Below are 47079 nucleotides of genomic sequence, written 5' to 3' on the forward strand. Positions count from 1 at the left end.
TGGTATCCTAAACGTAGGTGACGAAGTTGCTATCGTTGGTATCAAAGACACTACTACTACTACATGTACTGGTGTTGAAATGTTCCGTAAGCTTCTTGACGAAGGTCGTGCTGGTGAGAACGTTGGTGCACTTCTACGTGGTACTAAGCGTGATGAAGTTGAACGTGGTCAAGTACTAGCTAAGCCTGGTTCAATCACTCCACACACTAAGTTCGAGTCAGAAGTATACGTACTTTCTAAAGATGAAGGTGGTCGTCACACTCCATTCTTCAAAGGCTACCGTCCACAGTTCTACTTCCGTACAACTGACGTAACTGGTGACATCTCTCTACCAGAAGGCGTAGAAATGGTAATGCCAGGCGACAACATCCAAATGCAAGTTGAGCTAATCGCTCCAATCGCTATGGACGAAGGTCTACGTTTCGCTATCCGTGAAGGTGGCCGTACTGTAGGTGCTGGTGTTGTTGCTAAGATCTTCGACTAATTCTTACTGAATTAATCGTAATCTTGCACTCTTCTTCTTTTTGAAGAAAGCGCTAGAAAAAGGGAAGCTGAGGCTTCCCTTTTTTATATCTACAATTCCTCTTTTCAATATGGTTATAAGCCCATCACTCTTAGTCATGCTTTTTGTTTTTTAAAAACATGATCTTAGCTCTGCTCGATTTTCTCTTCTTTTTAGCTATCCGCTAAGTCACTGAAAAATGCCAAAGCGGTCCAGACCGTTATAACAAAACGTTCTGTAATTCACCTTAATACAACTGGTAACAAGAACGATTCTTGTTTATATTTCATTCCAAAGTGAAATTTAAAGGTTTTGAATATGTACGTTTGTCTTTGCCATGGTGTCTCTGACAAGAAAATTAGGAAGTTGGCGATAGATGAAGGTGTAACAGACATAAAAGGAATTAAACGATGTACTGCTTTGGGCAGCCAATGTGGTAAGTGCATTAAACAAGCCAAAGAGATTTTAGCGGAAACAGAATACCTAACACTGAAACAAGCTAGCTAATTATTAGCTAAGCCTTTTTGACACCTTCTCATTTGCTTCTACATTTAAATGAAGCCAAAGAGGAGGGCTTTGTCATGAAAGGCGATCCAATCATAATCCAACATCTCAATAAAGTGCTCGGCAACGAGCTCGTCGCTATCAATCAATATTTTCTGCATGCTCGTATGTACAAGGACTGGGGCTTAAAACACCTCGCCGACAAGGAGTACCACGAGTCGATCGATGAAATGAAGCACGCTGATCATCTAATCGAACGTATCCTGTTTCTAGAAGGCTTACCTAATTTGCAAGATCTCGGTAAATTGATGATCGGGGAAGATACCAAAGAAATGCTTGAGTGCGATTTGAAGCTCGAAATGGCAGCAATCCCAGATCTAAAAGATGCGATCGCTTATGCGGAGGATATCCGTGATTATGTATCACGCGACCTCTTCCAAGATATTCTTGAAGACGAAGAAGAGCACGTCGATTGGCTTGAAACGCAACTGGGCTTGATCGAAATGTCTGGTATCGAAAACTACCTACAAGCGCAATACGTTGATGAAGAGTGAGATTATATTTCGCTGTTTTCTCGCTGAAAGAAAGTGATTAAAAGTGCACCTGATCTGTCTATCAGGTGTCAATCATAGATATCTGGTCTAATCTCTTACATTATTACCTTTTTTAAGGATATCGCTCGCAATCTTGCCTATGAAGATTGACTTCTATCCTTTAGAATTTATTCCCCCTTACCGAAAAAATAACAAAAGAGAAACGATCCATGTCTGAAGACAATCGCCAAGAAGTCACCCCAGAAGAAGAACGCCGCCAACAAGCACTGGACTACCATGCGTACCCAATCCCAGGCAAAATCGCAGTAGAGCTGACTAAGCCAGCTGAAACTGCTAACGATCTTGCTCTGGCATACAGCCCTGGTGTTGCAGAGCCTGTACGCGAAATCGCACAAAATGCCGACAACGTGTACAAGTACACGGCGAAAGGCAACATGGTTGCGGTTATTTCTAACGGCACGGCTATTCTTGGTCTTGGTAACCTTGGTCCGCTAGCTTCTAAACCAGTAATGGAAGGTAAAGCGCTGTTGTTCAAACGCTTTGCTGGTCTAGATTCAATTGATATCGAAGTGAAACACCGCACGATCGACGAATTTGTCGACACAGTAGCAAACATTGCAGATACTTTCGGTGGTATTAACCTAGAAGATATCAAAGCGCCTGATTGTTTTGAGATTGAAAAGCACCTTATCGAACGCTGTGATGTACCTGTATTCCACGATGACCAACACGGCACTGCAATCGTAACGGCTGCGGGTATGCTGAACGCAATTGAGCTGCAAGGTAAGAAGCTAGAAGAATCAACCATCGTTTGTCTTGGTGCTGGTGCTGCGGCAGTGGCATGTATGGAGCTGTTGATCAAATGTGGCGCAATGCGTGAGAAGATCTACATGCTGGATCGTAAAGGGGTGATCCATACACGTCGTGACGACCTAAACGAATACAAACAGTTATTCGCAAACAACACAGATAAGCGTACGCTGGAAGACGTGATTGAAGGTGCGGATCTGTTCTTGGGTGTATCAGGTCCAAATTTACTACCTGCAGAAGCATTGAAGCTGATGGCAGATAAGCCTGTTGTGTTCGCATGTTCAAACCCAGATCCAGAAATCAAACCAGAATTGGCTCATGAAGTGCGTGATGACTTGATCATGGGCACTGGTCGTAGCGACTACCCGAACCAAGTAAACAACGTTCTGTGTTTCCCATTCATCTTCCGTGGTGCATTGGATGTTCGTGCGAGTGAAATTAATGATGAAATGAAGCTTGCGGCAGTCGATGCGATTCGTGAATTGGCAAAAGAGCCAGTACCAGAAGCTGTATTGAAGGCAGCTGGCGTAGACAAGCTAGAGTTTGGCTCTGATTACATCATTCCAAAACCAATGGATCCACGTCTACTACCACGCGTAGCAAAAGCGGTTGCTCAAGCTGCGGTTAATTCAGGTGTAGCGCGTATTGAGATGCCAGAAAACTACATGGCGGAGTAAGCCAAAGTCATTTCTGACAGCAAAGAAAAGGGACGCGATGGCGTCCCTTTTTAGTTTGGTCTGAAACTGTCCCCGGTGCAGCCTCATCGTGTTGACGAATTTGTAAGCAATTATTCTTCGTCAAACGCTTCGAATTCGATGCCCATTGCCGTCATCAGCGCTTTCGCTTCTGTAGGAATATCATCTGGGCGGTCTTTACGAAGGTCTTCATCAGTTGGCAGTGGTTGCCCTGTGTAAGCATGTAGGAATGCTTCACATAGTAGCTCACTGTTAGTCGCATGGCGTAAGTTGTTGATCTGGCGGCGAGTTCGCTCATCAGTCAGCACTTTTAAAACTTTTAGCGGGATAGAGACGGTAATCTTTTTTACTTGTTCGCTTTTTTTACCGTGCTCAGCATACGGGCTAATGTATTCGCCATTCCAGTCAGCCATTGCGCACCTTCATTAATGTAATAAATTAGAAAAATAAATATAGGTGCTGATTTTAGCTGCATTTACCGCCATAAGCAAAGACATATAGACGTCTAGAAGTGTTGACGTCTTATTTTTAGACAAGTAAAGTGAGGTTAATAGTTAGGGAAGAGTGTTAATCAATTGAGCAATACAAGCTAGATATAGCGCATTCCCATTTAGATGTCACCACCCGTGAAAGGATACACCCATGAGCACCCGTAAGCCTGCGACCATTGCTGTACGCACTGGTATCGAGTCAGACAGTCAATATCACGCTGTTGTACCACCAATCTACCTTTCTACTAACTACGGCTTCCCCGCGTTTGGTGAAGTTCCACAATACGATTACACACGTTCTGGTAACCCAAACCGAGGCTTGTTAGAAAAAGCATTGTACGAACTTGAGTCAGGTAAAGGAGCGGTTGTCACTAACTGCGGCACATCGGCACTAAACCTGTGGGTATCGGCGTTTCTTGGGCCTGATGACTTAATTGTTGCACCGCATGATTGCTACGGCGGTACGTATCGTCTGTTCAATACTCGAGCCAACAAAGGCGACTTTAAAGTGCAGTTTGTTGACCAGTCGGATCAGCAAGCGTTGGATGCGGCGATTGCGAAAAAGCCAAAGCTTATCTTGTTAGAAACTCCGTCAAACCCACTCGTACGTGTTGTTGATATTGCGGCTGTGTGTGAGAAGGCAAAACAAGTTGGCGCTTTAGTTGCAGTGGACAATACCTTTTTGACACCTGTGTACCAAAAGCCTTTGGAGCTTGGTGCGGATTTTGTTATCCACTCAACAACGAAATACATTAATGGTCACTCTGACGTGATTGGTGGTGTGGTGATCACTAAGAGCGAAGAGCATGCTGAAGAGTTAGCATGGTGGGGTAACTGCATTGGTGCAACGGGTACGCCATTCGACAGTTACATGACTCTTCGAGGAATTCGTACGCTGGGTGCGCGAATGCGAGTTCATGAAGAAAGCTCTCAGCAAGTGTTGGCGTATTTGCAAACGCAATCTTTGGTAGCGAAGATTTATCATCCAAGTTTGCCAGAGCATCCAGGCCATGACATCGCGAAGAAGCAACAATCGGGTTTTGGTTCTATGCTGAGCTTTGAGTTTGCTGGCTCATTTGAGCAGCTAAAAGTGTTTGTTAAAGAACTTGAACTCTTCTCTCTTGCTGAGTCGCTAGGTGGTGTAGAAAGCTTGATTTGTCACCCTGCGTCAATGACGCATCGTGCGATGGGTGAAGAAGCTCTGGCTGAAGCTGGTGTTTCTCAACAGTTACTGCGCTTATCTGTTGGCTTAGAAGATGCCCAAGATCTGATTGCTGATCTTGAGCAAGCATTTGCGAAAGCTACACAGTAATTGGGAGAGGTAAGGTCATGACTGTACAACGTCAGCTGCATAAATTTGGTGGTAGCAGCTTAGCGAACCCAGAATGTTACCAACGTGTGGTGGGTATTCTTAAAGAGTATTCAGCAGAAAATGATTTGGTGGTGGTATCGGCTGCAGGGAAAACCACTAACCGCTTGATCGAGTTTTTAGAAGGGCTAGATAAAGACGGTCGCATCGCACACGAAGCGCTACAAAACTTGCGACTGTTCCAGACGGAGTTAGTTGAAGCTTTATTAGAAGGAGAAGCGCAAACGCAAGTGCTTGCTTCTCTTCAAGATGAATTCAGTACCTTAGCTGAGTTAACTGCGCCACTTACAGAAGCGCAAAAAGCAGCAGTGCTTGGGCATGGTGAAGTATGGTCGTCACGCTTACTGGCTGCACTGTTATCACAACAGGATCTTCCAGCGGTAGCGCAAGATTCTCGCGCCTTTTTACGCGCAGAAGCTGGAACGCAGCCAGAAGTCGACCGAGCTCGCTCTTATGCACTCATCAAAGAGGCGTTAACTCAACATAGCCACAAGCGTGTCATCATTACAGGCTTTATGGCGCAAAATGAAGTGGGTGAAACAGTACTGTTGGGGCGTAACGGCTCAGACTATTCAGCAACGGTGATTGGTGCATTGGCTGAGGTAAACACAGTGACCATCTGGAGTGATGTTGCTGGCGTTTACAGTGCAGACCCACGTTTAGTGTCGGATGCTTGCTTGTTGCCGTTGCTGCGTTTAGATGAGGCGAGTGAACTTGCGCGTTTGGCTGCGCCAGTGCTGCACAGTCGCACGCTACAGCCAGTTGCTCAAAGCACGATGGATTTGAGCCTCAAATGCAGCTATCAACCTGAATCAGGCTCAACGCGTATTGAGCGCGTATTGGCTTCAGGTCGCGGTGCTAAAATCATTACGTCTCTTGATGAAGTGTTGTTGGTTCAACTGTCTTTTATCCATGGTCATGATTTTGAGCGAGCGCAGAAAGAAGTTCTGCAAGCTTTAAAGCGTGCTCAATTGGAACCATTAGCATTTGAAGCACAACAAGATCAGCAAACTTTGCGTTTGGCGTATACCGCAGAGATTGCTGGCGGTGCATTAACTTATCTACAAGAGTTAGCCGTTGAAGCAGAAATCAAGCTTAAAGAGGGTTACTCACTTTTAGCGGCTGTTGGTGCCGGAGTGACGAAAAATGCAAATCACTGTTTTGGCTTCTATCAACAACTTAAGCATGCGCCTGTTGAGTTTATTTCAGAGACGGAATCAGGTTTGAGTTTGGTAGCAGTACTACGCCGCGCAGAAGTCGAAGAGTTGGTACAACGCATTCATAGTCAGTTGTTTCAAGCGCAAAAGCGTGTAGCGGTTGCCTTGTGTGGTAAAGGTAACATTGGTTCAAGTTGGTTATCGCTGTTTGCAGAGCAAAAAGAAGAGCTCGAAAAACGCCATGGTATGAGCTTTGATTTAGTGGCGGTTGTCGATAGTCAAACGTATTGGTTTGATGAAAACGGGATTGATGCAGCAACAGTTGCTCAGCGCTTTGATGATGAAAGCATTGAGAATGATGGCAACTGGTTGGCGAAGCTCGGCGCGATACAAAACTTCGATGAAGCAGTCGTCCTTGATGTCACGGCGAGTAAAGAGTTGGCGACACGTTATGTGGAAATTGCGCAGCAAGGTATTCACTTGATTTCAGCGAACAAAGTGGCAGGCTCGGCGGACAGTCAATATTACCACCAAGTACAAGACGCCTTTGCTAAAATTGGTCGTCATTGGCTTTACAACGCTACGGTTGGTGCAGGGTTACCGATCAACCATACTGTTCGAGACTTGCGTGAAAGCGGTGATGATGTCGTCGCACTATCGGGTATTTTCTCCGGTACGCTATCTTGGTTATTCCAGCAGTTTGATGGCTCAGTGCCGTTTGCTGAACTGGTCGATTTGGCATGGCAACAAGGTTTGACAGAGCCTGACCCTCGCTCTGATTTAGATGGCTCTGACGTGATGCGTAAGTTGGTTATCTTGGCTCGTGAATCTGGTTTGAGTATTGAACCAGAGAGTGTGAAAGTGGAATCACTTGTACCAGAAGAGTTGCGAGAACTGAGCCTAGACGCATTCTTTGACCAAGGTGATATTCTAAGTGAGATTCTACAAGAGCGTCTAACCAAGGCTCAGAAAAATGACCAAGTGTTGCGTTATGTCGCGCGTTTAGAGCGTAATGGCAAAGCAACGGTGGGTGTTGAAGCATTATCACGTGAACATGCACTGGCAAACTTACTACCGTGTGACAATATCTTTGCTATTGAGAGTAAGTGGTACAAAGACAATCCATTGGTTATTCGAGGTCCAGGTGCTGGTCGTGAAGTCACGGCTGGTGCGATTCAATCTGACCTTAATCGCCTAGCTGGTTTGTTTTAAATTTCACCGAAACAATTTTTGCGAACGACAACAAAACCTCGGACTATCTCCGGGGTTTTTTATTATTTAGATAATGCCATACTGAATTGGGAAGTTCGGCTAGGGATTGGTCATAAAGGAACTTGAACTATCCTCATTATGAACTTGAGAAAAATTCATAATCACAAGGTTGACATTAAATCGCATTCAATACATTCTGTAGACATATAGACGTCTAAACGTCGATTTGAGGAATTTTGATTTCGTGGTGGAGTTGCCACAGGGAGAGTAAGATGGGATACACGCATGCAGGGCACATCGATGCCTTAAACCAGAATATCGCTGAACTATCAGACAACATCAACGTCTCATTTGAGTTTTTTCCACCAAGCAGTGAGAAGATGGAAGAAACACTGTGGAACTCAGTGCATCGTCTTAAAACTCTTCAACCAAAATTCGTTTCTGTCACATACGGCGCAAACTCAGGCGAGCGTGACAGAACCCATTCGATCATTAAAGAAATCAAAGCGGCAACAGGTCTTGTGGCTGCACCTCACCTAACGTGTATCGACGCAACTCGTGATGAATTGATCGACATTGCTGACGATTACTGGAATAACGGTATCAAAAACATCGTAGCGCTACGTGGTGATATTCCACCGGGTGGTGGTGCGCCAGATATGTACGCATCGGATTTGGTAGAACTGCTTAAAGCGCGCCACGATTTCGATATCTCAGTAGCGGCATTCCCAGAAGTTCACCCTGAAGCGAAAAGTGCTCAATCGGATCTGCTGAATCTAAAGCGTAAAGTTGACGCAGGTGCAAACCGCGCGATTACTCAGTTCTTCTTTGATGTGGAGTCTTACCTGCGCTTCCGTGACCGTTGTGTAGCGGCTGGTATTGATGTCGAAATTGTGCCGGGTATCTTGCCAGTATCGAACTTCAAACAAGCATCTCGCTTTGCGGCGCAGAATAATGTGAAAGTACCAGGTTGGATGAGCAAGCAGTTTGAAGGTTTGGATGATGATCCCGTGACGCGTCAGCTGGTTGGTGCAAGCCAAGCAATTGATATGGTTCGTGTATTAAGCCGTGAAGGTGTAAAAGATTTTCACTTCTACACATTGAACCGTGCAGAGATGACTTATGCACTTTGCCACACTCTAGGTGTTCGTCCACAAGTTGCAGTAGGGGCTTAATGCCCCTTCCCCAGATAAACAAAAGGCTTGCCCATCGGCAAGCCTTTTTCGTTTCATTTAAAGTGACGAATTAGCCGATCACTTCAAGTTCTGTTAGTACTTCTTCTGCCCAGTTAATCCAAGCTTCACGTAGCATTAGGTTACGACGAAGTGTTAGGCGCTCAAGACGTGCTTGCTTGTCTAGTGTTGATGGCGTTGCGTAGTACGCTGCTTCGATTTCTTTGTAGTGAGAAACGAGCTTACGAGACTCTTCTACAAGTTCAGAAAGCTGGTCACGGTACGGTGCTGCTGGCTGCACGGCACAAGCCATTAGCTTAGCAGAGAATTCGTCGCGTACAGTTGGGTGTGCAGTTGGTTGATCGAACCACTCGCCCAATGCGCTACGACCTGCGTCAGTTATTGAGTAAACCTTACGATCTGGTTTGCCTTCTTGAGGTTCTAGTACGCAAGTAACCAGCTCTTTCTCAGCCATCTTGTTAAGTTCACGATAAACTTGTTGATGGCTTGCTTTCCAGAAGTAACCGATGCTAGCTGAGAATTCTTTAGTGATGTCGTAACCGGTAGCGTCGCGAGTGCTAAGTACAGTTAGAATTACGTGTGGTAATGACATGTCTTCAATCCAAATGGTCAATAAACTTGTAAACAAGCTAGCTACACTTTCATTTGCGTTCTTAATGACGCTTGAGTTTTTTATGTGTAGATAGCACCAACAATGTTGGTCCTGTCACCTTAAAGCCGTTTATCACCTAGAGTGATGGTGTTTCCACCGAGCTGGAGCCTATTTGATTGGACTTGTGAGCTTCCAGCAGGCAAGTAGTATATAAATAATAAGCATGAAGTGGAATAGTAGGACAAAATTACCCAAAAAAACTAATAAAATACTCAATAGTGTTTTTTGGTAGTGAAATGTTTTGTTTTATAGAGACTTTTTGTTTTCTATTTGGATTAATAATCTAGGTCGGTGTTGTTCGAATAGTGGAAGTGATTAGTAAATAATAATAAAGGCTGAGATTTCGCTCAGCCTTTTAGTCAACTTTATGTAATCAGATTAACCTGTATTACGCATGCCTGCCGCAATACCTGCAATCGTCACCATCAATGCTTCTTCTAAATTGGCAGAAGCTTCTTCAGTTTGACGAGTTCGGTATAGCAACTCGGCTTGAAGCATGTTCAATGGCTCAACGTAGATGTTACGTAGGCGAATAGATTCTAGACCCCAAGGGTCGCTTTGCATTAGGTTCTCGTTGTTCTCTACGTTTAGTACCGACTTGATATCACGCTGGAGTTGCTCACGTAGTCGATCACCTAATGGTAGAAGTTGATTCTCCACTAGGCGTTGATCATAGTAGCGAGAGATTTCCATGTTGCACTTGGTGTACACCATCTCAAGCATGCCTAGACGAGTAGAGAAGAACGGCCATTCACGACACATCTCTTCCAGTAGCGCCTGATGACCTTTGTCTACAGAGTACTGAATAGCCTCACCTGCGCCTAACCATGCTGGCAGAACCAAGCGGTTTTGGCTCCAAGAGAAGATCCATGGAATCGCACGCAAGCTTTCTACGCCACCGTTTGGATTACGTTTCGCTGGTCGTGAACCAAGTGGCAGTTTACCTAGCTCAAGCTCCGGTGTTGCTTGGCGGAAGTAAGGCACGAAATCTGGCTCGCCACGAACGACACTACGGTATGCTTCGCAGCTTACTTCTGACAAGACGTCCATTAGGTCACGCCACTCTTGCTTAGGCTCTGGTGGCGGCAGTAGGTTTGCTTCAAGGATTGCGCTCGCGTACAGGTTGAAGCTGTTAACGGCAACATCAGGTAGACCCAACTTAAAGCGGATCATTTCGCCTTGCTCTGTTACACGCAGACCACCTTTCAAACTCTTAGGTGGTTGAGACAGTAGTGCTGCATGAGCAGGTGCACCACCACGACCAATCGTACCGCCACGACCGTGGAATAGTGTGAGTTCTACGCCTTCTTCTTCTGCAACCTTAACCAGTGAATCCATCGCATGGTATTGCGCCCAACCTGCTGACATTACGCCTGCGTCTTTTGCAGAGTCAGAGTAGCCGATCATCACCATTTGGTGGTTTTGGATAAAGCCACGGTATAGATCGATGCCCATCAGCTGTTTGATTACCGCTTCCGCGTTGTTCAAATCGTCTAGGGTTTCGAACAGAGGACACACGTCCATGCGGTAAGGGCAACCTGCTTCTTGAAGTAGTAGGTGTACGGCAAGTACGTCAGAAGCGGTACGCGCCATTGAGATAACGTAAGCACCGAATGCTTCGCGAGGTTGTGCTGCAACAATCTTACAGGTATCCAAAACCTCTTTAACTGGTTCCGATGGTTCCCAGTCACGAGGCAGAAGAGGGCGCTTAGATGCGAGCTCGTTAGTTAGGAAAGCTACCTTATCTTGCTCGCTCCACTGTTCGTAGTCACCAATACCTAAGTAACGAGTCAGTTCAGATAGAACGTCGGCATGACGCGTACTTTCTTGACGGATATCGAGACGAACTAGGTGGATACCGAATGCTTTAACACGGCGTAGTGTATCCAGCAGTGAGCCGTTAGCAATCACGCCCATGCCACATTCGTTTAGTGATTGGTAACACGCGTAAAGTGGTTCCCAAAGCTGCTCTACTTTTTGTAGCGGCGCTTTGACTGCCAGTTTCTGACCGTGAACTTTTGCGTCGAGAATGTCTTTTGTTTCGTTCAGTAGCGAACGTAGCTGTTTAAGGATCGCACGGTATGGTTCGTGTTGATCTTCACCCGCAAGCTCTCGAACTTTGTCGTTACACACTGTCATTGACAGTTCGCTGATCAGTTCGTTGATGTCGTTGAGGTATAGGTCTGCAGCTTTCCAACGAGACAGAAGCAGTACTTCACGAGTTACGCTGTGAGTTACAAATGGGTTACCGTCGCGGTCACCACCCATCCAAGATGAGAAGTGCACAGGGCGAGCATCAATCGGTAGACCTTCGCCAAGGTATGATTTTAGACGGTCGTTCATTTCACGTAAGAAGTCAGGTACGGCTTCCCATAGTGAGTTTTCTACTACAGCAAAGCCCCATTTAGCTTCATCAAGCGGTGTCGGGCGCTGTTGACGAATAACGTCAGAGTGCCAGCTTTGAACGATCAGCTGCTCAAGACGGCGTTCAGTTTTCTTACGCTCTTTGAAAGAGAGGTCGCTCAGCTCTAGCTTAGATAGACACTCGTTGATCTTTACAAGCTTGTTGATCATAGTGCGACGAGTGATTTCGGTTGGGTGTGCAGTCAGAACTAACTCAATGTTCAGATCGCGAACCGCTTGTGCCGTGTCTAGCTTACTCACATCATTTTGCACTAGTTTTGAGAACAGCGAATTAATTGCGTCAGGTTCGCAGATATGCTCTTCACAATGGCGTGAAATGGTGTGGTATTGCTCAGCAATATTGGTCAGGTTTAGAAATTGGTTGAACGCGCGGGTCACTGGCGTCAATTGCTCATCTGGTAAGCTTTTAATTTCTTCTATTAAGCTTTCTCTGTCAGCGTTATTTCCAGCTTGAGCCGATTTGGATAATTTACGAATGGTTTCCACTTTCTCGAAGATTTCTTCGCCATGAGCATCACGAATCGTGTTACCCAGAAGGTGGCCCAACATGCGCACATTGCTTTTAAGTGCGGCGTATTTCTCGTTCATTGTCATCCTGCCTCGTAAAAAAACTACATCCATTGTCCTTGTTAAGACTCCAATCTAGCGAAAATAACCAGTTCTAGTCAAATAAAGCAGAGTAAGTTTGCAATTATTCCGCTGCTGACCTGATTTAGAGCAAAATTAGGTCAGCTTATGCCACTTGAAGTGAAAATTAATTACAAAATTGCCGCTTAAAGAAGGATATAGCGTGCTAGAAGAATAGTGGCGAAGATAACAAAATGCAGCTCAATTGAGCTGCATTGTGAGGAAAGTACAGAATGCGACTAACAACAATATTTCACCATCGCACGTGATAACACGTCGATGGTTGGGTCGATAAAGTCGAAAGAGAGGAACTCATCTGGTTGATGAGCTTGATCAATTGAACCGGGACCTAGAACTAAGGTTGGACACAGTTGCTGCAGAAATGGCGCTTCAGTACAGTAGTTGACGGTTTCTGAGCTGGTTTGACAGATCTCTTCAACACCACCAATAAATGGGTGATCGTGTTGACATTCGTAACCCGGAATTGGCTCGTGCAAGGGAATAATTTCTAATCGCCCTGGCCATTTCGCCTCGACTTCTTTCAATGCTCCGCGCAGCATGTTCTCTAAACCATCAAGGCTAATACCAGGAAGAGGACGAACGTCATAATGCAGTTCACAGCAACCGCAAATACGGTTTGCGCTGTCACCACCATGGATATGACCAAGGTTTAGGGTAGGGCTTGGAATAGCAAAACCCGGATGGTGATACTCTTTAACCAATTTGTCGCGCAGTTGCATCATGGCAAACATGACTTCATGCATTATTTCAATTGCGTTGACGCCGAGCGCAGGATCAGACGAATGACCGGACTTGCCTGTTACGCGAATGGCATTTGCCACATGCCCTTTATGACCTCGAATTGGTACGAGGCTGGTGGGTTCGCCAATGATGCAGTAATCCGGCTTAAAAGGCGCATTCTCAGTGAAATGACGGGCACCTAGCATAGTGGTTTCTTCATCACAGGTCGCCAATACATAAAGCGGCTTGGTTTGCTTACTCCAGTCGATTTTCTTTACCGCTTCATAAATAAAGGCAAAGAAGCCTTTCATATCAGCAGTACCCAAACCGTAAAAGCGGTTGTCTTTTTCGGTCAGCTTATGTGGGTCAAAACTCCAACGTCCTTCATCAAATGGCACTGTGTCGCTGTGACCTGCGAGAAGTAGACCGCCTTCACCTTCACCCATACGTGCAATCATATTGTGTTTGCCTGGTTCCACTTCGATCACTTCAACACTGAAGCCAAGATCTTTAAACCAAGAAGCTAGCTTCTCGATCACTTTGGCATTGCCTTGATCCCAACTTGGATCGGTTGAGCTGATCGAAGAGGTACTGATCAGTCCTTCATAGACCTCTAGAAAACTTGGTAATTGCATGGATTCTTCAATTCTCCTATTGACAGACAGAGCACAAAAATGTAAAACACATATTAAATCATATTTAATGAATAAAAAATCAAAATAAAGCAAAAATTAAATATTAATAGTCATTTTGAGCCTTAAGTATATGGATGTCATGTAATGCTAAAAACCACGATTATCGGAGCCAGCGGCTACACCGGCGCAGAGTTGGCTTTAATGGTCAACAAACACCCTGAACTCACGCTATCAGGTTTATACGTTTCCGCCAATAGCGTAGATGCAGGAAAGAATATTGCTCAATTGCACGGCAAGCTAGCGGGTGTGATTGATATGCCAGTTTCACCACTGACTGACCCTGAGCAAGTTGCTCTAGTGTCTGATGTGGTCTTTCTGGCAACGGCACATGAAGTGAGCCATGACTTAGCTCCTATCTTCTTAGAGGCGGGATGTCAGGTATTCGATTTATCTGGTGCATTTCGTGTGAAAAGCGAAGGCTTCTACGACACCTTTTATGGCTTCGAACATCAATATAACAACTGGCTAGATAAAGCAGTATACGGCTTAGCAGAGTGGAACCAAGAATCAATAAAAACCACTCCTTTGATTGCAGTGGCAGGTTGCTACCCAACCGCTTCACAGCTTGCAATCAAACCTTTATTAGAACACGCATTACTGGATACCAATCAATGGCCTGTGATTAACGCAACCAGTGGTGTATCAGGTGCAGGGCGTAAAGCTTCCATGGTTAACAGCTTCTGCGAAGTGAGCTTGCAACCTTACGGTGTCTTTAACCATCGTCACCAACCAGAGATTGCTCAGCATTTAGGTTGCGATGTGATTTTTACTCCACACCTAGGCAACTTCAAACGCGGCATTCTTGCCACTATCACGATGAAATTGGCACAAGGTGTGACGGAAGCACTAGTGGTACAAGCGTTTGAACAAGCTTACCAAGGCAAGCCAGCGGTTCGCCTTAAAGGTGACGGTATTCCACGTATTCAGGATGTCGAAAATACGCCTTTTTGTGATATCGGCTGGAAGGTACAAGGCGAACACATCATTGTGATTTCGGCGATCGACAACCTACTTAAAGGTGCATCGAGTCAAGCGATGCAATGTCTCAATATTCATTACGGTTACCCAGAACTGACAGCGTTGCTGTAGTCGTTGAAAGAGGGAAATGCGATGACGCAAACCAATCAAGCTCCTTTAGTCATTAAGCTCGGTGGTGCAGCCCTATCTTGCACTCAAACCTTAAGCCAACTGTTTGGTGCCATTGCGGCTTACCAAAAGTCGGCACAGCGACAAATCGCCATCGTTCATGGCGGTGGCTACCTAGTTGATGAATTGATGGCAAAGCTTCAGCTTGAAACCGTAAAGAAAAACGGTCTTCGCGTAACGCCTTATGAGCAAATTCCTGTGATTGCAGGTGCGCTTGCGGGTACAGCAAACAAATTGCTTCAAGGTCAAGCGATTGCGGATGGTCTAAACGCTGTAGGTCTTAGTCTCGCTGATGGTGGGCTATGTCATGTTGAAGAGCTGGACCCAGAGCTAGGCGCAGTAGGTAAAGCATCACCGGGTGATTCAACCCTATTACAAGCGGTGCTAAACGCAGACGCATTGCCGATCATCAGCTCAATTGGTCTGACTGAAAAAGGTCAGATGATGAATGTGAATGCTGACCAAGCCGCTGTTGCAGTGGCCGGTGCGTTAGATGCGGAGTTAGTACTTCTGTCTGATGTTAGCGGTGTACTCGATGGCAAAGGTCACCTGATCAAAACGCTATCCGAGCAAGAAGCCGATGCATTGATCAAAGGGCAAGTGATCACCGACGGTATGATCGTCAAAGTTAAAGCCGCTTTGGAGGCTGCCAATGATCTTGGTCGTCCTATCGAAGTTGCGACATGGCGTTACCCAGAGAAACTGACCCAGCTATTCGCGGGTGAAAGTATCGGAACGCAATTTCTGCCGCAATAGAGCAGAAGCAAACCAGTTAAAGAATTGAACATTAGGAAGTGGTTGGCACTGACCGCCGAGAGCAGCGCCAGTTAAGTTTGGAGAAAAAACATGAGCAAAGTGAACGTAAATAAAGTGGTAGTCGCATACTCAGGCGGTCTAGATACTTCAGTAATCATCCCGTGGCTAAAAGAGAACTACGACTGTGAAGTAGTAGCTTTCGTTGCCGATGTTGGTCAAGGTGCAGAGGAGCTAGAAGGTATTGAAGCGAAAGCAAAAGCTTCTGGTGCTTCTGAATGTTACATCGCTGATCTGAAAGAAGAAATGGTAGCGGATTACATTTACCCTACGCTAAAAACCGGTGCTTACTACGAAGGTAAATACTTACTAGGTACATCAATGGCGCGTCCAATCATTGCCAAAGCGCAGGTTGAAGTTGCACGTAAAGTGGGTGCAGACGCTCTGTGCCATGGTTGTACAGGTAAAGGTAATGACCAAGTACGTTTTGAAGGTGCATTTGCAGCACTAGCACCAGATCTGCATGTTATTGCGCCTTGGCGTGAATGGGATCTAGTGAGCCGTGAAGAGTGCTTAGATTACCTAGCAGAGCGTAACATTCCTTGTTCAGCATCTCTTACTAAGATTTACTCGCGTGATGCGAACGCATGGCACATTTCTACTGAAGGTGGCGTTCTAGAAGATACATGGAACGCGCCAAATGAAGATTGCTGGGCTTGGACTGTAGACCCAGAGCAAGCACCGAATGAAGCAGAAACCGTGACGCTGAAAGTAGCGAAAGGTGAAGTTGTTGAGGTAGACGGTGAAGCGATGACACCATATAACGCGTTGGTTTACCTAAACGAAAAAGGTGCGAAGCACGGTGTTGGTCGTATCGATATTGTCGAAAACCGTCTAGTGGGAATGAAGTCTCGTGGTTGTTACGAAACTCCGGGGGGCACCATCATGATGGAAGCACTGCGTGCGGTAGAGCAACTGGTGCTGGATAAAGCGTCATTTGAATTCCGCGAGGAGCTTGGTCTGAAAGCATCACACCTTGTTTATGATGGTCGTTGGTTCACGCCGCTATGCAAGTCTATTCTTGCGGCTTCTGAAGAGCTCGCGCAAGACGTGAATGGCGAAGTGGTTGTGAAGCTTTACAAAGGTCACGCAACGGTAACGCAAAAACGTTCGGATAACAGTTTGTACTCTGAAGAGTTTGCTACTTTTGGTGAAGATGAAGTTTATGACCAAAGCCATGCTGAAGGCTTTATCCGTCTTTACTCACTATCAAGCCGTATCCGTGCGCTGAACAGCCAGAAAAAATAAGCCAATTTAACGCCTTATAAGATAAGAGACCTGCCACTATTGGCAGGTCTTTTTGGTTTTTGCTGACCTTATTGGCATAAAGATAAAATAATCATGAATAAATATGTAAAAATATTGAATTTATACTTTATTTTTGTCTACGATTATCGTAACGTTGAGGCATAAGAAAAAGTGAGCAAATGACCTCCGATTTGGTCAACACTTAATGAATAACACGTTAGCGTAAGCAATAGTCATCAGGAGAGACGCAATGGCATTATGGGGCGGAAGATTTACCCAAGCGGCAGATACCAGATTTAAAGACTTCAACGATTCGTTGCGTTTCGATTACCGATTGGCCGAGCAAGATATCGTAGGCTCAATTGCGTGGTCTAAAGCATTGCTGTCTGTTGACGTGTTATCTGCAGATGAACAACAAAAGCTTGAGCTAGCACTAAATGAACTCAAGCTTGAAGTGATGGAAGACCCACATCAAATCTTACGTTCAGACGCTGAAGATATCCACTCTTGGGTCGAGCAGCAACTGATCAATAAAGTTGGTGACCTAGGTAAAAAGCTACACACGGGACGTTCTCGTAACGACCAAGTTGCAACCGATCTCAAGCTTTGGTGTCGTCAGCAAGGTCAACAACTGTTGATTGCACTTGATCGCCTACAAACTCAAATGGTTGGTGTTGCTAAGCAGCATCAAGGTACTGTTCTTCCTGGTTACACGCACTTACAACGTGCTCAGCCTGTGACGTTTGCTCACTGGTGCTTGGCTTATGTTGAAATGTTTGAGCGTGATTACTCACGTCTGAACGATGCGCTAAAGCGTTTGGATACGTGTCCACTCGGCTCGGGTGCGCTTGCGGGGACCGCTTACCCTATCGACCGTGAAGAGCTGGCTCACAACCTTGGTTTCCACCGTGCGACACGTAACTCGCTAGACTCGGTTTCTGACCGTGACCATGTGATGGAACTGATGTCTGTGGCATCTATTTCAATGTTGCACCTATCTCGCTTGGCAGAAGACATGATCTTCTACAACTCGGGTGAGTCCAACTTTATTGAACTAGCCGATACCGTGACTTCAGGTTCTTCGTTGATGCCGCAAAAGAAAAACCCAGATGCATTAGAGCTTATTCGTGGTAAGACAGGTCGTGTATACGGCGCGCTTGCTGGCATGATGATGACGGTGAAAGCGCTGCCACTGGCTTACAACAAAGACATGCAAGAAGACAAAGAAGGTCTGTTCGATGCGCTTGATACATGGAATGACTGTATGGAAATGGCAGCATTGTGTTTCGATGGCATTAAGGTTAATGGCGAGCGTACGTTAGAAGCGGCGAAGCAAGGTTACGCAAACTCAACTGAGCTGGCGGATTACCTAGTGGCGAAAGGCATCCCATTCCGTGAAGCGCACCATATCGTCGGTGTTGCTGTGGTTGGTGCAATTGCCAAAGGCTGTGCGTTAGAAGAGTTGTCGATTGAAGAATTGAAATCTTTCTCTGAAGTGATTGAGGCGGATGTGTATGACATCTTGACCATCGATTCATGCCTTGAGAAACGTTGTGCGCTTGGTGGCGTGTCGCCGCAGCAAGTGGCTTATGCTGTCGACCAAGCAGACAAGCGTCTATCTCAACGTGACACTTCAGCAGTCAAAGTACGTCCAGCACGTCTGACGGATATTGAGACACTGGAAGGCATGGTGGCGTACTGGGCAAATATGGGTGAGAATCTACCACGCTCACGTAATGAGTTGGTACGTGACATTGGTTCTTTCGCGGTTGCCGAGCACCACGGAGAAGTCACTGGTTGTGCGTCTTTGTATGTCTATGACTCAGGCTTAGCAGAGATTCGCTCTTTAGGTATTGAAGCGGGTTGGCAAGGTCAAGGGCAGGGCAGTGCGATTGTGAACTATCTGGTTGAGAAGGCGCGCCAGATGGCTATTAAGAAAGTCTTTGTGCTGACACGTACGCCAGAGTTCTTTATGAAGCAAAGCTTCTTGCCAACGTCGAAGTCATTGCTGCCAGAGAAAGTACTGAAAGATTGCGATCAGTGCCCACGTCAGCATGCATGTGATGAAGTTGCACTGGAGATCAACTTGTTCGAACAATTGATCCAGAAAAGTAACGTAGCCTAGGTTAATGATTCTATTAGTATTTAAGAAAATACTAAAAAAATCAGAAAAAAATTTGGAACCTTTGAGAGGAAGCCCGGTCTATTAAAGTACCACTGCTTTTTCTTAGAAGAATCTAAGAGAGCCCCAAGACCGGTATTGGTTTTGGGGCTTTTTTCTATCTGTCATCTGGATGATGATCATCTTTATTTTGTTTTCTATGGCGGCGCTGCCACGGCAGAATAACGAAGCGCATCCAGAGGTGTAAAAACAGCAGACCATTAAACGCAAAGCCCGCAAAGATCAGTGCGATCGACTCGATGCTTTGTGGAGCATCTTTAAATGCAAACCACCATACGATCCAACATAAGACAGAGAGCACGGTAAGTTGATCCATGCATCGCTGGCAACGCCCGATTTTTTTCCAAAACCAATGCTCTTGGCAACTTCGACAAGTCATTGTTCTACCCAAACTATCTATTTGCTTCTGATTATAACCTCAACTCCTGCTTGATAGTGTTTTTGCTTGGTTTCTTAGTCTCGCTTATCAAACCAAAAATGAAAAATTAGCTTGGTCAAAATTGTGTAGCACGTAATTGATGTATGGTGCGCTGTCAGCCTGACAATAGGAAAAATAATAATGTCGACAGAACTTAAAGTAGCACTTGGTTTAGCGGGTAGCTTTTTCACGATTGGATTAACAGCCATTGTGTTGGTGAGTCGCTATGCAATGATGACTGCATAACCACAGATCTATTGATTCTTGAATTGATAAAGCTGAAAGAAGAAAGCCTCGTCTATGACGAGGCTTTTTGTTTATCGATGTTAAGGATAATGAGGGCAGGATTAGCAACCAGGACCACAGTCTAGGCAGTGCTTGATTGTCTCTGGACCTAAGTGAAGTTTTGCATTCAAATCTCGCAGTGCGGTGCGAACGCCTTCTTCAATTACTGGGTGGTAAAACGGCATATCCAACATTGCTGAAACTGTCATTTTATTTTGATGTGCCCAAGCGAGCAGGTGGGCTAAGTGCTCGGCGTTTGGTCCCATCATTTCTGCGCCCAAGAAGCGTCCGGTGCCTTGTTCTCCGTACACATGCAATATACCTTTATTGCGTAGCATCACTCGTGAGCGACCTTGGCTTTCAAACGAGACCTCTCCGGTTGCGAAACAGCCGCAGGTGCCTAAACGTGCTTCCAATTGCTTAAAGGTTTCACCAACCATGGCAATTTGTGGATCAGAGAATACAGCAGAAATAGGCGAGCGGCGCAAACCTGCACGAATATCTGGAAAGCGGCCAGCGTTATCACCAGCAATACGACCTTGGTCTGCCGCTTCATGAAGCAGTGGAATTTGGTTACTTGCATCACCTGCGATGAAGATGCTCTCTACCGAAGTTTGCAATGTATAGTGATCCGCCGTTGGTACGCCGCGCTCATCTAATGCCACACTGGTGTTTTCAATCGCGAGCTTATCCACATTCGGGCGACGACCTGTAGCTGCCAATACGTAATCGGCAATAAAGGTTTCTAGTTCACCATCGTGGTTGATGAACTGAATTTCGACCTTATCTTCACCGTTATTTTTTGGCGAAGCAATACGTTTCATGCTTTCGATTTTTACATCGGCATCAAGGTAAAACTCTTCTTTGAATGCTTTATCGGCGTACGCCATCACTTCAGGGTCCGTCAATGGTCCTACTTGACCACCAAGACCAAATAGCTTCACATTCACTCCTAAACGATGCAGCGCTTGACCCAATTCAAGACCAATGACACCTGGACCAAATACTGCAACGGATTCTGGCAAGTCATCCCAATCGAATACATCATCGTTAATGACTAGGCGATCGCCGAGCTCATTCCATACCGCTGGGTATGCTGGACGTGAGCCTGTTGCGATCACAATGCGTTTTGCGGTGATCTGAGTGTGGTCATTAACGACTAGCGTATTGTCATCAATAAACTTGGCATAGCCTGAAACTTTATCTTCAGCAGGGATCTCATCGACGCCTTCCAACACAAAGCCAACAAAGCGGTCACGTTCACGCTTTACTCGATCCATTACTTCACTACCGTTAATGTAAATCTCGCCTTGTGGGTGCACGCCGAAACCTGGTGCTTTCTCGATTTGATGTACGCTTTCTGCTGCAGCGATCAAAAGTTTTGAGGGCATACAACCTACACGAGCACATGTTGTGCCGTAAGGACCACCTTCGATCATCACAACACTGTCTGTGTGTGCTTTTGCTGCGCGGTATGCACCAAGACCTGCTGTACCACCACCAATGATTGCTACGTCAACATTTAACTGTTTCATAATGGATTCTCGTTTTGTCCAAACTGAGTTGAGATGACTAAGTTTAGAAGAGTGAATTTGAGTTCATTAATCTTGATAGTCCGAAGAAGAGCAGTGATCAAGACTAAGCATAGGAAGTGATTGAGGGGGTAGTCTCCCGGGCGAGGGATGCTCCGGGAGACTGAGGGCTGAGTTCTGGACAGCTAAATTGCCAACCCAAGCCCATTAGGCAAATTATTAACCTAGGTAAGCTTCTAATTCTTCGCTACCACCGATGTGTTTACCACCGATGAACACTTGAGGAACCGTCGTACGACCCGAAATTGCACGTAGACTGACTGTTGTTGCGTCTTTACCCAAAATCACTTCTTCATATTGAAGACCGTGGTCAATCAGATTTTGTTTCGCTTTCATGCAGAAAGGGCAACCTGGTTTAGTGAACACAGTGATCGATTCTTGAGTTTTGTACTCAGGTGCTACGTAGTTCATCATTGTGTCTGCATCAGAAACTTTGAACGGGTCGCCTGGTTCGTTTGGTTCAATAAACATTTTCTCAACCACACCGTTTTTCACTAGCATGCTGTAACGCCATGAACGCTTGCCGAAGCCGATGTCGTTTTTGTCTACTAGCATACCCATGCCATCTGTGAACTCACCGTTACCATCTGGGATGAAAGTGATGTTTTCAGCTTCTTGGTCAGCTTTCCATGCATTCATTACAAACGTGTCGTTTACTGATACACATAGAATCTCATCCACACCATGCTCTTTAAATACTGAGAATAACTCGTTGTAACGAGGTAGGTGGCTTGACGAACAGGTTGGAGTAAACGCACCTGGCAAGCTGAATACGATAACCGTTCTGTCTTTAAACAGTTCATCCGTGGTTACGTTCACCCATGCGTCACCTTTACGAACAGGAAAAGTAACTTGTGGTACAGCTTGACCTTCTTTTGATGCAAACATGATGATTTCCTTTTTAAATTTATGAAATAATTCGTTTTCGAGCTTAGCGTTATTTGTCGCTCAGTTTCGTTTTGTTGAGCTCATTATTGAAAAAAAACTTTGATAGCTCTAATCGTTTAATGCTATGGTTTTGATAGATTATTTCTATCGCCAAACAAGAAGCGAATCGTACGTATGAATATCCGAGATTTTGAGTACTTGGTGGCGCTTGCGGAGCACAAGCATTTTCGAAAAGCAGCAGAAGCCTGTTTTGTTAGCCAACCAACTTTAAGTGGCCAGATTCGAAAACTGGAAGACGAACTTGGTACAGCCTTACTAGAAAGGAGCAGCCGTCGAGTGCTGTTTACTGATTCTGGTTTGCAATTGGTGGAGCAAGCAAAACGCATCTTAAGTGAAGTGAAAACTTTCAAAGATATGGCGAGCGGTCAAAGCGGTGCGATGACCGGTCCAATGCACATTGGCTTTATTCCAACCGTTGGTCCTTACCTATTGCCAAAAATAGTCCCTCGACTGAAAGAAGAGTTTCCTGAGTTAGAACTGTTTTTACATGAGGCTCAAACCCACCAACTGGTACGTCAGTTGGAAGAAGGTAAGCTTGATTGCCTTGTACTAGCGTCAGTTGATGAAACAGCTCCGTTTAAAGAGATTGAGGTCTATAACGAGCCGTTGAGTGTTGCTGTACCTTGCGATCACGAATGGGCTGGTTTAGACCATATAGACATGTTGGATCTTAATGGTCGAACCGTTTTGGCGCTAGGAGATGGTCACTGCCTACGCGACCAAGCACTTGGTTTTTGCTTTGCTGCAGGAGCAAAAGATGACGAGCGCTTTAAAGCCACTAGTCTAGAAACATTACGTAATATGGTTGCGGCGGGCGCAGGTATCACGTTATTACCACAGTTATCTGTACCGCATGAGAAGAAGAAGGATGGTGTCTGTTATGTCCCTGCAATTAATCCAACGCCTTCGCGCAGCATTGTTTTAGTTTATCGTCCGGGCTCTCCACTGCGTGCTCGTTTCGAAACCTTGGCTGCAACGATTAAAGGGGTACTAGAGGCTCAGGAAGACTCTATTGCCGCTTAAGCGCAAGTTAATATAAGAAAAGGGAGCCCAATGGCTCCCTTTTTTGTTTTATCTGATGAGTGGTTGTTAGAACAACTCTTCTGAGCTGCTACCACCACCTGAATAGATACTGTCTTCTAAACTGTTACCGACGTACTCAGTTGGCTCAGTTCCTTTCTCAAAATATTCGAACATGGATGAACCATCGACTTTATGAGTCAGAAGGCCGCTATCACGATCAATACGAACACGGACGATATCTTCTGGGATGTTTTTCGCTTTTTGAGGCGTACCTTCAAGTGCGACGCGCATGAAATCAATCCAAGCTGGCTCAGCTGTCTTCGCCCCCGATTCCGCACCAGAAATCTGTCCTTTACCAAGGTTGCTGTTCACAGTCGTTCGACCTAGAGTGCGAGAGTGATCGTCAAAGCCAACCCATGCAATAGCGACAATGCCCGGACCGTAACCGTTATACCATGTATCTTTTGAATCGTTGGTTGTACCGGTTTTACCGCCAATATCGCGGCGTTCGAGTTTCTGAGCGCGCCAACCTGTGCCGTTCCAACCGGTACCATCACGCCAGCTACCGCCGCCCCAAATGTTGCTGTACATCATCTCACGCATTAAGAATGCGTTTTGTGCTGAGATAACTTGCTTCGCATATTGTGGTGTATTGTCTTCTAATGCGTTGTCTGATGTTGGCTCATCCATTGCGATATCTTGCTCGCCAAACTCTGCGGCAAACTTATCTTCAACCGGCGCTTCTTGCTCCATTTGAGGGCAATCATGCTGACAGATAACTTTTGGATTGGCTTTAAATAGCACTTCACCGAAAGAGTCTTCAACGTGGTCAATGTAGAATGGTTCAACATAGTAACCACCGTTGGCAAAGACCGAGTAACCTTGTGCTACTTTCATCGGTGTTAAGCTACCCGCACCAAGCGCAATAGTCTCTGAACGCGGCACTTCGTTGATATCAAAACCAAAGCGAGTCAGGTATTCGCGAGTCGCATCTAAGCCTACTTCACGCAAAGTGCGCACCGCCATTACGTTTTTCGATTGTGCTAAACCGATACGTAGGCGAGTAGGACCAATGTATGTCGGTGGTGAGTTCTTCGGACGCCATGCCGAGCCAGAACCTGCATCCCATTTGTTGATTGGAGCATCGTTAACTAATGATGCCAGCGTTAGACCTTTATTGATCGCAGCAGAGTAGATGAAAGGCTTAATACTTGAACCTACCTGACGGACCGACATGGTCGCACGGTTAAATTTGCTATGGACGAAGTTAAAACCACCAACGAGAGAAAGTACCGCACCATTTTCTGGGTTCATTGCGACAAACGCGGTGTTTGCATTTGGCACTTGGCTCAACTTCCAATTGTTGATGGTGTCGCCATCTTTGTCAGTTGTGCTGACTTCGCGAACCCAAACTTGCTGGCCGACTTCTAGGATCTCTTGCGCTGATTTTGGTGCTGCGCCTTGGCGTTCATCAGTCAGGAACTTACGAGCCCAGCTCATGCCTGTCCAAGCGAGAGTTTGTTCGTCGTTGTTTTTCACCCAAACTTGTGCCGTTTTACCGTCTACTTTGGTCACAACCGCTGGATAAAGTTGACCATATGTTGGCTGCTTCTTCAGATGCTTCTCAATCTGCTCTGTATCCCAAGCAGGTTCGCCTTGTTTCCACAGTACTTTCTCTGCTCCGCGATAGCCGTGACGTTCATCGTAAGCAAGGATATTGTTGATGGATGCTTTGTTTGCTGCGTCTTGAAGCTTGGAATCTACCGTCATGTAAATGTTCAAACCAGACGTATACGCTTTGTCTGCACCGTATTCTTTTACTGCCCAAGAACGTGCTAGTTCTGCGACGTATGGGGCAGACAGTTCGATTTCAGCGCTATGGTAGCGTGCCACAATTGGCTCTGAGCGTGCTTCATCGTATTGCGCTTGAGTGATGTATTTCTCATCCAGCATACGCATCAACACCACATTACGACGCTTTGTCGCTCGCTCTAGTGAGTAAAGTGGGTTCATGGTTGATGGCGCTTTTGGCATACCTGCTAACGTAGCAATCTCGCTGAGAGTCAGTTCATTCAAACTCTTACCGAAATAAACCTGAGCGGCTGCACCAAAACCGTAAGAGCGGTAGCCAAGGAAAATCTTGTTAACGTATAGCTCCATGATCTCTTGCTTTGTCAACAACTGCTCAATGTGAATCGCAATGAAGATCTCTTTTACTTTACGCATGATTTTCTTCTCATTTGATAAGAAGAAGTTACGCGCTAGCTGTTGAGTGATGGTACTCGCACCTTGTTTTGCAGAACCAGATAACGCCACCACAACAGCAGCACGAGTAATACCGATTGGATCGATACCAGGGTGCTCATAAAAGCGGCTATCTTCGGTCGCAATCAGCGCGTGAATCAAATCTTGCGGAATTTCGTCGTAGGTAACAGGAATTCGGCGCTTCTCGCCAAACTGTGCGATCAGTTTCCCATCTTGACTAAAAACCTGCATAGGTGTTTGTAATTCAACATCTTTTAGGGTTGCAACATCTGGCAATTCAGGCTTCACGTACTGATAGAAGCCAAAAATTGTGGTGACTCCAAGAATTATGCAAATCAATGTTAAAAATAATAAACGCTTTATGAACTTCACCGGAGAATCCCTGATTGGTTGAGGCTGTGTAACGGCAAACCCTTGTACTCTTAGGTCAAAAATTTAGCACATAAGAGGTATTAACTCCTATTTGGGTGCTAATAACAACCTTTGCACGAAGAAAATTCTCTGTGCGCTAACTACATAAGCACGCAGGAATTTCGGAGCGAGAGTAGAGATGGATAAGCTATTAGTTACGGGCATAGATATTGGCCATAACAGCCTCAAAGCCGTGGTACTTAAACCCAATGGCAACAGTTACGCCTTATTGGGTTACAAAGAAATAATACTTAAGGAAGGTATTGTCGCTGAAAATAACACCATAAATCATCAAGAAATTGTAAAGACCCTTAAAGAGATAAGAAAAGAGCTGCCATTTTGGGCTCGACGGGTCGCAATTTCTGTTCCTGACAATGCCGTGATCAGCAAGAAGCTGCAAATTGAGCAGAACTTGGAGGAGAGTGAGAAAGAGTTTGCCGTGGTGCAAGCTTTCTCGCATCAATCCCCATTTCCTGTTGAAGAGCTCAGTCTTGATTTTGTAAAGCTTGATGCCGATGAGCAGATGCGTGGAACAGACGGTTATCAAGTATTCGCGACTCGCAAAGATGTCGTTGAAACTCGTGTCGATGCTCTGCAAAAGTCAGGCTTGAAAACCGTGCTGGTGGACGTGCATTCACAAAGTTTAGGGCATATATGGAAACTGGCTGTCGAGCGCTTCCCTGAAAAGAGCAAGTATTGCTTGTTGGATATCAGTGCATTGAGCAGCTCTTTCACCATGTTTACAGAGCAGAGTGAATTGTTCCACAAGGAATTTCCTTACGGCACGCGCACTTCAAATGATCTATTTCAGCAAGACCCTCTTGCTGAAGACACGCAGGTTGCTACCGAGCAGTTTAATCGACAAATCGTTGATCGTGTAAAGCGCCAGATTCAGCTCTATACCTCGATTAATGGAAGTCAAGACATCAAAGGCATTTGGTTGTCTGGTGAAGGTGCAGCTACGCCAATGTTAGCAGAAGAACTTTCAAGTCAGTTGGCATTGGAGTGTGAGTTGCTTAATCCGCTCGGTCTATTCGAGATGAAAGTATCGAAACGCAAACGCCGTGCAGCAGATTGGCAGCATTTTACTGCGGCTGCGGGCTTAGCGGTTAGAGGTATTCAATGGCTAGGAGGCAAACATGCTGTATCACATTAACCTCCTTGCATGGCGTGAGAATCAACGTGAAGAACACCGCCGCCGCTTTCTCAGTTTGATCGTCTTGGGGGTGATTGTTGCGTTGGGCGTGCAATGGGGCATTGGTAAGTTCTATCAATATCAGCAGGATCAACAACAGCAGCGCCTTGATTATTTGGCGCACTATATCTCCCAGCTTGATAAACGAATCGAAGCGATGAAGATTGCAGAACAAGAGCACAGCAAGATCTTGGAGAGGTTAAAGATCGTTGAAGGTTTGCAAAATGGGCGTAATAAAACCACGGAGTTCATGAACCTGATGCCGTCGGTGATCCCTGAAGGAGTCTACGTCGATAAGATCAAAATGAATGATTATGAAATTGAAATCTCGGGTATCTCTGATAGTACACCTCGCTTGGCCACCATGCTCGACAACATGGAGCGTTCAGCCAAGCTGCTAGATGTCGACATGCATTCTATCGTTCATGGTAAAGCGCGTTTTGGGAAAGAGTTTCAGACTTTCAAAGTTTCCTTCATGTTCAAAGACGCCTCGGTGAAAGGAGGTAACCAACATGGTTAATTGGCAAGATCTAGAAATGGATGAGATCGCTGAGTGGCCATTGGTGCCTCAGATAGTAGTGATCTTGTTGTTAGTTGTGCTGATTCAAGGCCTTGGTTATTGGTTTTATTTAAAGCCAGAGCAAGAACAGCTGAATAACCTTATTCAAGAAGAACAAACCTTAAAAGTTGCGTTACGGATCAAAGCGAACAAAGTCGCTGCTTTGCCTCAATTGCAATCGCAACTTGATGAGCTTACTACTCGATACGAATTGCTACTGCAACAACTGCCTGCACAGAAAGAGCTGGCAACCATGTTGGCTTCGGTGAATGAACTCGGAATTGATAATAAGTTGACGTTCACCCGAATCGACTGGGGTGATAAGCAATCAGAACATTTCCTTTATCGTTTACCGCTCGACATTGAGTTGACAGGGGATTTTCATGATATCGGTCGTTTCTCCCAAGCGATTGCGACGTTGCCACGCATCATCACTTTTAAAGACGTGACTTGGCAGCGTGTCAGCCAAGAGAGTGAAACTCTGCACTTTCGTGTGAAAGCAAACACTTACCAGTTCAAACCAGAGGTGAAGAAAGATGAGAAGTAAATCTTTGCTGATGGTGTGTATTGCTGGCGTTTTGACTGCCTGCCAAGCCAATGATGAATCACTGACGGAATTTATTCGTGACGTGGAGAACCAAGCTCGCCGTGATGTCACCAAACTGCAGCCTGTTGAAGAGTATGTTGTCGTTAACTACGAACCCGAAATATTGCGTGCACCTTTCGAATTGCCAAAAGAGGCAACGATTGCAACTCAACCTGTTGCAAGAAAAGACTGCTGGCAACCTCCTTCAAGAAAGCGAACGGGCAAATTGGAAAGGTTTCCTCTTGCGCAACTGCGCTTGAAGGGTGTGATGGGTATCGGCAGCAGTGTTTCTGGGTTGGTTCAGGCTCCGAATGGCACTGTTTACAAAGTAAAACCTGGTCAATACCTCGGACGCAACAATGGCAAGATTACCCATGTATCCCACAACTATTTATTGATTAATGAAACCTTGCCAGACGGTTTGGGCTGTTGGCAAAAACGCAAAGTTAAGTTGGCTTTGAGATAGGCATAGCTGCATTTATTTTTGATATTGAGTAATGATGAAAATGAGACAAGGATTAACACTGACACCAAGGAAGCTAACAGGGCTCTTCTCTTTATGGTTGTTTCTACTTTTAGCCCCTTTAGTCGCAGCGGAAGAAGTAAAGTCTAACTCGCTTAAGAGCATCGACTTCCGTACTAATAAAGATAAAGACGCGGTTATCGTCGTAGAGCTTGCATCGCCAGCTGCTATTGTTGATATCAAGCGTGTGCAAGAAGGTTTAAGTATCGACTTGCTCAATACGTCAGTTAAAGACGATCAGCTTTATCTACTTGATGTAAAAGACTTCTCTACAGTGGTAGAGAGTGTTGAGGTTTTCCGCGATACCTCTACGACGCGTTTGGTCGCTTACATTGATGAAGATTATACCCATGACTATCGCCTCACAGGGCGTTATCTAGAGGTGAAGGTTGGTAAGCTCAAAGCCAACGAAAAAGCACCAGACAAAAGTATTCTGGAAAAAGAAGGCAAGTTGATTTCGATTAACTTCCAAGATATTCCGGTGCGAAATGTGCTGCAGCTTATTGCTGATTACAACCAGTTTAACCTTGTGGTTTCAGACTCAGTTGAAGGGAACCTGACCTTGCGTTTGGACGGCGTACCTTGGCAACAAGTGCTGGATATCATCCTTCAAGTCAAAGGCTTGGATAAGCGTGTAGATGGTAACGTTATTTTGGTTGCTCCGAAGGATGAGCTCGATCTGCGCGAGAAGCAACAACTAGAAAAACAAAAGCTTGAACAAGAAATGGGTGAACTTTCTTCTGAAATTATCAAAGTGAATTTTGCGAAAGCATCGGATATTGCAGAGATGATTAACGGTGAAGGTAACATTAGTATGCTTTCTGATCGTGGCAGCATGACGATTGATGAGCGTACTAACTCATTATTGATCCGTGAGTTGCCGGAGAATATTCAAGTAATTCGTGAAATCATTGAATCATTAGATATCCCAGTAAAACAAGTTCAGATTGAAGCACGTATCGTGACTATCAATGAAGGTAACATGGATGAACTTGGCGTTCGCTGGGGCTTCACATCGATTAATGGTAGTCATACGGTTGGTGGATCGATCGAGAACAACCTTGCAACTATTGGTCTCTACGATGGCGGCGGTGGCGACGGCGATGGCGAAGACGGTGGCGGCAGTGTTGGTATTGATGACTTCCTGAACGTTAACCTTGCTGCAACCAGCCCTAATGCAACCAGTATTGCTTTCCAAGTTGCAAAACTAGGGTCTGATACTTTGTTGGATTTGGAGTTGTCTGCGCTGCAACAAGAATCAAAAGCAGAAATCATTTCTAGTCCGCGTTTAATTACTACCAATAAGAAGCCAGCTTATATTGAACAAGGTACAGAAATTCCTTACCTAGAATCCTCTTCCAGCGGTGCGACATCCGTAACGTTCAAAAAAGCGGTGCTGAGCTTAAAAGTGACACCGCAGATCACGCCTGATAACCGTTTGGTACTGGATTTGAGTGTTACGCAAGATAGACCGGGTCAAGTGGTAAAAACTGGTACCGGTGAGGCAGTTGCGATTGATACTCAGCGTATTGGCACTCAAGTATTGGTGAATAATGGTGAGACGGTTGTGCTTGGTGGTATTTTCCAACACAGCATTACAAACTCCGTCGATAAGGTACCTTTATTAGGTGATTTACCGCTGTTAGGGGCACTTTTCCGTCGAAGTTACGAAAATGTCGGTAAAAGTGAGTTGCTGATTTTTGTTACGCCTAAAGTGGTGATTCAGTAAGACTCAGCGAGTAAAAAATCGATTAGATCAAAAATAAAGTTGCATTAGTGGCACCATGCTTGGATAATTTCGGGTCTTATCACGAATTATCTGTGAGGAATTGGTGCCACAAGCCTTGTAGAACAGCAGTTTGGCTGTGTGTTTCTTGTGGCGATCTTATTGAATTAACGTTGTAAATTATCGCTAAATATGGCTGAGAAACGTAATATTTTCCTTGTTGGCCCAATGGGTGCCGGCAAAAGTACAATTGGTAGACATCTAGCACAGCAACTGCATATGGAGTTCGTAGACTCTGATACAGTGATCGAAGAACGCACTGGTGCAGACATTGCTTGGGTTTTTGATGTAGAAGGCGAAGAAGGCTTCCGTAAGCGCGAAGAAGCGGTACTTGAAGACCTAACTCAAGAGCAAGGCATCGTGCTAGCAACAGGCGGTGGTTCTGTTAAGAGCAAAGAAAACCGTAACCGTCTTTCAGCACGTGGTGTTGTTGTTTACCTAGAAACAACTATTGAAAAGCAACTTGCGCGTACAAACCGCGACAAGAAGCGTCCTCTACTTCAAACTGAAAACCCTCGTGAAGTGTTGGAAAGTTTGGCAGGCGAACGTAACCCTCTATACGAAGAAGTAGCGGATTACACAGTTCGTACTGACGATCAGAGTGCAAAAGTGGTAGCCAACCAGATCGTAAAAATGCTAGAAGAGAGATAAGCATTTATCTTTTTCAAATTGGAGCACACCGATGGAACGGATTACGGTCAATCTAGCAGAGCGTAGCTACCCAATCTCAATTGGCGCCGGGTTATTTGAAGACCCGGCGTACCTTTCTCAAATTCTTTCAAGCAAAAACGCAAACCAGAAAGTGGTTGTGATCAGTAATGTTACGGTCGCGCCTCTGTATGCGGATAAAATTCTTAGCCAACTAAAACAGCTCGGTTGTGATGCATCCCTGCTTGAATTGCCAGATGGCGAACAATACAAAAGCTTAGACGTATTTAATCAAGTCATGAACTTCCTGCTAGAGGGGAGTTATGCTCGTGATGTGGTGATTATTGCGTTAGGTGGTGGTGTTATTGGCGACTTGGTGGGTTTTGCTTCGGCGTGTTACCAACGTGGTGTTGATTTCATTCAAATCCCTACCACATTATTGTCTCAAGTGGATTCATCAGTAGGTGGTAAAACCGCAGTTAACCATCCGCTGGGCAAAAACATGATTGGTGCTTTCTACCAACCTAAAGCCGTTATCATCGATACCAACTGCCTATCGACACTGCCAGAACGCGAGTTTGCAGCGGGTATTGCAGAAGTGATCAAATACGGCATCATTTACGATCCTGCTTTTTTCGATTGGCTAGAAGAGAATCTAGAACGATTGTATGCACTTGACGAAGAGGCGCTAACTTACGCTATTGCACGTTGTTGTGAAATCAAAGCGGAAGTGGTTGCTCAAGATGAGAAAGAGTCGGGCATTCGAGCGCTGTTGAACCTGGGGCATACCTTTGGCCATGCCATTGAAGCTGAACTTGGCTATGGTAACTGGCTACACGGTGAAGCGGTATCTTCGGGTACGATTATGGCGGCGAAAACATCTCATTTGCGTGGATTAATTTCGCAAGAGCAGCTTGATCGCATCATTTCCATTATGCGCCGAGCAAAACTGCCAGTGCATACGCCAGATAGCATGACTTTTGATGACTTCATGACGCACATGATGCGCGACAAAAAAGTATTGTCTGGTCAATTACGCTTAGTTTTACCTACGGGTATTGGTAGTGCCGAAGTCATTGCTGATACGCCGCAAGACATAATCAAACAAGCTATCGACTTCGGTCGAGACATTTAACCTTGTAATGGCGCCTTGGGGCGTCATTCTTGTAGTTTATTAAGGTTATTTAGATGAGTTTCGCTCACGTTCTTGAATTGGATTCACAAACCGAGTTATTAGACCGATTAGGCTTATTAACTAACTTTGCGTCTAATCTGATCGCTGTTAATGGTCAAGCCGGGTACGGAAAATCTTGGTTGGCACAGCGATACCTTGAGCTCGGTGCCAGTAACAAAAATCAATGTTTGTTACTTTGTCATTCAAATCAAGATGATGTGCAGCGTCGCATGCTTATCTTGAGTCAGATCGTCTCGGATGCGTTGTTCAATCAGCAAGATACTTTGCTCGATAGCTTGGAGAGAATCTTAGGTGATGACACGTGCGATATTGCCATCGTGGTCGATGATGCGCATTTGTTGAGTGAAAACCTAGTTTCAGAGTTATGGATGCTAGTGCTTGCAGCGCAAGCCAATCCAAATTGGAAAATCAACGTCTTACTGTTCACGCAAACTGGGCGTTTAGAGTCAGTATTGTCGCGTATTAGCTACGGACAAGAGTACAAGCCAGTTGAACTCGATATTGATATGCTGTCAGAAGTTGAAGCTCGTCGCTTTTTTGAGTCGCTAGTGATTCGATATGTCGATGATGACTCTGAAAAACGCGTTCGAGATGCATTCAAGAAAGTTGACCCGGTACCGGGTGACATCATGGCTTTAGGAGAGATGAAAGTGGAAAAAAGGATCATTATCCGCTCAATTGTCGGTTCGCCCCTTAACATTGCACTCGTTGTGCTGGTATTACTTTTGTTGGCGGCTGGTGGATATTGGTGGATGTATAATCAACCAAGCCCTGATGATAAAGCGCAGCAAATCACTGGAGTCATTGAGCAAACTGCCATTCCAACTCTAAACGAGCCAGAGGCTCAAATCAGTCGTGCAGATTCATCGATGGATGATGGCTCAGAGCCTTCGGATGATACTAACCTGACAGACGCTACGGATGATTCAGATGCTCTTCCTCCAGCGGTAACGAGTGAAGTAGCGAGTGTCGGCAGCGAAGATAAGCAGCAACGCGTTGTGATTGAGTCGGATGTCGTTGACGCACTTCTAGAAGGCAAGCCTGAAGCAGCCGATACCACTAACATTGAAACGGTTGTCGAAGAATCGATCCCTCAAGCGAAAAGCGCATCAAGTTCCTCATTGATCAATGTGGTTCAAACCGGTCAGCAGCCTGAAGCAGAGAAAGCGACGTCTGGAAAACCGATAGTGAAGTTCTCTTTTGCTCGAGAAGAGCTGAAAGCACTATCGCCTCGTGCTTACACTTTACAGTTGGGGGCAATGACGGCGATGGAGGATGTACAAGCGTTCCTTGATAAGTACGACTTAAATGGTCAGGTGAGAATTTATCCAACCGTTCGTAGCGGAACAGAGTGGTACATTATCACTTACCAAGATTACCCTACGATTCAGCTGGCGCGAGACGCTGTTGAAAGCTTACCAGATGCACTTAAATCGGTGAGTCCATGGGCAAAATCACTGGGTCAAGTACATCGAGAAATTGATCGCGTGAAATAATCCTGAGCTTCGTTGAAAAATATGTTACATTCCGCAGCCTTAATTTTTGGTCGATAGATAGAGCAGTAGATGAAAAAGCAACGAGCCTTTCTTAAGTGGGCAGGAGGAAAATACGGTCTGGTTGAAGACATCCAACGTCATTTACCACCGGCTCGAAAGCTAGTTGAACCTTTTGTTGGTGCTGGCTCGGTTTTTCTAAATACCGACTATGACCACTATCTACTGGCGGATATTAACCCCGACCTGATTAATCTCTATAACTTACTAAAAGAGCGTCCTGAAGAGTACATCTCAGAAGCGAAGCGCTGGTTTGTTGCAGAGAACAATCGCAAAGAAGCGTACTTGAATATTCGCGCCGAGTTTAATAAAACAGATGACGTGATGTACCGCTCGTTGGCGTTCCTATACATGAACCGCTTTGGCTTTAATGGCTTATGTCGTTATAACAAAAAAGGCGGCTTTAATGTCCCGTTTGGTTCTTACAAAAAGCCTTATTTCCCAGAAGCGGAGCTAGAATTCTTTGCTGAAAAAGCAAAGAAAGCGACGTTCGTATGTGAAGGTTACCCAGAAACGTTCAGTCGAGCGCGTAAAGGCAGTGTGGTTTATTGCGATCCACCGTACGCACCGTTGTCGAACACGGCGAACTTTACCTCTTATGCTGGCAACGGCTTTACGCTGGATGATCAAGCTGCATTGGCTGATATTGCAGAGAAAGCCGCAACTGAACGTGGTATCCCTGTTCTGATCTCAAACCATGACACGACATTAACGCGTCGCCTTTATCATGGTGCGGAGCTTAATGTCGTAAAAGTGAAGCGAACCATCAGTCGTAATGGCAGTGGCCGTAATAAAGTTGACGAGTTGCTGGCGCTATTTCGTGCACCTGACGCGGACAAATCTGACTCTTAATTCTCACACTATTGCATTGAAATAGTGGATCTCCCCACTGGCTTCGGTAGAATTGCGCGCAAATTGTTTGCTGTTTGCTCGCCACTACTGAGGTCAGGTATGAAAGATTTTCTAATTGCTCCATCCATTTTATCGGCTGATTTTGCTCGTCTCGGTGAAGACGTAGAGAAAGTTCTCGCAGCGGGTGCGGATGTGGTGCACTTCGACGTTATGGATAACCACTATGTACCAAACCTGACGTTTGGTGCTCCAGTGTGTAAAGCGCTACGTGATTACGGCATCACAGCTCCAATTGATGTACACCTAATGGTGAAGCCAGTCGATCGCATCATTCCTGATTTCGCGAAAGCAGGTGCATCAATGATTACTTTCCACGTTGAGGCATCTGAGCACGTAGACCGTACGCTTCAACTAATCAAAGAGCACGGCTGTAAAGCTGGCGTGGTTCTAAACCCTGCAACCCCACTTGCTCACCTTGAGTTCATTATGGATAAAGTTGACTTGATCCTACTGATGTCAGTTAACCCAGGTTTTGGTGGTCAATCATTCATTCCTCACACATTAGATAAACTGCGCGCAGTGCGTAAGATGATTGATGAGTCTGGTCGTGATATTCGCCTAGAAATCGATGGTGGTGTGAAGGTGGACAACATTCGTGAAATCGCAGAAGCGGGCGCAGATATGTTTGTTGCGGGCTCTGCGATTTTCAGTGAGCCAGATTACAAGCAAGTGATCGATAAAATGCGCGCTGAGCTTGCAGAAGCAAAATAAGCGCGGATAAACACGCTCTTAAACTAGCGCGTTAACGCTATGATTTGAAAGGCTGCCACCGTACCGGCAGCCTTTGTTGTTTCTAGTGCGAACCGAGAAAAAATATCCATCGCGGTGTGCAAATAATCACTTGCCTATTTTGCGTCCTTTCTGTACTATTCGTGCTCCTTAAAACTCAGTCAATTTTCTTTAGTTCCTTGCTTCCTCTGGACGACTGAGCCATTTGTGGAAGCTGAATAATCCGTAAGGAGCAACCAATGCGTCATTACGAAATCGTATTCATGGTGCACCCAGATCAAAGCGAGCAAGTTGCTGGCATGATCGAGCGTTACACTGGTTCAATCACTGAAGCTGGCGGTAAAATCCACCGTCTAGAAGACTGGGGTCGTCGTCAACTGGCTTACCCAATCAACAAGCTTCACAAAGCTCACTACGTTCTAATGAACGTTGAAGCTGACCAAGCTGTAATCGATGAGCTAGAAACTGCTTTCCGTTTCAACGATGCAGTTCTACGTAACATGATCATGCGTACTAAAGCGGCTATCACTGAGCAATCTATCATGCTTAAGCAGAAAGAAGAGCGTGCTCCTCGTCGCGAAGAGCGTGCTGAAGCTAAGCCAGAAGCAGCTGCTGAGTAATTTTTCTTTTGACCATCCGGATGGTGCTACTTGGCTTCATTGCCAAATTGCCCATTCGTAATTAAGCCTATTGATAATAAGACACTGTTGGTTTCGGATAGAGTTTTACTCTGCAGATTTAGACAGGTAGTCGTCACTGGGCTTAGGTCACAAGTATTCACTCAGATTTAGTACAAGGCAGTAGCATTAAGATAAGTGAGCTTATCACTTGTCACTCCAATCGAAAGATTTAGGAAGTTAGTGTTATCGCCGACAACATTACTCAAATTTAAGATCAGGAGATAGCCCATGGCTCGTTTCTTCCGTCGTCGTAAATTCTGCCGTTTCACTGCAGAAGGCGTACAAGAGATTGATTACAAAGACGTAGCAACTCTTAAAAACTACATCACTGAAGCTGGTAAAATCGTTCCTAGCCGTATCACTGGTACAAGCGCTAAATACCAACGTCAACTAGCTCGCGCTATCAAGCGTTCACGCTACCTAGCTCTACTACCGTACACTGATAAGCATCAGTAATCGGTCGTTTTATTAAGAAAGAGGATTAAGCAATGCAAGTTATTCTACTTGATAAAATCGGTAACCTAGGTGGTCTTGGCGACACAGTAAACGTTAAATCTGGCTACGCACGTAACTTCCTTATCCCTCAAGGTAAAGCAGTTATGGCGACTAAAGGCAACGTTGAAATGTTCGAAGCTCGTCGCGCTGAACTAGAAGCTAAAGTTGCTGAGCAACTAGCTGCTGCTGAAGCACGTGCTGAGAAAGTTAACGCTCTAGAAGCAGTTGTTCTTGCTTCTAAAGCTGGTGACGAAGGCAAACTATTCGGTTCTATCGGTACTCGTGACATCGCTGAAGCTATCACAGCTGCAGGCGTTGAAGTTGCTAAGAGCGAAGTTCGCCTTCCTGAAGGTGCTCTACGTAACACTGGTGAGTTCGAGATCAGCGTTCAACTTCACTCTGAAGTTTTCGCTACAATCAACCTACAAGTTGTTGCTGCTGAGTAATTCAGTACCAAGCGAAATAGTAAAAAGCACCTCCTCGGAGGTGCTTTTTTTATGTCTGAATATGATGAAAAGCGGGAGTTAGAAGGCAAACAAAAGGTTGACGGAAAATACACTATCCGCCTTGCTCAAGCCCTCTGGCACTTTATCGTGATATTGGCGAGAGTGCGCTAATTTAAGAGCAATGTCTTCGGTAATGTCATTGGTAACACTAAGATCACTGTCGACACGCGTGTTACTTCTACCACTCACTAACGTGATATCTGCAGAAAGGCTCAAGTTATCAAGTGCATGCCACGTGGTATTGATGTTACCACGCAAGATCCCTTCTTGAACGATATCTGGAAAGACGATGTCATCATCATCAATCTCATCTAAATTTGGCTCTTGGTAGCGAAAACCAGGACCAATTTCTGCCTCAAGGGTGAAGTTTTCAGTATAAGCGAACTGGTAACCCAGACCGCCAGAAAGAGTGTAGTCTTTAAAGTAAGCACTGTAGCGTGAATCAACCCCTTTAAAACTGCCATACAAGTATGTCTTTGGACCTAACTTGTAGTCGGTTTGTGCGCTATAGGTCGAAGAGCGCTTGTCTTCTTCGCCATCTTTGTAAAGGTTGTAGTACTTCCATTCGCCATTAGAACGGTGGCGACCAGAAGTGTATTCAGCACTCAGACGAGCATTCAGGGAACGAGAGTCCGTGTTACCTGTGTGAGCTTGATAGCCGAACTCGACCTCAGTTTTTAGAGGATCGGGCACTTCAATTTCTTGCTCTGGCTTTACTGATTCTTCAGCGTACGATGCTCCCGTGCAAAGTAAGCTAAAGCCAAGTAACCAGTATCGGGACACAAAAACCTCGAACGTAAATAAAAAGGAGGGGCATGATACTGATACAGATGTTTTATTGGGTCAATGATAGGTTAATTTTTATTAGACCTAAGCGGTAGAACCTTGTTAGACACCTTTATGAAGGCGTTAAACTTTACAAACAATATGCTTCAGTACGGATTGATGAGATTCTATCGTAATCGAACAAATTCGCACTATAAAAAGCCACTTTTTAGTTCTTCACTTGTGGAATTCTTAACAAGTAATTGTCTCATGAGGGAAGCATCTTAGCTAAGTTTAAGGTTATAATCTTGGGTCATTAGTAGTTATCGAGCAAAGTCATGGCGGAAAACAGAAATCGCAAACCTTCAGACAGTCAGGTCGAAGCACTCAAGGTGCCACCTCACTCGCTAGAAGCTGAGCAATCAGTAATTGGCGGTCTATTACTAGACAATGAACGTTGGGACACCGTAGCCGAACGTGTTGTAAGTAGTGATTTCTATAGTCGTCCCCATCGCCTGATTTTTGAAGGGGTTAAAACCATTCTTGAAGATGGTAAGCCTCTCGACTTGATCACGTTATCTGAACACCTAGAGCGTCACGAACAATTGGAAGACGTGGGTGGTTTTGCCTACCTTGCTGATCTTGCCAAAAACACCCCAAGTGCGGCGAACATTAACGCGTACGCTGATATTGTCGCGGAGCGCGCGATTGTACGCGGTTTGATTGGTGTCGCGAACGAAATCGCTGATGCTGGTTACGATCCTCAAGGTCGAAGCTCAGAAGACTTAATTGATATGGCGGAGAGTAAAGTTTTCGCCATTGCAGAATCACGCACTAGCGAGAATGAAGGTCCACAAAACGTGGATAACATTCTGGAGAAAACACTAGAGCGAATTGAGATTCTATATAAAACCCCGCAAGACGGTGTGACGGGGGTAACGACCGGCTTTAATGACCTCAACAAGAAAACGGCAGGTCTACAAGGTTCGGATTTGGTTATCGTGGCGGCGCGTCCATCGATGGGTAAAACTACCTTTGCGATGAACTTGTGTGAAAACGCGGCGATGAGCCAAGACAAACCTGTACTTATCTTCTCGTTAGAGATGCCTGCTGAACAGCTGATGATGCGTATGTTGGCGTCCTTATCTCGTGTTGACCAAACGAAGATTCGTACTGGTCAGCTAGATGATGAAGATTGGGCGCGAATTTCTTCTACCATGGGCATTCTTATGGACAAGAAGAACATGTACATTGATGACAGTTCGGGTCTAACGCCAACCGAAGTGCGATCTCGTGCTCGTCGTATCGCTCGTGAGCATGGTGGTTTGTCCATGATCATGGTCGACTACCTTCAGCTAATGCGTGTGCCTGCTCTTTCGGATAACCGTACCTTGGAAATCGCGGAAATCTCGCGCTCACTTAAAGCGTTGGCGAAAGAGTTGAATGTGCCTGTCGTTGCGCTATCACAGCTAAACCGTTCCCTAGAGCAACGCGCAGATAAGCGTCCGGTTAACTCAGACTTGCGTGAATCGGGCTCTATCGAGCAGGATGCCGACTTGATCATGTTTATTTACCGTGACGAGGTTTACCATCCTGACAGCCCATACAAAGGCACGGCAGAAATCATTATTGGTAAGCAACGTAACGGTCCTATCGGTTCGGTTCGCTTAACATTCCAAGGTCAGCACTCGCGCTTTGATAACTACGCGGGTCCAGCATTTGATATTGATGATGAGTAATGCAATGAGCTACATGAAAGCCGCGATGGCATGCATTGACTTGTCAGCACTGCAGCACAACTTACAGCGAGTAAAAGAACAAGCACCAGACAGCAAAGTGATGGCCGTGGTGAAGGCGAATGGCTACGGTCATGGTCTTCGTCATGTAGCTAAACACGCTACTCATGCGGATGCTTTTGGTGTTGCTCGTATCGAAGAAGCCCTTCAGTTACGCGCTTGTGGCGTAGTAAAGCCGATTCTTTTACTTGAAGGTTTTTATTCGCCAGGTGATTTGCCTGTATTGGTGACGAACAACATTCAAACGGTCGTTCACTGTGAAGAGCAATTGACGGCGTTGGAGCAAGCAGAGCTTGAAACGCCAGTTGTCGTTTGGCTCAAAATCGATAGTGGCATGCACCGACTTGGTGTGCGTCCAGAACAGTACGATGAATTCATCACACGCCTTAAAGAGTGTCCAAACGTGGCGAAACCGCTACGTTACATGAGTCATTTTGGCTGTGCCGATGAGCTAGGTAATAGTATTACGACAGAGCAGATCGACTTATTTATGTCGCTTACCGCAGGCTGTCAAGGAGAGCGCTCTTTAGCGGCGTCAGCAGGCTTACTTGCTTGGCCGCAAAGCCAGTTAGACTGGGTTCGTCCTGGAATCATCATGTACGGCGTGTCTCCATTTGATGATAAAACGGCACAAGACATGGGCTATAAACCCGTCATGACACTGAAATCGCACTTAATCGCGGTACGTGAAGTGAAGAAAGGTGAAAGTGTCGGCTATGGTGGCATGTGGACCAGTGAGCGAGATACTAAAGTCGGTGTCATTGCTGTTGGGTACGGAGATGGTTATCCACGAACAGCACCGAATGGTACGCCAGTTCTTGTTAACGGACGCAAAGTACCAATTGCAGGTCGCGTTTCTATGGATATGCTGACGGTCGATTTAGGTCCAGACGCGACTGATAAAGTAAGCGACGAAGCTATTTTGTGGGGTATGGATTTACCAGTAGAAGAAGTGGCGAGTCACATCGGCACTATCGCTTATGAATTGGTAACTAAACTGACTTCTCGCGTCGAAATGGAATATTCGAAGTAACCCATGAAGAAAAGGTTATTCTCAGTGCTGGCATTCTCTGCCAGCCTTTTTTTATCCCCGCAGATAGTCGCGAAAGAGAAAGACTCAGCATTTGTTCCGTTCTATTTCAGTACGGATACCATGGGTAGCACGATCGGTTTAGCTGGTGTGGCAAAAGGTGTTGGTCAACCTCAAGCTGCATTGTTTGGTATGGGGCTGTATTCTGAGAAAGATAGCTATGTCGGTTTTCTTTCTGCCTTCAACTACGCTTTGTCATCAAATCTTTTGTTTAGCACGCAAATGTATCAAGCGCGCTTTAACGACAACCCATATTACTTAGACAATCAAGGTTCAAACAACTCTTCAACGGAAGACAAAACGATAACCAATGGGGATGAAGAGAACTATAAACTCGAGTTCAAGTATTTGCTTCCTTGGGGTAACGTTCGTGAACATGGGTTACTTGGTGCATTCCAACCTATTCGCGATGTAAGTTTTGCTTCTCCGGTCGATTCTGGTGTCAGCTCAATTATCTTCACGCCGTTTTATTCTTCTCGTGAATTAGACATCTACAACGATAAGAAAGAAGAAGCGACAGGGTTTAGCCTGACATTTGACTGGGACAACCGCGACAGTGTGCGTAATACCACGCGAGGCTCCCATACCTCGTTTGATTTAACCACAGGAGCAGACAGCTTACAGTCGGAAGACTTATGGCTAAAGTGGGAGTTCCAAAACAGTCAGTACTATTCCCTAGGTCCGTTAGGTGATTGGTTTGATCAGCAAGTTCTGGCATTCGATTTCTATACTGCAGATACACCGACATGGAATCAGTGCGATGGCGCAGTATGTAGTCGTCCTCCAGAGCAGGAGCAAGTTCGCTTGGGTGGCTTGTATCGCTTGCGTGGTTATACGGCGGGTCGTTACCATGGACGCAGCGCGATTCACTATTCTGCGGAATACCGCGTATTGCCAGACTGGCAGCCGCTTGATGATATTCCTCTGATCAACTATTACGACTTACCTTGGTGGCAATGGGTAGCGTTTGTTGAAGTGGGGCGAGTCGCGGACGATTATGACCTCAAGACATTGCATGAAGACATGAAATGGAACGTCGGTGGCGCAGTACGCTTCCAAGTGGAAGGGATTGTTGTTCGTGCCGAGATGGCAAAAGGTGCCGATGAAGGTACTTTCCGAGTCATGATAAACCAACCGTTCTAACTCGATATAAAACAAAGGCTAACCCTGAGGTTAGCCTTTGTTGTCTCTAAGCTATTCGCCGTTGATGGTGGCGATAATGCGTCGGCTGCCACCGTAGTCTCGATGCTCGCCTAAGTAAATGCCCTGCCATGTTCCCAACGCTAATTGACCGCTTTGAATAGGAATTGTCACACTGCTGCCAAGTAAAGACGCTTTTATATGAGCTGGCATGTCATCATCACCTTCATAAGTGTGTTGGTAGTAAGGGGCGCGCTCAGGCACAAACTTATTGAAGTGGGCTTCCATATCCATGCGTACTGTTGGGTCGGCATTTTCATTTAAAGTCAAACTGGCAGACGTATGCTGAATGAATAAATGTAACAAACCTACTGAAAGCGATTGGATTTGTGGTAATTGTTGTTCAATTTCATCAGTGACCAGATGAAAGCCTCGGCTACGTGCTTTTAATTGCAGAGTTTTTTGTGCCCACATATGCGTTCCTTTGGAAAAATTTGGTTTGGCGTCTATCCTAATCCAATTAGAGCCTGTCATTAGTAAATGATATGATTCCCAACGTCATAAATGAATTGTTTAAATTCGAAACAGGGAACGTGACCTAACTCAATGTGAGTGTAAGGGCACTCAGTCATAATTGGCGACTGAAAAAAAATTACAAAGACTTGTTTTGTGGCAATTCGCCCAAACATCTCATTTATATTCTATTTGCTAAATCGGGGATTCCGCAGTTTTCGCTAGACTGTAAGGAATGGAACCTACTGTAACATCGGGATAAAGACCATGTTGAAAAATATCAATCCAACGCAAACACAAGCTTGGAAAGCGCTAACTGCGCATTTCGAATCTGCACAAGATATGGATCTGAAAGAGCTATTTGCTCAAGACGCTGCGCGTTTCGACAAATACTCAGCACGCTTCGGCTCAGACATCCTAGTCGATTACTCAAAGAACCTAATCAACGAGGAAACTCTGAAGCACCTGTTCGCTCTTGCTAACGAGACTGAGCTTAAGTCAGCAATTGAAGCGATGTTCAGTGGTGAAGCGATCAACAAAACAGAAGATCGCGCTGTTCTTCACACTGCACTGCGTAACCGCTCGAACAAACCTGTAATGGTTGGCGGCGAAGACGTAATGCCAGCGGTAAACGCGGTTCTAGAAAAAATTAAATCCTTCACTGAGCGTGTAATCGGCGGTGAGTGGAAAGGTTACACAGGTAAAGCAATCACAGATATCGTAAACATCGGTATCGGCGGCTCAGACCTTGGTCCTTACATGGTGACAGAAGCATTGGCACCATACAAAAACCACCTGAACCTACACTTCGTTTCTAACGTTGATGGTACTCATATCGTTGAGACTTTGAAGAAAGTAGACCCAGAGACAACACTATTCTTGATCGCGTCTAAGACGTTCACGACTCAAGAAACCATGACAAACGCGCACTCTGCTCGTGATTGGTTCCTAGAAACTGCTGGCGATCAAGCACACGTTGCTAAGCACTTCGCAGCGCTATCTACTAATGCTCCTGCGGTATCTGAGTTTGGTATCGACACAGACAACATGTTTGAGTTCTGGGACTGGGTTGGTGGTCGTTACTCACTATGGTCTGCAATTGGTCTTTCAATTGCATTAGCTGTAGGTTACGACAACTTCATCGAGCTTCTAGATGGTGCTCACGAGATGGATAACCACTTCGTGTCGACAGATCTAGAAAGCAACATCCCTGTGATTCTTGCTCTGATCGGTATTTGGTACAACAACTTCCATGGCGCTGAGTCTGAAGCAATCCTACCTTACGACCAGTACATGCACCGTTTCGCAGCGTACTTCCAGCAAGGTAACATGGAATCTAATGGTAAGTACGTTGACCGTGAAGGTAACGCAGTGACTTACCAAACTGGTCCTATCATCTGGGGTGAACCAGGAACTAACGGTCAGCACGCGTTCTACCAGCTGATTCACCAAGGCACTAAGCTGATCCCATGTGACTTCATTGCACCAGCAATCAGCCACAACCCAGCAAGCGATCACCACCAAAAACTGATGTCTAACTTCTTTGCACAAACAGAAGCATTGGCATTTGGTAAGTCAGCAGAAACAGTAAAAGCAGAATTTGCGAAAACAGGTAAGAGCGAAGAAGAAATGGCGTCTCTAGTACCGTTCAAAGTATTTGAAGGTAACCGCCCAACGAACTCTATCCTAGTTAAGCAAATCACACCTCGCACGCTAGGTAACCTGATCGCAATGTACGAGCACAAAATCTTCGTTCAAGGCGTTATCTGGAACATCTTCAGCTTCGACCAATGGGGTGTTGAGCTAGGCAAACAACTAGCGAACCAAATCCTACCTGAGCTAGCTGATGAGTCTGAAATCAACTCACACGATAGCTCGACAAACGGTCTAATCAATGCATTTAAAGCGTTTAAAGCTTAATGTTTGAATAGAAAAAGAAAAGGTCAGCAAATGCTGACCTTTTTTATTGCCTGAGGCAGAAACAAAATAGGTTGGTACGGACCAACCTATTTTGTTTCTATTATTCGAAACAAATCTCGATGAAGGCATTTCCCCACTGTGAAGAGAAAGGCATGATGATGATTGAGCCTTCACACTTGTGGCGAATGGTGTGACCTCGACCAGATACTACAACTGGTGTTGCCATATCAAAGTCAAACCCACTTTCCGCTAGAATGCGTTTCGCACCGCCTGTCACCATATTAGTGATCTCACCAACCATATCCGTCACTTCTTCGTTCAGTCCATTTGGACGTTCACCAAGCATGTTCTGCATGATTTCCAGTGCTAACGCTTCATCAAAGGTAATCGACATTGAGCCACGAGTTTGTGGGCCAACCATACCGATAAGACCAGAAACGTCACCTCGTGCGATCTCATCTTTCTTGATTCGCGGTTTTTGTGGCTTCAGTTCAAGCGAAGCCATAGTTTTTAGAACATTCATTAAAGAAGCTAAAAACGGGTTTACAAATTCAGCGCGCATAACGTTCTTCTATCTTTCTTATTTCGTCTCCGAGGAACATGCCTGGCATTCGCCATGGGTTTCGATAACTTGATTCGTCAGTTTGAATCCATGTTTCTCGGCGTTATTGGCTAATAAGGATATCAGCGTCTCGTCTTCAAGTTCAACGACATCGCCACATTTATCGCAAATTAGCAGTTGGAAAAAGTGCTGTTGAGTGTTGAACGAACAGCAAGTGATAAAGCTGTTGTTAGATTCCACTCGATGAATAAAGCCTTGTTCTAGAAGAAAATCTAATGCTCGGTATACCGTCGGTGGTTTCGCTTGTGGTTCACTCTCTTTCAGTTGCTCCAATAGCTCATACGCACTAGAGGCGCGGCGATTAGAACAAATGAGCTCAAAAACGCGTCGGCGTTGCGGCGTCAACCTTACTCCGCGCTCAGCGCAGATATGTTCAATTTGTTCAAGGATTGTTGGGTCCAAATCTTTCACCATAACTATCGGACGTGCTTTATGATAAACCATTTCTATACGAAGTTCGTTTAGAAAGGCTTCATTTTACCTACTATCAGAACGAAAATCATGAATTAAAGCAAGCCAGTGTATATCAGAGAGAGTAACCGATATCACAGAACGAGATCCCAATGCCGAAATATGTCTATTGGTAAGTAAGCTCACAACACTCGCATCCACTGCACAGTGGGTATACAATACCCGACTTCATTTTTTGAGCGCACCGTCGCGCTCTATCTTGGCAACGTAAAAACGGGTGTTTATATCATGACTCATTCTTGCAGGCTCTCTGTAGCACCAATGTTGGATTGGACTCACAATTGAGCTGTGATGGGGGCTTTCAGCCGATGATACGTACTATATCCGTACCTCTTAAATTTTACCGCCAGCCCAAATAACCCGCCCTAAAATTTCGAAATCAGTAGATTCAATTTCTTCGTGTGTCAGTTCCCAAGGTTCGTAGAATTGGCTGTTATCACTCTTGAAAATAATCTTAGTTGGTTGGAACTGTAAGCGTTTCACCATTACTTGACCGTTCACCCTAAATACATACACACCATCACCACTAAAATCCGTTATGCGGTGAACCATCATAATTGAACCATCTTTGAGTGCTGGATACATTGAATCGCCTTTTGCACGCATCGTGAAAACCTCAGTAGGGTTCACATGTAATTCATCGCGCAAATACCTTTCCGCAAAACTGAGCTCTGTTGCTGTTTCTACTTCAACCAAAGAGCCATGTCCCGCACTTGCTTCAATATCGTAATACGTCAAAGAAACCATTCCATCCTGCTGTGTATGTGTTTTCTTTTGTGATGAAAGTCTCATTTCCTGCATTACTCTTTCTGGGACTTTACCTCTGCTCTTCCATGTCTGAATGGTGTTGCGGGTAGTGCCCAAAGCCTTTGCTAAATCAACGTTTGTATATGTCTGAGTTAACTCTTTTAACTCATTAATTTGGTCGTCTACAGTGCTCATTGTGTTTTCTTTGTGTGCTCGTTTGGTTGAAGTATTTACTTGTGTGTGCATAATGAGTTCAAAGTGGGCTCATGAGCATTCAAAAGTATTTGAATGTGTCCGAATTAACTCAAGTGTACTACATGGTGATTATATGAACACACAATTTGCACTACTTGCACGGTTCCAAAGCACAACTATTGAACTGAAAAGTATTTCACAAGAGTTCTTTGGCATAACGCCTAAAACCGCCGAACAAAGAGCCAAAGCTCGAAACTTCCCTGTCCCTACATTCAAGTTGCGCGATTCTGAACGTAGCCCAACGTTCGTCTTAGTTAGTGATTTAGCTAATCACATCGACCGTCAATACGAGCAAGCCAAAAATGAATGGCAATCAGTGAATGATTAAGGAGCTGTTATGAACACACCAATTCACGCAATCAACATCGATGTCACTCATTCAAGCGAGGCTAAGTTGTTGCACTCAGTTATTGAGAATCACATGAACCCATGCAAT

Annotated in this window: 43 protein-coding genes; 30 read left to right on the forward strand and 13 right to left on the reverse strand. The window is 45.3% G+C overall.

What is annotated here, in order from left to right:
• The 4 genes from AACR11_RS22560 to AACR11_RS22575 all read left to right on the forward strand — a co-directional run.
• Positions 1-484, forward strand: a 484-nt coding sequence (locus tag AACR11_RS22560) for an EF-Tu C-terminal domain-related protein (protein WP_266099127.1), incomplete at its 5' end; no start/stop codon positions are given.
• A 336-nt stretch (positions 485-820) separates the two neighbouring features.
• Positions 821-1009, forward strand: a complete 189-nt coding sequence (locus AACR11_RS22565; protein WP_005451472.1) for a (2Fe-2S)-binding protein — start codon at positions 821-823, stop codon at positions 1007-1009.
• Positions 1010-1083: 74 nt separating this feature from the next.
• Positions 1084-1560: a bacterioferritin gene (bfr, locus tag AACR11_RS22570; RefSeq protein WP_005381359.1), complete on the forward strand. Its 477-nt coding sequence runs from the start codon at positions 1084-1086 to the stop codon at positions 1558-1560.
• 209 nt (positions 1561-1769) lie between these two features.
• A complete protein-coding gene (locus AACR11_RS22575; protein ID WP_029789975.1) occupies positions 1770-3047 on the forward strand; it encodes a malic enzyme-like NAD(P)-binding protein in 1278 nt (425 codons plus the stop codon).
• Between the two features lie 110 nt (positions 3048-3157).
• Here the strand turns inward: AACR11_RS22575 and metJ are convergent, their stop codons facing one another.
• Positions 3158-3478, reverse strand: a complete 321-nt coding sequence (gene metJ / locus AACR11_RS22580; RefSeq protein ID WP_005432736.1) for a met regulon transcriptional regulator MetJ — start codon at positions 3476-3478, stop codon at positions 3158-3160.
• A 229-nt stretch (positions 3479-3707) separates the two neighbouring features.
• Here metJ and AACR11_RS22585 point away from each other — a divergent pair, with 229 nt between their 5' ends.
• The 3 genes from AACR11_RS22585 to metF all read left to right on the forward strand — a co-directional run bounded on the left by AACR11_RS22585 (position 3708) and on the right by metF (position 8469).
• Positions 3708-4868: an O-succinylhomoserine (thiol)-lyase gene (locus AACR11_RS22585; RefSeq protein WP_029789974.1), complete on the forward strand. Its 1161-nt coding sequence runs from the start codon at positions 3708-3710 to the stop codon at positions 4866-4868.
• 17 nt (positions 4869-4885) lie between these two features.
• Positions 4886-7294 carry a bifunctional aspartate kinase/homoserine dehydrogenase II gene (locus AACR11_RS22590; RefSeq protein ID WP_029789973.1) on the forward strand — a complete coding sequence of 803 codons (2409 nt, stop codon included), beginning with the start codon at positions 4886-4888 and terminating at the stop codon, positions 7292-7294.
• 272 nt (positions 7295-7566) lie between these two features.
• Positions 7567-8469, forward strand: a complete 903-nt coding sequence (gene metF / locus AACR11_RS22595) for a methylenetetrahydrofolate reductase (protein ID WP_005432740.1) — start codon at positions 7567-7569, stop codon at positions 8467-8469.
• Positions 8470-8539: 70 nt separating this feature from the next.
• On the opposite strand, the gene AACR11_RS22600 is transcribed toward metF, so the two are convergent.
• From AACR11_RS22600 to argE, 3 genes are all read right to left on the reverse strand, one after another.
• Positions 8540-9079, reverse strand: a complete 540-nt coding sequence (locus tag AACR11_RS22600; protein ID WP_005451477.1) for a PadR family transcriptional regulator — start codon at positions 9077-9079, stop codon at positions 8540-8542.
• Positions 9080-9517: 438 nt separating this feature from the next.
• Positions 9518-12151: a phosphoenolpyruvate carboxylase gene (ppc, locus tag AACR11_RS22605; protein WP_005451479.1), complete on the reverse strand. Its 2634-nt coding sequence runs from the start codon at positions 12149-12151 to the stop codon at positions 9518-9520.
• A 278-nt stretch (positions 12152-12429) separates the two neighbouring features.
• Positions 12430-13566 carry an acetylornithine deacetylase gene (argE, locus tag AACR11_RS22610; RefSeq protein WP_017190923.1) on the reverse strand — a complete coding sequence of 379 codons (1137 nt, stop codon included), beginning with the start codon at positions 13564-13566 and terminating at the stop codon, positions 12430-12432.
• Between the two features lie 144 nt (positions 13567-13710).
• Here argE and argC point away from each other — a divergent pair, with 144 nt between their 5' ends.
• From argC to argH, 4 genes are all read left to right on the forward strand, one after another.
• Positions 13711-14715, forward strand: coding sequence for an N-acetyl-gamma-glutamyl-phosphate reductase (gene argC / locus AACR11_RS22615; RefSeq protein ID WP_079325139.1), 1005 nt, complete (start codon positions 13711-13713; stop codon positions 14713-14715).
• A gap of 21 nt (positions 14716-14736) precedes the next feature.
• The gene (argB, locus tag AACR11_RS22620) at positions 14737-15528 is read left to right on the forward strand and encodes an acetylglutamate kinase (protein WP_005451485.1); all 792 of its coding nucleotides are present in this window, start codon (positions 14737-14739) and stop codon (positions 15526-15528) included.
• 90 nt (positions 15529-15618) lie between these two features.
• A complete protein-coding gene (locus AACR11_RS22625; RefSeq protein WP_005451488.1) occupies positions 15619-16833 on the forward strand; it encodes an argininosuccinate synthase in 1215 nt (404 codons plus the stop codon).
• Between the two features lie 250 nt (positions 16834-17083).
• Positions 17084-18958, forward strand: a complete 1875-nt coding sequence (gene argH / locus AACR11_RS22630) for an argininosuccinate lyase (RefSeq protein WP_005432701.1) — start codon at positions 17084-17086, stop codon at positions 18956-18958.
• 154 nt (positions 18959-19112) lie between these two features.
• Here argH and AACR11_RS22635 read toward each other — a convergent pair whose 3' ends face one another.
• The 3 genes from AACR11_RS22635 to AACR11_RS22645 form a co-directional block, all read right to left on the reverse strand.
• Positions 19113-19394: a DUF3624 domain-containing protein gene (locus AACR11_RS22635; RefSeq protein ID WP_029789972.1), complete on the reverse strand. Its 282-nt coding sequence runs from the start codon at positions 19392-19394 to the stop codon at positions 19113-19115.
• Between the two features lie 386 nt (positions 19395-19780).
• Positions 19781-21253 (reverse strand): dihydrolipoyl dehydrogenase, encoded by a 1473-nt coding sequence (locus tag AACR11_RS22640; RefSeq protein WP_029789971.1) that lies wholly within the window; start codon positions 21251-21253, stop codon positions 19781-19783.
• A 216-nt stretch (positions 21254-21469) separates the two neighbouring features.
• Positions 21470-22198: a redoxin family protein gene (locus tag AACR11_RS22645; RefSeq protein ID WP_005451494.1), complete on the reverse strand. Its 729-nt coding sequence runs from the start codon at positions 22196-22198 to the stop codon at positions 21470-21472.
• A gap of 174 nt (positions 22199-22372) precedes the next feature.
• Here AACR11_RS22645 and oxyR point away from each other — a divergent pair, with 174 nt between their 5' ends.
• Positions 22373-23281, forward strand: coding sequence for a DNA-binding transcriptional regulator OxyR (oxyR, locus tag AACR11_RS22650; protein ID WP_005451495.1), 909 nt, complete (start codon positions 22373-22375; stop codon positions 23279-23281).
• Positions 23282-23347: 66 nt separating this feature from the next.
• Here oxyR and AACR11_RS22655 read toward each other — a convergent pair whose 3' ends face one another.
• Positions 23348-25918, reverse strand: coding sequence for a penicillin-binding protein 1A (locus AACR11_RS22655; protein ID WP_029789969.1), 2571 nt, complete (start codon positions 25916-25918; stop codon positions 23348-23350).
• 178 nt (positions 25919-26096) lie between these two features.
• Here AACR11_RS22655 and pilM point away from each other — a divergent pair, with 178 nt between their 5' ends.
• From pilM to rplI, 13 genes are all read left to right on the forward strand, one after another.
• Positions 26097-27113 (forward strand): type IV pilus assembly protein PilM, encoded by a 1017-nt coding sequence (gene pilM, locus AACR11_RS22660; protein ID WP_029789968.1) that lies wholly within the window; start codon positions 26097-26099, stop codon positions 27111-27113.
• Positions 27097-27672 carry a PilN domain-containing protein gene (locus tag AACR11_RS22665; protein ID WP_005451499.1) on the forward strand — a complete coding sequence of 192 codons (576 nt, stop codon included), beginning with the start codon at positions 27097-27099 and terminating at the stop codon, positions 27670-27672. The genes pilM and AACR11_RS22665 overlap by 17 nt, the downstream gene beginning before the upstream one ends.
• Positions 27665-28258 carry a type 4a pilus biogenesis protein PilO gene (locus tag AACR11_RS22670; protein ID WP_005451500.1) on the forward strand — a complete coding sequence of 198 codons (594 nt, stop codon included), beginning with the start codon at positions 27665-27667 and terminating at the stop codon, positions 28256-28258. Before AACR11_RS22665 ends, AACR11_RS22670 begins: the two co-directional genes overlap by 8 nt.
• Entirely contained in the window at positions 28248-28763 is a 516-nt protein-coding gene (locus AACR11_RS22675; RefSeq protein WP_029789967.1) for a pilus assembly protein PilP, read from the forward strand. Before AACR11_RS22670 ends, AACR11_RS22675 begins: the two co-directional genes overlap by 11 nt.
• A 34-nt stretch (positions 28764-28797) precedes the next feature.
• On the forward strand, positions 28798-30549 hold the full coding sequence (locus AACR11_RS22680) for a type IV pilus secretin PilQ (RefSeq protein WP_005451505.1): 1752 nt from the start codon (positions 28798-28800) through the stop codon (positions 30547-30549).
• 189 nt (positions 30550-30738) lie between these two features.
• Positions 30739-31257 carry a shikimate kinase AroK gene (gene aroK, locus AACR11_RS22685; RefSeq protein ID WP_005451507.1) on the forward strand — a complete coding sequence of 173 codons (519 nt, stop codon included), beginning with the start codon at positions 30739-30741 and terminating at the stop codon, positions 31255-31257.
• Between the two features lie 31 nt (positions 31258-31288).
• Positions 31289-32389: a 3-dehydroquinate synthase gene (gene aroB / locus AACR11_RS22690; protein WP_009697563.1), complete on the forward strand. Its 1101-nt coding sequence runs from the start codon at positions 31289-31291 to the stop codon at positions 32387-32389.
• 53 nt (positions 32390-32442) lie between these two features.
• On the forward strand, positions 32443-33945 hold the full coding sequence (locus AACR11_RS22695) for an AAA family ATPase (RefSeq protein ID WP_029789966.1): 1503 nt from the start codon (positions 32443-32445) through the stop codon (positions 33943-33945).
• A gap of 69 nt (positions 33946-34014) precedes the next feature.
• On the forward strand, positions 34015-34854 hold the full coding sequence (locus tag AACR11_RS22700) for a Dam family site-specific DNA-(adenine-N6)-methyltransferase (protein WP_005451513.1): 840 nt from the start codon (positions 34015-34017) through the stop codon (positions 34852-34854).
• A gap of 99 nt (positions 34855-34953) precedes the next feature.
• Positions 34954-35625: a ribulose-phosphate 3-epimerase gene (gene rpe, locus AACR11_RS22705; protein WP_005451514.1), complete on the forward strand. Its 672-nt coding sequence runs from the start codon at positions 34954-34956 to the stop codon at positions 35623-35625.
• Between the two features lie 257 nt (positions 35626-35882).
• Complete coding sequence (gene rpsF, locus AACR11_RS22710) at positions 35883-36263, forward strand: 30S ribosomal protein S6 (protein WP_005451516.1); 381 nt, start codon at positions 35883-35885, stop codon at positions 36261-36263.
• A gap of 288 nt (positions 36264-36551) precedes the next feature.
• Positions 36552-36779: a 30S ribosomal protein S18 gene (gene rpsR, locus AACR11_RS22715; RefSeq protein WP_000090472.1), complete on the forward strand. Its 228-nt coding sequence runs from the start codon at positions 36552-36554 to the stop codon at positions 36777-36779.
• Between the two features lie 32 nt (positions 36780-36811).
• The gene (gene rplI / locus AACR11_RS22720) at positions 36812-37264 is read left to right on the forward strand and encodes a 50S ribosomal protein L9 (protein ID WP_005451518.1); all 453 of its coding nucleotides are present in this window, start codon (positions 36812-36814) and stop codon (positions 37262-37264) included.
• A gap of 78 nt (positions 37265-37342) precedes the next feature.
• Here rplI and AACR11_RS22725 read toward each other — a convergent pair whose 3' ends face one another.
• Positions 37343-38107, reverse strand: coding sequence for a DUF481 domain-containing protein (locus tag AACR11_RS22725; RefSeq protein WP_009697565.1), 765 nt, complete (start codon positions 38105-38107; stop codon positions 37343-37345).
• Positions 38108-38427: 320 nt separating this feature from the next.
• On the opposite strand from AACR11_RS22725, the gene AACR11_RS22730 reads away from it, so the two are divergent.
• From AACR11_RS22730 to AACR11_RS22740, 3 genes are read left to right on the forward strand one after another with little or no spacing between them, the layout of a single operon-like run.
• Entirely contained in the window at positions 38428-39828 is a 1401-nt protein-coding gene (locus tag AACR11_RS22730) for a replicative DNA helicase (protein ID WP_005451521.1), read from the forward strand.
• Between the two features lie 13 nt (positions 39829-39841).
• Entirely contained in the window at positions 39842-40918 is a 1077-nt protein-coding gene (gene alr / locus AACR11_RS22735) for an alanine racemase (RefSeq protein ID WP_005451522.1), read from the forward strand.
• A 3-nt stretch (positions 40919-40921) separates the two neighbouring features.
• Positions 40922-42118: a BamA/TamA family outer membrane protein gene (locus AACR11_RS22740; RefSeq protein ID WP_005451523.1), complete on the forward strand. Its 1197-nt coding sequence runs from the start codon at positions 40922-40924 to the stop codon at positions 42116-42118.
• 51 nt (positions 42119-42169) lie between these two features.
• On the opposite strand, the gene AACR11_RS22745 is transcribed toward AACR11_RS22740, so the two are convergent.
• Positions 42170-42589: a secondary thiamine-phosphate synthase enzyme YjbQ gene (locus AACR11_RS22745; RefSeq protein ID WP_005451524.1), complete on the reverse strand. Its 420-nt coding sequence runs from the start codon at positions 42587-42589 to the stop codon at positions 42170-42172.
• Between the two features lie 306 nt (positions 42590-42895).
• Between AACR11_RS22745 and pgi the strand changes: the two genes are divergently transcribed.
• Complete coding sequence (gene pgi / locus AACR11_RS22750) at positions 42896-44548, forward strand: glucose-6-phosphate isomerase (protein ID WP_029789964.1); 1653 nt, start codon at positions 42896-42898, stop codon at positions 44546-44548.
• Positions 44549-44648: 100 nt separating this feature from the next.
• Here pgi and AACR11_RS22755 read toward each other — a convergent pair whose 3' ends face one another.
• From AACR11_RS22755 to AACR11_RS22765, 3 genes are all read right to left on the reverse strand, one after another.
• Positions 44649-45110 carry a chemotaxis protein CheX gene (locus AACR11_RS22755; protein WP_005381269.1) on the reverse strand — a complete coding sequence of 154 codons (462 nt, stop codon included), beginning with the start codon at positions 45108-45110 and terminating at the stop codon, positions 44649-44651.
• An 18-nt stretch (positions 45111-45128) separates the two neighbouring features.
• Entirely contained in the window at positions 45129-45584 is a 456-nt protein-coding gene (zur, locus tag AACR11_RS22760; protein ID WP_009697566.1) for a zinc uptake transcriptional repressor Zur, read from the reverse strand.
• Positions 45585-45974: 390 nt separating this feature from the next.
• Positions 45975-46583, reverse strand: coding sequence for a S24 family peptidase (locus tag AACR11_RS22765; protein ID WP_069687584.1), 609 nt, complete (start codon positions 46581-46583; stop codon positions 45975-45977).
• A 133-nt stretch (positions 46584-46716) separates the two neighbouring features.
• Here AACR11_RS22765 and AACR11_RS22770 point away from each other — a divergent pair, with 133 nt between their 5' ends.
• Positions 46717-46971: a pyocin activator PrtN family protein gene (locus tag AACR11_RS22770; protein ID WP_069687519.1), complete on the forward strand. Its 255-nt coding sequence runs from the start codon at positions 46717-46719 to the stop codon at positions 46969-46971.
• Positions 46972-47079 lie beyond the last annotated feature (108 nt).

Source organism: Vibrio sp. L85 (assembly GCF_963871815.1).
Taxonomy (GTDB): Bacteria; Pseudomonadota; Gammaproteobacteria; order Enterobacterales; family Vibrionaceae; genus Vibrio; species Vibrio harveyi.

Excerpts from the sequence above, each read along its gene's own strand:
- AACR11_RS22565 (WP_005451472.1), top strand. The coding sequence starts at position 821 with ATGTACGTTTGTCTTTGCCATGGTGTCTCTGACAAGAAAATTAGGAAG.
- bfr (WP_005381359.1), top strand. The coding sequence starts at position 1,084 with ATGAAAGGCGATCCAATCATAATCCAACATCTCAATAAAGTGCTCGGC.
- AACR11_RS22575 (WP_029789975.1), top strand. The coding sequence starts at position 1,770 with ATGTCTGAAGACAATCGCCAAGAAGTCACCCCAGAAGAAGAACGCCGC.
- metJ (WP_005432736.1), bottom strand. The coding sequence starts at position 3,478 with ATGGCTGACTGGAATGGCGAATACATTAGCCCGTATGCTGAGCACGGT.
- AACR11_RS22585 (WP_029789974.1), top strand. The coding sequence starts at position 3,708 with ATGAGCACCCGTAAGCCTGCGACCATTGCTGTACGCACTGGTATCGAG.
- AACR11_RS22590 (WP_029789973.1), top strand. The coding sequence starts at position 4,886 with ATGACTGTACAACGTCAGCTGCATAAATTTGGTGGTAGCAGCTTAGCG.
- metF (WP_005432740.1), top strand. The coding sequence starts at position 7,567 with ATGGGATACACGCATGCAGGGCACATCGATGCCTTAAACCAGAATATC.
- AACR11_RS22600 (WP_005451477.1), bottom strand. The coding sequence starts at position 9,079 with ATGTCATTACCACACGTAATTCTAACTGTACTTAGCACTCGCGACGCT.
- ppc (WP_005451479.1), bottom strand. The coding sequence starts at position 12,151 with ATGAACGAGAAATACGCCGCACTTAAAAGCAATGTGCGCATGTTGGGC.
- argE (WP_017190923.1), bottom strand. The coding sequence starts at position 13,566 with ATGCAATTACCAAGTTTTCTAGAGGTCTATGAAGGACTGATCAGTACC.
- argC (WP_079325139.1), top strand. The coding sequence starts at position 13,711 with ATGCTAAAAACCACGATTATCGGAGCCAGCGGCTACACCGGCGCAGAG.
- argB (WP_005451485.1), top strand. The coding sequence starts at position 14,737 with ATGACGCAAACCAATCAAGCTCCTTTAGTCATTAAGCTCGGTGGTGCA.
- AACR11_RS22625 (WP_005451488.1), top strand. The coding sequence starts at position 15,619 with ATGAGCAAAGTGAACGTAAATAAAGTGGTAGTCGCATACTCAGGCGGT.
- argH (WP_005432701.1), top strand. The coding sequence starts at position 17,084 with ATGGCATTATGGGGCGGAAGATTTACCCAAGCGGCAGATACCAGATTT.
- AACR11_RS22635 (WP_029789972.1), bottom strand. The coding sequence starts at position 19,394 with ATGACTTGTCGAAGTTGCCAAGAGCATTGGTTTTGGAAAAAAATCGGG.
- AACR11_RS22640 (WP_029789971.1), bottom strand. The coding sequence starts at position 21,253 with ATGAAACAGTTAAATGTTGACGTAGCAATCATTGGTGGTGGTACAGCA.
- AACR11_RS22645 (WP_005451494.1), bottom strand. The coding sequence starts at position 22,198 with ATGTTTGCATCAAAAGAAGGTCAAGCTGTACCACAAGTTACTTTTCCT.
- oxyR (WP_005451495.1), top strand. The coding sequence starts at position 22,373 with ATGAATATCCGAGATTTTGAGTACTTGGTGGCGCTTGCGGAGCACAAG.
- pilM (WP_029789968.1), top strand. The coding sequence starts at position 26,097 with ATGGATAAGCTATTAGTTACGGGCATAGATATTGGCCATAACAGCCTC.
- AACR11_RS22665 (WP_005451499.1), top strand. The coding sequence starts at position 27,097 with ATGCTGTATCACATTAACCTCCTTGCATGGCGTGAGAATCAACGTGAA.
- AACR11_RS22670 (WP_005451500.1), top strand. The coding sequence starts at position 27,665 with ATGGTTAATTGGCAAGATCTAGAAATGGATGAGATCGCTGAGTGGCCA.
- AACR11_RS22675 (WP_029789967.1), top strand. The coding sequence starts at position 28,248 with ATGAGAAGTAAATCTTTGCTGATGGTGTGTATTGCTGGCGTTTTGACT.
- AACR11_RS22680 (WP_005451505.1), top strand. The coding sequence starts at position 28,798 with ATGAAAATGAGACAAGGATTAACACTGACACCAAGGAAGCTAACAGGG.
- aroK (WP_005451507.1), top strand. The coding sequence starts at position 30,739 with ATGGCTGAGAAACGTAATATTTTCCTTGTTGGCCCAATGGGTGCCGGC.
- aroB (WP_009697563.1), top strand. The coding sequence starts at position 31,289 with ATGGAACGGATTACGGTCAATCTAGCAGAGCGTAGCTACCCAATCTCA.
- AACR11_RS22695 (WP_029789966.1), top strand. The coding sequence starts at position 32,443 with ATGAGTTTCGCTCACGTTCTTGAATTGGATTCACAAACCGAGTTATTA.
- AACR11_RS22700 (WP_005451513.1), top strand. The coding sequence starts at position 34,015 with ATGAAAAAGCAACGAGCCTTTCTTAAGTGGGCAGGAGGAAAATACGGT.
- rpe (WP_005451514.1), top strand. The coding sequence starts at position 34,954 with ATGAAAGATTTTCTAATTGCTCCATCCATTTTATCGGCTGATTTTGCT.
- rpsF (WP_005451516.1), top strand. The coding sequence starts at position 35,883 with ATGCGTCATTACGAAATCGTATTCATGGTGCACCCAGATCAAAGCGAG.
- rpsR (WP_000090472.1), top strand. The coding sequence starts at position 36,552 with ATGGCTCGTTTCTTCCGTCGTCGTAAATTCTGCCGTTTCACTGCAGAA.
- rplI (WP_005451518.1), top strand. The coding sequence starts at position 36,812 with ATGCAAGTTATTCTACTTGATAAAATCGGTAACCTAGGTGGTCTTGGC.
- AACR11_RS22730 (WP_005451521.1), top strand. The coding sequence starts at position 38,428 with ATGGCGGAAAACAGAAATCGCAAACCTTCAGACAGTCAGGTCGAAGCA.
- alr (WP_005451522.1), top strand. The coding sequence starts at position 39,842 with ATGAAAGCCGCGATGGCATGCATTGACTTGTCAGCACTGCAGCACAAC.
- AACR11_RS22740 (WP_005451523.1), top strand. The coding sequence starts at position 40,922 with ATGAAGAAAAGGTTATTCTCAGTGCTGGCATTCTCTGCCAGCCTTTTT.
- AACR11_RS22745 (WP_005451524.1), bottom strand. The coding sequence starts at position 42,589 with ATGTGGGCACAAAAAACTCTGCAATTAAAAGCACGTAGCCGAGGCTTT.
- pgi (WP_029789964.1), top strand. The coding sequence starts at position 42,896 with ATGTTGAAAAATATCAATCCAACGCAAACACAAGCTTGGAAAGCGCTA.
- AACR11_RS22755 (WP_005381269.1), bottom strand. The coding sequence starts at position 45,110 with ATGCGCGCTGAATTTGTAAACCCGTTTTTAGCTTCTTTAATGAATGTT.
- zur (WP_009697566.1), bottom strand. The coding sequence starts at position 45,584 with ATGGTGAAAGATTTGGACCCAACAATCCTTGAACAAATTGAACATATC.
- AACR11_RS22765 (WP_069687584.1), bottom strand. The coding sequence starts at position 46,583 with ATGAGCACTGTAGACGACCAAATTAATGAGTTAAAAGAGTTAACTCAG.
- AACR11_RS22770 (WP_069687519.1), top strand. The coding sequence starts at position 46,717 with ATGAACACACAATTTGCACTACTTGCACGGTTCCAAAGCACAACTATT.